Consider the following 56,765-nt stretch of genomic DNA (forward strand, 5'->3'; position numbering starts at 1 on the left):
TCGAGGCGGACGGCGAGGAGTACACGCTGCTGCGGGCCGGCTTCGACTCCCTCGACTTCCCGCTGGCCTACCTTGCAAGCTGGGACCTCGATTTCGAAGTCCTCGAACCGGCGGAGATGCGCGAGCGCGCCGTCGTCGTCGCAGATCGGTTGCGGCGATCGGCGGGGCCACCGGAGGACGCGCCGGAGACGGAGCACAGCCCCCGGTGAACGCCGGCCTGCGGCTCCATGCGAGCAACTAGACTGGCAGGCAACTATGGCACTGACAATCTCCTACCCCGCGGACCTCCCTGTCTCGGAACGCCGGGCAGACATCATGGCCGCCATCGCGGCCAACCAGGTCACCATCATCGCCGGGGAGACCGGCTCCGGTAAGACGACACAGATCCCCAAGATGTGCCTCGAACTCGGGCTGGCGGAGAACGGACTGATCGGCCACACCCAGCCGCGCCGCCTCGCAGCCCGCACGGTCGCCGAGCGTATCGCGGAGGAACTGCAGGTGCCGCTCGGCGAGGAGGTGGGCTACCAGGTCCGCTTCACCGGGTCGGTGGGCCGCAAGACCAGGATCAAGCTCATGACGGACGGCATCCTGCTGGCCGAGATCCAGCACGACAGGATGCTGCGCAAGTACAGCACGATCATCATCGACGAGGCCCACGAGCGCAGCCTCAACATCGACTTCATCCTCGGCTACCTCCGGCGGATCCTGCCCGAGCGGCCGGACCTCAAGGTCATCATCACCTCGGCCACGATCGACCCCGAGCGGTTCGCCGCTCATTTCGCAGCCGATGCCGCCGTCGAGAACACCTCTCCCGCACCGATCATCGAGGTCTCCGGCCGCACCTACCCCGTCGAGATCCGATACCGGCCCCTCGACCAGCCGCCGGGCGGGCTCGACGACGGCGACGGTGGCGCGGACAGCGAGCTCGAGGAGGAGCGGGATCCGCTCGACGCCGTGTGCGATGCCGTCGACGAACTGTCGATGGAAGCGCCCGGAGACATTCTCGTGTTCTTCTCCGGCGAGCGCGAGATCCGGGATGCCGCCGACGCCCTCCGGGCCAGGATCCAGTCGACCACGCGCCTGCGCGGCACCGAGGTCCTTCCGCTGTTCGCGCGCCTCTCGCTCGAGGAGCAACACCGTGTCTTCCGTCCGACCGGCAGCCACCGCAGGATCGTGCTCGCGACGAACGTCGCCGAGACCTCGCTGACGGTGCCCGGCATCAAGTACGTGATCGATACGGGCACCGCCCGGATCTCCCGCTACTCCCACCGCACCAAGGTGCAGCGACTGCCCATCGAGCGCGTCTCCCAGGCGTCCGCGAACCAGCGCGCGGGACGCAGCGGGCGTGTCTCGGACGGAATCGCCATCCGCCTCTACTCCGAGGAGGACTACGCGTCGCGCCGCCCGTTCACCGAGCCGGAGATCCTGCGTACCAGCCTCGCCGCGGTCATCCTGCAGATGGCGGCGATGGGCGTCACACGAAGCCCGAAGGACATCGCCGAGTTCCCCTTCGTCGAACCTCCCGAGACGAAGGCGATCAATGACGGTGTCGCACTCCTGCGTGAACTCGGCGCGCTGAAGGACGACGGCGGATTGTCCGCCGTCGGACGCAAACTCGCGCAGCTTCCGGTGGACCCCCGCCTCGGCCGCATGATCGTCGAGGCCGGGGCGCGGGGTTCCGTCAAGGAGGTCATGGTCCTCGCCGCGGCCCTGACCATCCAGGACCCGCGCGAGCGGCCGTCCGCGGACCAGCCGGCGAAGCAGCAGCAGGCCGCGGAGAAGCACAAGCGCTTCGTGGATGAGAATTCGGACTTCACGGCCTACCTCAACCTGTGGCGGTACCTGGAGGAGAAGCAGGACGAGCTGTCCTCGACACAGTTCCGGAAGATGTGCCGTGCCGAGTTCATCAACTACCTGCGCGTGCGGGAGTGGCAGGACCTGTTCCAGCAGCTGCGCCAGCTCGCGAAGCCGCTCGGCATCACCCTGCCGGCCGGGCCCGTGGATCCCGTGGGACTGCACGAGCAGATCCACATCAGTCTGTTGGCGGGCCTGCTCGGCAACATCGGCCTGTACGACCAGCGGAAGCGTGAGTACTCGGGCGCCCGCGGGACGCGCTTCGCCGTCTTCCCCGGATCGGCGCTCTTCAAGAAGTCCCCCGACTGGGTGATGGCCGCCGAACTCGTGGAGACCTCACGCCTCTGGGCGCGCGTCGTCGCGCGCATCGATCCCCTCTGGGCAGAACAGGTGGCGCCGCACCTCGTCAAGCGCTCCTACAGCGAACCCCACTGGTCACGGAAGATGGGCTCGGTCATGGCGTACGAGAAGGTCACGCTGTACGGCGTGCCGATCGTCCCGCAGCGCCGCATCAATTACGGACGCGTGGACCGTGAGGTCGCCCGCGAACTGTTCATCCGCCATGCCCTCGTGGAGGGCGACTGGAAGACGCACCACACCTTCTTCAGCCGCAACCAGGCGCGGCTGGCCGAAGTGGAGGAGCTCGAGAACCGGCTCCGGCGGCGGGACCTGCGGGTGGACGACGAAACGCTCTTCGAGTTCTACGACCAGCGGATCGGCGCCGAGGTCGTCTCGGAGCGGCACTTCGACTCGTGGTGGAAACAAGCCCGGCACGAGCACCCCGACCTGCTCGACTTCGACCCGGAGCAGCTGCTCAGCGAGGACGCCGCGGAGCTCGACGAGACCGCTTTCCCGAGCACGTGGCGGCAGGCAGGCTTCGAGCTGCCGCTCACCTACGAGTTCTCGCCCCTCACGCCGGGAGCCCATGACGGCGTCACCGTCACCATTCCGGTGCTGTTCCTCAACCAGCTCGCTCCGAAGCCCTTCCGCTGGCAAATCCCGGGCCAGCGGGTGGAGCTGGTGACGGCCCTCATCAAGTCCCTGCCGAAGCAGGTGCGGAAGAACTTCGTGCCGGCTCCCGATGTCGCGCGGACCGCCGTCGCCGCCCTCGCCGCGGACTTCGACCCCGAGCAGGATGATCTCGAAGCGTCGCTCGAGCTCGCCCTGCGCCGCTTGCGGGGCCACATCGTCCCGCCCGGATCCTGGAACTGGTCGGCGGTTCCGGCGCACCTGCTCATGATGTTCCGCATCGTCGACGCCGAAGGACGCGTGCTCGACGAGTCCCGGGACCTCGAATCGCTCAAGGAATCCCTGGCTCCCGCCGTCAGCCGTGCGATCGCGCAATCCCTGGGAGCGACCCCCGGCAGCACCCGGCCATCGGGTGGTCCGGGACGCGGCGGCCGCGGTAGTGGCAGCGCTTCCGGCGGCACCGGCCCCGCTGGACGCGACGATGCCCGCCATTCCTCCTCGCGAGGATCGGGACGGGGTGCCGCGAGCGAGACCGCGCCGTCGGGCGATCGGGCGGGTACATCCCCGTCCGCCGGTTCCGCGACCCGAGGAGGCGTAGCCGTCGCGGAGGCTCCCGCGGTAGCCGAACGCACCGGCGAGCAGGCCTGGGTCTTCGGCACGATCGACCGAGAGGTGTCACGCACGGTCGCAGGGCACCGCGTGACGGGCTTCCCCGCCGTCGTCGACGAGGGCGTCTCGGTCGGCCTCAGGGTCTTCCCGACAGCGGGCGAACAGGCCACGGTCATGCGGGCCGGGATCATCCGGCTCCTGTCGCTGCGCATACCCAGCCCGGCGAAGTACGTGCTGGAACATCTCAGCAACACCGAGAAGCTCACCTTCAGCCAGAACCCGCACGGCAGCGTCGCCGAGCTCATCCGCGACTGCTCGCTCGCGGCGATCGACAAGCTCGTGCCCCAGGACCTGCCGTGGACCGAGGAAGCCTTCAACAGGCTGTACGAGGAGGTCCGTGCCGAGCTGATCGACACCGTGTTCACGGTGACCGCGACGGTGGAGAAGATCCTCGCGAGCACGCGTCGCATCCAAAAGCAGCTGAAGGGCACCACGAGTCTCGCCCTGATCACGGCCCTGAACGACATCCGCAGCCAGCTGGAGCACCTGGTGTACCCGGGCTTCGTCGCGGCGACGGGTTACTACCAGCTGGCGTCCCTCCCCCGGTACCTGCGGGCCATCGAGGTCAGGCTCGAGAAGCTACCCACGAACGTCCAGCGCGACGGCGTCGGCACGGCAGCGATCCAACGGCTCGAGGACGAGTACGACGACGCCGTTGCGTCCCTCGCAGCCGGCCGGCACCGCCCCGAAGCCCTGACCCGCGTCCGTTGGATGATCGAGGAACTGCGCGTGAGCCTCTTCGCGCAGGACCTGGGCACCGCGTACTCGGTGTCGGAGAAGCGCGTCAGGTCGGCGCTCACCGAGGCCATGGCCTCGGCGCGCTAGCACTCGGCCCGTGGACGCCGGGCGCTCCTGCGCGGCAAGACCCCCTCAGTCCGGCACGCATGTTCCGTGGCCGGCATCGCGCAGGGCGCCGCGGAGAGTCTGGGCCGTGCGCTCCATGTCCGCGGGATCAGGAGCGTGGTCGACGCGCTTCAGGTCGAAGTCCGCCGGTGACCGGGTGGGCCAGACGTGGACGTGGAAGTGGGGTACCTCGTAGCCCTCGAACAGGACGCCGACGCGCTTCGCGCCGAAGGCCTCCTCCTGGGCGCGCCCGATGGTCTGTGCAACGGACATGACCTTCGAGAGCATCTCCGGGTCTGCTTCGAGCCAGTGCTCGATCTCGCGCCTGGGTACGACGAGCGTGTGACCCGGCGTGATCGGGGCGATCGTCAGGAAGGCGACCACGTCGTCGTCCCGCCACACGAAACGCCCCGGCACCTCTCCGTTGATGATCTTCGTGAAGAGCGTGGTCATGGGAACTCCTGGGGTCGGTGCGGGAGGGACGCTGCCACCAGGGCTGCCCGGTAGCCGGACCTGCCCGCGCAGGGGTGGTGGCAGGGGGCGTCCCGGGTTCATGCTCCGACGCTACCGCGCCCTCCTGCAGCGGGCCAGCACCGCGCCCGCTGCAGGATCGCCGGGCCGCCCGCCACCACGGTGCGCACGGGCCACGCCTACTCCGGTCAGGCTCCGGTCGCCACCGGCAGGCCGTCCGTCGTCGACCACTGGGACCACGAACCCGGGAACAGCGAGGCGTCGATGCCCGCGATGTCGAGGGCCGCGATCTCATGTGCAGCCGTGATGCCGGATCCGCAGTACACGGCCACCCGGCCCCGGTCCGCGCCGACCTCGCTGAAGCGGCGGCGGAGCTCGGCGGCGGGCCTGAAGCGCCGGTCCTCCCTCAGGTTCTCGGCCGTCGGCGCACTCACGGCACCGGGTATGTGGCCGGCCTTCGGGTCGATCGGCTCCTGCTCGCCGCGGAAGCGTTCACCGGCCCGGGCATCGAGGAGCACGTCCACCGTCGAGCATTCCAGGAGCTCGGGGATGGAGATCACCGGCATCTGCCCGCTGGCCAGATGGACGTTGCCCACGCAATGCCGCTCCTCCCCGCCCTCGACGGGGAGCCCCGCGGCGCGCCACGCCGTCAGACCTCCGTCGAGGAGACTGACCGACGCGAACCCGGCGTTGCGCAGCAGCCACCAGAGGCGGGCGGCGGCGAGGTTGCCCGAGTCGTCGTAGGCGACCACGGTGTCGCCGTCGTTGAGCCCCCACTGGCGCGCCGCTTCCTGCAGGGCGTCCGGGTCCGGCAGCGGATGGCGCCCGAGCCCCGGTCCGCCGGTCGCACACAGCTGCGTCTCCATGTCCACGTACACGGCACCGGGTATGTGGGCCGCGCGGTAGTGCTCGTGGCCGTAGGGGTCGCCCAGGGACCAGCGCACATCGAGCAGGATCGTCTGCGCACCGGAGGTCATCCGATCCTGCAGTTCCTGCACATCCATCAGAGTCTTCATCGAGATCTCCTGTCGGAATGAGCGACCGGAACGCGGTGGTCACCGCGTCCGGTCCTGATGCAGGTCAGTCCACCACACAGCCGCCTACCCTCCAAGAAGGCCACGCTCCGCACCGCTCGTTGACCACGGGAAGCACGACCGTCATCGGGCCCGAGCCCCACCCACCTCCGCACCGCGGCCCCGAGGAGGGACGTTCCCGTCAGACCTCGACGCTCTCACGCGTCGCGAGATGCCTGAAATCCGTGCCGTACCGTGCGCCCAGCCGGGTGAGGTGTCCCTCGACCATCCCGAGACCCGTCTCGTTGAGCAATCCGTCGTGGATCTGAAAAGCGCGGGGAGCGCGGACGGACGTCACGAAATCGACCACCTCCGCCAGCTTCGACCACGGCGCATGCACGGGGACGAGGAGAGTCCCGACGTCGATGCCGTCCGGGACGATGAGCGAGTCACCCGGGTGGTAGACCGAACCGTCGATCAGGAAGCCCACATTGGCGATCATCGGGATCAGCGCGTGGATCAGCGCGTGCTGTCCGCCGAACGTCCGCACGGCGAAACCGGCGACGGTGAACTCCTCGCCGCCGGACACCGCGTGGAGGCGATGCGCAGCGCCACCACCGAGGGCCGCGCCGACGGTGTCGACGACGCCACGAGGGGACCACAGCTCGATGCCGGGATTCGCCTGCAGCACGGCGACGACGCGGTCGACGGCGATGTGATCAGGGTGCTCGTGCGTGACCAGGACGACTCCGGCGCCGGCGAGTGCCTCCTCGACCTCCGAGAACGTCCCCGGGTCGATGACGAGCACGGACCCACCCTGCTCGATGCGCACGCAGGAATGGGAGTACTTGGTCAGCAACATGGGCTCAGACTACTCGCGGCGGCGCTGATAATCTTGACTCTGGTCCAGGGCACCCGAGTGCCCGCGGAAAGGGTATGACATGACGCCTGAGGCGACATCCGAGCCAGCGGCGACGACGGCAGCGGCGACGGCAGCGACGGCAGGGCCGGGTCCGGCAGAAGGTTCCGGTTCGGAGACGGGACCGGCTGCCCGCAAGGGGCCGGAGCAGCGCGTGACCCGCCAGCGGCGTGCCGTCAGTGCGGCGCTCGACGAACTGGACGACTTCGTCAGCACACAGGAACTCCACCGCGTCCTCCACGACCGCGGCGAGTCCGTCTCGCTCGCAACCACCTACCGGATCCTGCAGTCGATGGCCGATGACGGACTGGTCGACGTCCTGCGGAACGGCGACAACGAGGCCGTCTATCGCCGCTGCGCCGTCGAGCACCACCATCACCACCTGCTGTGCAGGAACTGCGGGAGGGCCGTGGAGATCGAGGCACCCGCCGTAGAGCAGTGGGCCGTCCGCATCGCGGCGGAACACGGATTCACCGACGCCGCCCACACCGTCGAGATCTACGGGCTGTGTCCGGACTGCAGGGCATCCACCGTCGCGTCCTGATCGTCGCGGACTTCACCCGCCGCCCGGGCCCGTTCTCCGGTTCCGGGACGGCGCATGATCCTCGGCCGTGACGGAATCAGGCACCATCGTAATCCCGGCGGCACGGACCGGGGGATCGCTGTTCCACCGGCAGACGTTTGCGGTCCATTGGATTAAGCTCGTCACGTGACGTCTCCTGACTGTTCCAATTCCAGCGGGACCCGCACCGGTGCCGGTCCCGGTGCTGACTCCGACCGCGCGGACCACCTCGCCGACCTCGTGGAAGCCGTCCGGCGCTACAGGAACGCGGAGCGTTTCATGCGCGGCCAGAGCAGGGACTCGATGCACCTCGGTCGAACGGATATGGCGGCGCTCCGCCTCATGCTCCGGGCAGGGCAGGCGGGGCGCCCCCTGAGTGCCGCGGCACTCGCCAGGGGGCTCGGGATCTCCTCGGCCGCGACAACGGTCCTCATCGACCGGCTGGAGAAGAGTGGCCACGCCGAGCGTCGCCGCAGCACGACGGACGGCCGTGCCATCGAGATCTGGCCGACGGCCGCGTCGGACGAGGAGGTACGGTCCACCATGGGCGTGATGCATGAGCGGATGATGGCCGTTGCCGCCGCCCTTCCGTCGGAGGACTGCACCACGGTCAACGGATTCCTCGGCAGGCTCGGGCAGGCCATGTCCGCCCTGGAGCTGCCGCACGTCACGCCGGCACCACCGGGCACCTGAAGAACCACCCACGTGGCGGAAGAGCCATAGCGATTACCTAGAGAGCTTGACTACTAGATGGTCTAAACTGTGAGCATGAAGCCTTCGGACGCGCGGCAGGGAGCAGGGTACTGGTACCCGCCGTCGGGAGAAGGCACCGCTGATGACGCCGCTACCGGCGTCGATGTCCTGAACGCCCTGAGGGCCTACCGCAACGTGGAGAGTGACCTGCGCCGTCGCCTCAGCCAGCGGCTCAACATCAACGAGACGGACCTCGGAGCCTTGCGCTACCTTCTCACGGTGTGGCAGCGGGACCAGGGCGCCAGCCCGAAGGACCTCGCCCTGGCCCTCGGCATCTCCAGCGCCTCGACCACCCTCGTCATCGACAGGCTCGAGAAGGCGGACTTCATCCGACGGCGCCGGCACCCGGTGGATCGTCGGGCCGTGATCCTCGAACCCGGGGACAAGGCCACGGACGAGTTCCGCTCCGCCTTCGATATCGAGAAGCGCGGCGTCCTCGCCGCTGCCGACGGCCTGACGAGCGAAGAGACCGAGACGGTCACGCGCTTCCTCCGGAGCATGGAGCAGGCCATCGCAGATGCCGTCGGCCAGCCCGATCGCACGCCCGATCCCTGACGCACCCGTGCTTCCGGCCGGGTTCCCCGACTGGTTTCCAGGCGGGTTTCGGGGCGAACCCTAGGCGGACGATCCAGCGACGCGGAGGTCCGGTTGTCCGACGGCGTCCACTCGACGCGACCGTCGCCGTGAGCGGCGCGACCCGATCAGGCGGCACGCGAGATAGATGGCGAACGAGATCGTCGTGACATAGGGACTGACGGGGATCCGTCCACCCAGCGCCAGCAGGATCCCTCCGACCACCGACGTGCAGGCGAAGACCACGCTCAGCAGCACCACGAACCCCGGCGCCGAGGTGACCTTCAGTGCCGCCGCGGCCGGCGTGATGAGCAGTGCCAGCACCAGCAGGGCACCGACCACCTGGATGGACAGCGCCACCGAGACCCCGAGCAGCACCATGAAGAGGATCGAGAGCCCCCGGACAGGAACACCGCGCGCCTCCGCCAGATCGGCGTCAGCACTCGCGAAGGTGAGCGGACGCCAGATCGCCGCGAGCGCGATCATCACGACGACGGCACATCCGGCGAGAAGGTTCAGCTGCACATCGTCGACCGAGACGATCTGCCCGGTGAGGAGGCCGAACTTGTTGGCGGCTCGCCCCTCGTAGAGGGCGAGGAAGAGAATCCCCAACCCGAGGCCGAAGGGCATGACGACGCCGATGACGGAGTTCCGGTCCCGCGCCCGGATCCCCATGACCCCGAGGACGAGTGCCGCCAGGACAGACCCCACGAGGGACCCGGCCACGACGTTGGCGCCGATGAGGAGGGCGAAGGCCGCGCCTGCGAAGGAGAGCTCTGCGATGCCATGCACCGCGAAGGCCAGATCCCGCATCATGACGAAGGTCCCGATCAATCCGCCCAGCAGCCCGAGCACGGCTCCGGCGATCAGCGAGTTCCGTACGAGGGGCAGGAGCTGCGCATAGTTGTCGAACGTGAAGATGGCGCTGAGGATCTCCTGGAAGTTCATGGTCTAGGCGCTCTCGTGGTGGTGCGTGGTGTCATCCGGCAATCCCACGACGACGATGCGGCCGTTGCTGTGCAGGACCTCGACCGGACTCCTGTACAGGTCCGAGAGCACCTCGCTCGTCATGACGTCCTCCGGGGTCCCGACGCGGAACTCACCGTCGGCCAGGTACAGGACGCGGTCCACGTACTCGATGACGGGGTTGATCTCGTGGGTCACGAAGACGACGGCGCTGTTCTTCTCATGGCACTGGCGGTTGATGAGCGAGCTCACCGCCTGCTGGTGATGGAGATCCAGGGAGAGCAGTGGCTCGTCGCACAGGAGCACGGTGGGATCGGTGGCGAGTGCCTGTGCGGCTCGCAGGCGCTGCTGTTCGCCGCCGGAGAGGAGCCCGACGGGTGCATCCGCGTAGGACTCGGCGCCGACGTCGCGCAGGAGGCCGTCGACGCGCTCGTTGTAGGCCCTGCTCCGCATCCGCAACCCCCACCGGTGCCCGTCGACACCAAGACCCACCAGGTCACGCGCCCGAAGGGGTGTCTCGGGCGGAAAGGACTTCTGCTGCGGGATGTAGCCGAGGGTCCTGCTGCCACGGGCGATGGGCCGGCCGTCGACCCGCGCGGTCCCGGAGTCGAGGGCCTGCAGTCCCAGCAGCACCTTGAGGAAACTCGTCTTCCCCGAACCGTTGGGACCCAGGACGGCGAAGAACTCTCCGGGCATGATGTCGAGGTCGAGTCCCTTCCACAGCGTGCGCTTCCCGAAGGACAGCGCCGCGCCGCGAAGGCTGATGGCCGGCTGTCCCCTACCCTCCTGCGGGTAGGGGACCTGCCGGGGCAACGTCGAGGTCATGCGGAACGGGTTCCAGTCTGTCGTAGTGCGTCGTGGTGCTGCGTCATGATGCTGGGTCGTGGTCCTGTGTCGCGGTTCCGGACCGGTCGCCCGGTTCCCGACCGGACCACCGCCGCTCTCACTGTTCGAGGGCGGCCTCGATGGTATCCGTGTTGGCCGTCATCCAGGAAACAAAGTCCTCGCCGTCGGGAAGTGTCTCGGTGAAGTCGAGCACCGGAAGGCCTGCGCCGTCGGCGGCTGAGCGTACCGCTTCCGTCTGCGATCCCGCGGTCTGGTCGTTGTAGGCAAGAAAGGCGAGCGTGTCACCGGTGACGAGGGTCTTCATCTCGTCCAGGGCGGCGACGGGGACGTCCGTCTCCTCCTCGACTGCCTCGCTGAACTCCTCCGGGGTGACGTTCTCGAGCCCGGCGGCTTCGAGGAGGTAGACGGGTACGGGCTCGGTCACGGCGACCTGTCCGCCCGGGCCGTCCGCTGCGAGCGCCGCGAGCCGGTCCTCGAGGGGGGCCAGTTCCGCGATGAACGCGTCGGCGCGTTCCCGGTAGTCCTCCGCGTTGGCCTCGTCGAGGCGCCCGAGTTCGTCGGCGATGGCGTCGGCCAGGGTTGCCATCGCAGGCAGGCTGTACCAGACGTGTTCGTTCAGCGCTCCGTGTCCGTGCCCGTCGTCCTCGCCCGAGTGGCCTCCCGCTTCCTCGGCGTGCTCCTCCGTCGGCTCACCCTCGGCGGTTTCCTCGAGACCGGAGAGTTCGACGGCGTCGAGCACCGTCCCTGCCCCGGTCTCCTCGGCCAGATGCCCGAGGAAGGCGTCGTAGCCGCCCCCGTTCGCGATGACGAGGTCCGCCTCGGACACTGACAGCTTGTCCTGCACCGTGGCCTCGTACGAGTGCGGGTCCTGGCTCAGGCTGTCCACGATGGCTGTGACGTCGACGTCGTCGCCTCCGATGGTCGCTGCGATGTCCCCGTACACATTGGTGGCCGTGACGATCGAGATCGAACTCCCCCCGGCGGTGGAGCCCGCACCCTCGGCCCGCGCGTCGGTCGCACTACCAGCACAGGCGGTGAGCCCGAGGGCAGAGACCGCGAGAAGGGCTGTCACGACGGGACGACGGGAAGCGGGCATGAGGACCTCGATCAGACTGTTGAGAATTGTTTACGTTAGCGAGACGAGCCTATCGTAAACGCGAATCATTCGCATTCAGGTCGCCGGTCGACGATCAGGCGACCGGCGCCTCCGTGCCGTTGACTCCCTCACCGGTCCTCCTGGCTCCCTGATTCTGCGTCGCGTCCCGGATCTCACCGATGAGCTGTTCGATCACATCCTCGAGGAAGAGGACTCCGCGGGTCGATCCGTCCGGCCCGAGGACGCGTGCCACGTGCGAGCCGGTCCGCTGCATCACGGCGAGGGCGTCCTCGATCTCCTCGTTCAGTGGCAGGTTGGCGAGCGTCCGCACCTTGTTCTCCGTGATGGGTTTCCGGTACATCGCCTGCGGCATGGACATGATGTCCTTGAGGTGCATGTATCCGGTGAGGTTGCCGTGCTCGTCCACCATGACGAAACGGGAGAACCCGGTGCGCCCCACCGCCCGCTCGAAATCCTCGGGCGTTGCGTCGGCGCGGACCGTCACGAGCTCGCTCAGCGGGATCATCGTGGTCTCTGCCGTCTGCCCCGAGAACTCGAGTGCGCTCGTGATCAGGCCGGACTCATCGTCCACGAGTCCGCTCTTGGTGGATTCCTCGACGATGGACTGCACCTCCTCCAGCGTGTAGGTCGAGGACACCTCGTCCTTCGGCTCCACCTTCAGCGCGCGCAGGATGTGGTTCGCGGCCCAGTTCAGCGAGGAGATCACAGGATGGACGACCCTCGCGATCATCACCAGCGGAGGTGCCAGAAGAAGCGCGGCCTTGTCCGCCACCGAGACGGAGATGTTCTTCGGCACCATCTCGCCGAACGTCACGTGCAGGAAGGTGACGAGGAGCAGCGCCAGCGCGAAAGCGACACCGTCCGCCAACCCCTCGGGAACTCCGACGGCCTCGAACGGAACCACGAACAGGTGATGGATGGCGGGCTCGGCCACCTGCAGGATCAGGAGCGAGCAGACCGTGATGCCCAGCTGTGAGCAGGCGAGCATGAGGGACACGTGCTCCATCGCCCAGATCGTGGTCCGGGCGCGCTTGGAACCCGCGTCAGCCAGGGGTTCTATCTGGCTCCGGCGCGCGGACATCACGGCGAACTCGGAAGCGACGAAGAAGGCATTGCCCATCAGCAGGATGACGAGCCAGGCTATTCCTGCCCAATCACTCATCGGTCGTCCTTCCCTACTGCGGTACTGCCCGCGAAAGCCGGCCGGCCGGCGCGCTGCGGGCGGGATCCCTGGGCCACCGACTGGTGCTCAGGTACGACGGCGCCATCGGGAAGGCTGTCCCCGCCGTCCGCGCGACCCGTCGGTGCGGGGCGGAAGTGGAGGCGGTCGATCCGGCGTCCGTCCATACGCTCCACCGTCAGCGTTCCCGCCGGGACCTCGACGACGTCACCGGGTTCCGCGACGCGACCCAGCTCCGCCAGCATGAAGCCGGCGACGGTCTCGTAGCCCGCCTCGTCCGGAACCACGAGGCCCGGGATCTGCACCGTGACCTCGTCCGGTCGCATGAGACCGGGGAAGTACCAGTCCCCCGCCGCGCTCTGCAGCACGCCGGGCTTGAGCTTGTCGTGCTCGTCCTTGACCTCGCCGACGATCTCCTCGACCAGGTCCTCGAGCGTGGCGACACCGGCAGTGCCTCCGTACTCGTCCAGCACGACGGCGAGTTGCAGGTTGGCTTCGCGGAGCTCGCTGAGGAGGGAGTCGAGGTGGACGGTCTCGGGCACGCGCAGGACGTCGGTCATGATCGTCCCGGCAGGAAGCTCCGCCCGCTTGTGGCGTGGCACGGCGACGGCTTTCTTGACGTGGACCACGCCGCGAATATCGTCCGCGGAGTCGCCGATGAGCGGGAACCGCGAGTAGCCGGTGCGACGGGCGGCTTCCACCACGTCGGCGACCGTCTGGTCCGAATCGATGACCTCCATCCGGATGCGCGGCGTCATGACGTCCGCTGCGGTCCGCTCGGAGAAACTGAAGGTCCGCGCGAGGAACGTGGCCGTGGCCTGGTCGAGCGTGCCCATCTCAGCGGACCGGCGCACGAGCGATGACAGCTCGGACGGCGTGCGGGCTCCCGAGATCTCCTCCTTGGCCTCCAGGCCGAAGATGTTCAGGATGCGGTTCGAGAAGCCGTTGAGCACGATGATGGCCGGCTTGAACACGGCTGTGAAGACGAGCTGCGGACGGGCCAGAGCCCTACCCACCCTGAAGGGCAGCGCGATGGAGAGGTTCTTGGGTACGAGCTCGCCGATGAGCATCGACAGGAGGGTCGCCAGGGCCATCGCGATGACGATGGACGACGAGGCCACCAGTGCCTCGGACAGCCCGAGGGAGGTCAATGGCGCCTCGAGCAGGTGCCCGACGGAAGGCTCCATGACGTAACCGGTGAGCAGCGTCGTGATCGTGATGCCCAACTGGCAGCTCGAGAGCTGGGTGGACAGGGACTTCAGGCAGCGCAGCAGCGGTTCCGCCCTGGTGTCCCCGTCGTCGACCGCACGCTGGACGTAGGTCTGGTCGAGCGCTACGAGGGCGAACTCGACGGCCACGAAGAATCCCGTCCCCAGGACGAGGAGCAGGCCGGCGGCCAGGTAGATCCATTCCACCGCTACATCCCCTCCGTCGAGGAGCGGGACGGCGATGGTCCGCGTCTGAGGGGGTCCGCGGCGTCGGCCGGGAGGGCGGCCGCATCCTGGTCGGAGCCGGCGTCGGCCGGGTGTCCCGCATCGGATTCGCGTAGCGGATGGGCAAGAGTGGAGGATACGCCGGCGTCGAGCCGGCCCCTAGAAGGACTGTCCATAAGGAGACCAGTTTACCGGGTGGCGCGTCATCCGCGACACGATCTTCGGCCGGTTACTCCGACAGCGCACCGGGCTCAGGCCCGAACCGCTCCTACCAGCTCTGCTGGACCGGCCTGCCCTCCTCGTAGCCGGCTGCCGACTGCACACCGACCACCGCACGCTCGCGGAACTCAGCCAGCGACGAAGCGCCCGCGTAGGTCATCGAACTGCGCACCCCGGCGGTGATCAGGTCCAGCAGGTCCTCGACGCCGGGGCGAGCCGGATCGAGGTACATCTTGGAGGCGGAGATACCCTCTTCGAACAGTCCCTTCCGGGCGCGCGCGAACACGTCGTCGCGCCGAGTACGGTTCTGCACGGCGCGGGCGGACGCCATGCCGAAACTCTCCTTGTACCGGCGACCGTTGCTGTCGGTCTGCAGGTCTCCCGGGCTCTCGTACGTGCCGGCGAACCACGAGCCGATCATGACCTGGCTGGCGCCGGCCGCGAGGGCCAGGGCGACGTCGCGCGGGTACCGGACACCGCCGTCGGCCCAGACATGGGCGCCGAGTTCGGCCGCCGCCTGGGCGCACTCGTGGACCGCGGAGAACTGCGGGCGCCCGACGGCCGTCATCATGCGCGTGGTACACATTGCACCCGGGCCCACGCCCACCTTGATGATCGAAGCGCCTGCGGCGACGAGGTCGCGTACCCCGTCCGCACTGACCACGTTGCCCGCGACGATCGGGACCTTCGGATCGAGCCCGCGGACGACGGCGAGCGCGTCCAGCATCTTTCGCTGGTGGCCATGGGCGGTGTCCACGACCAGCACGTCGACGCCTGCGTCCAGCAGCGCCCCGGCCTTCGCCTCGACGTCGCCGTTGATACCGACGGCGGCGGCTACGCGGAGCCTGCCGGAAGCATCGAGCGCCGGATCGTAGATCGTCGAGCGCAGGGCACCCGTGCGCGTGATGACCCCCTGGAGGGCACCGTCCCGTACGACCGGCGCCAGGGAACTCCGGGCACCGTCGAGATCCTCGAAGGCCTTCTGCAGCGCGGCGGCGGGATCGTCGTCGAACAGGGAGGCCTCGAAGGCCGCCGGGGCCTGGCGCATCACGGACTCGAGGGAAGCGAAACGGTCCACCTCCTCGCAGTCGCTCGCGTGGACCACTCCCACGCAGGTCCCGCCGTCATCGACCACCAGGACCGCGCCGTGTGCGCGCTTGTGCATGAGGTGCAGCGCATCGATCACGGTCGAACCGGGCTGGAGCTTCAGCGGGGTCTCGAAGATCGGATGGCGGTCCTTGACCCAGGAGGTGACCTCGGCGATGACCTCGACCGGCACATCCTGCGGCAGCACCCCGATGCCGCCGCGGCGCGCGACGGTCTCCACCATGCGGCGCCCGGTCACCGCCGTCATGTTGGAGACGACGAGGGGGATCGTGGTTCCCGTTCCGTCGTCGGAGGACAGATCGACGTCGAACCGGGATATGACTTCGGACGCGGACGGCACGAGGAAGACGTCCGAGTAGGTGAGGTCGGTGGTCGGCGGATTGATGTAGCGCATGGTTCTCCCTGTATCGGCGGCCGGACAGACAGCCGCAAAGAGTCTAATGCGTTCCGGGCGAGGAGCCCGTTCGGTGACCGGCCCGCAGTATCGCACGTCGGCTGCCCGGACGACACGCCTGATTGGATTGTTCGTCAGTCCTGTCACTACACTTGAACAGGGTCCAGACACGGCTTAACGCCTGTCCTGCCGACCGCACCGCGCTCAGGGCAACTTACGGAAGAGGCGTATACCAAGTGCCAGAACAAACCAGCCACCGTCTACCTGAAGAATTCGGCGGGAACGAGTGGCTTGTTGACGAACTCTACGAGCAGTTCCAGAAGGACCGCCACTCCGTCGACAAGAAGTGGTGGGACCTGTTCGATGCGTTCGATGCGGAGAATGCTCCGACGGAAAACGGCCGGCGCTCGGCAGACAGGCCCGCAGATCCCGCATCAGCCCCCGCGTCCACGACTCCTACCGGACCCGCAGCAAGCGGTCCCACGCCTTCCACGCCTGTCGCCGCGCACCCTCCGACGAAGGAACTCCCCGTCGTGAAGACCGAGGCCCCGGCTCCCAAGGCGTCCGGCGAGAGCCCTGCCAGCACGCAGGAGAGCGGCAAGCCCCCTGTTGCGAACGAGCCGGCTAAGAAGCCGGAGACCTCGCGCGAGGAGAAGCCCGCCGGAAAGCCCATCCCGGCGCAGCTCCCGGCCTCGGACCGCAACGCCGAGATGGAGGAGAACAAGGTCAGCGTGCTCCGCGGGCCTGCCAAAGCGATCGCCACCAACATGGAGGCGAGCCTCAGCGTCCCGACCGCGACCAGCGTGCGGGCCATCCCCGCGAAGCTGCTGATCGACAACCGTGTGGTCATCAACAGCAACCTCGCCCGTGCCCGCGGCGGCAAGGTCTCCTTCACCCACCTCATCGGCTACGCCATCATCCGCGCGCTGGCCCAGTTCCCCTCGCAGAACGTCTACTACGAGGTCATCGACGGGAAGCCCTCGGCGGTGCAGCCCGCCCACGTGAACTTCGGACTCGCGATCGACATGCCGAAGCCCGACGGCACGCGCTCCCTCGTGGTACCCAACATCAAGAAGGCCGAGACCATGAACTTCTCGGAGTTCTGGCATGCCTACGAGGACCTCGTGAAGAAGGCCCGCGCGGGCAAGCTCGGCGCGGACGACTACGCCGGCACCACGGTGTCCCTGACCAACCCGGGCGGCATCGGTACGGTCCACTCCGTTCCCCGCCTCTCCAAGGGCCAGGCCTGCATCATCGGCGCCGGTGCCCTCGAGTACCCCGCCGAGTTCCAGGGCTCGAGCGAGAAGATCCTCGCGAAGCACGCGATCAGCAAGACGATCACGCTGACGTCGACCTACGACCACCGCGTCATCCAGGGTGCAGGCAGCGGCGAGTTCCTGCGCATCATCCACCAGCTGCTGCTGGGCGAGCAGGGCTTCTACGACGAGATCTTCGAGTCGCTGCGCATCCCCTACGAGCCCGTGCGCTGGAGCGCCGACATCCAGGTCGACCCGATGGACCAGATCAACAAGGTCGCCCGGATCCAGCAGCTCATCCATGCCTACCGCGTCCGCGGCCACCTCATGGCGGACACGAACCCGCTGGAGTACGTCCAGCGCAAGCACGCCGACCTCGACATCCGGACCCACGGGCTCACCCTGTGGGATCTCGACCGCGAGTGGCCCACCGGCGGTTTCGGCGGCCAGCCGATGCTCAAGTTCCGCGACATGCTCGGCGTCCTGCGTGATGCCTACTGCCGCACCACCGGCATCGAATACATGCACCTGCAGGACCCCGTCGAGCGGCAGTGGTTCCAGGACGAGCTCGAGCACCCCTACTCGAAGCCGAGCCGTGAGGAGCAGTTGCGCATCCTGCACAAGCTCAACTCGGCGGAGGCCTTCGAGACGTTCCTGCAGACGAAGTTCGTCGGGCAGAAGCGATTCTCCCTCGAAGGTGGCGAGTCGCTGATCCCGCTGCTCGACGCCGTGATCTCGGGTGCTGCCGACGACGGCCTCGACGAGGTCGCGATCGGCATGGCCCACCGTGGCCGCCTGAACGTCCTGACGAACATCGCCGGCAAGACCTACGCACAGGTCTTCCGCGAGTTCGAGGGCACGCAGGATCCGCGCTCCGTGCAGGGCTCGGGAGACGTCAAGTACCACCTGGGCACCGAGGGCACCTTCACCTCCGACGCCGGGAACCAGACGAAGGTCTATCTCGCTGCCAACCCGTCGCACCTCGAGGCCGTCGACCCCGTCCTGGAGGGCATCGTCCGCGCCAAGCAGGACCTCCTCGACCAGGGCGACAGCTTCCCCGTCCTTCCGATCCTCATCCACGGAGATGCGGCGTTCGCCGGCCAGGGCGTGGTTGCGGAGACGCTGAACCTGTCGCAGCTCCGTGGCTACCGCACGGGCGGTACCATCCACGTGATCGTGAACAACCAGGTGGGCTTCACCACCAGCCCGACGTCGTCGCGCTCCTCCGTGTACTCGACGGACGTCGCGAAGATGGTTCAGGCGCCGGTCTTCCACGTGAACGGCGACGATCCCGAGGCCGTGGTCCGGGTGGCCCAGATGGCCTACCAGTTCCGGCAGCGGTTCAAGAAGGACGTCGTCATCGACATGGTCTGCTACCGCCGTCGCGGGCACAACGAGGGCGATGACCCCTCGATGACGCAGCCGATGATGTACAATCTCATCGAGGCCAAGCGCTCGGTCCGCAAGCTGTACACCGAGGCCCTGATCGGCCGCGGTGACATCACCCAGGAGGAAGCCGAGCAGGCACTGCGCGACTACCAGGAGCGCCTGGAGCGGGTGTTCGCGGAGACGCACGCCGCGCAGACATCTCCCATCCCGATCATCACCAAGGACCCGCAGGCGGTGTCGGACCTCGAGCGTCCCCTCGCGCAGCAGGCCGACGCCGGCGAGACCGGTGCACGTCGAACCGCCATCAGTGCGGAGACCCTCGCTCACATCGGCGCCGCCCACACCTCGATACCGGACGGCTTCACGGTCCACCCCAAGCTCAAGGCCCTGCTCGACAAGCGTGAGCAGATGTCGCGGGAGGGCGGCATCGACTGGGGCTTCGGCGAGATCGCGGCCTTCGGTTCGCTGCTCATGGAGGGTGTCCCCGTGCGGCTGGCAGGCCAGGACTCGCGCCGCGGTACGTTCGTGCAGCGGCATGCGGTCTTCCACGACCGCGCCACCGGCCGTGAATGGCTGCCGCTCGACGGCCTCGCCAAGGACCAGGCGAAGTTTTGGGTCTGGGACTCGTTGCTCAGTGAGTATGCAGCGATGGGCTTCGAATACGGCTACTCGGTGGAGCGGCCCGACGCGCTCGTCATCTGGGAGGCGCAGTTCGGGGACTTCGTCAACGGCGCCCAGACGATCATCGACGAGTTCATCAGTTCCGCGGAGCAGAAGTGGGGACAGCGTTCCTCCCTCGTGCTGATGCTCCCCCATGGCTACGAAGGGCAGGGACCGGACCATTCGTCGGCGCGGATCGAGCGCTTCCTGCAGATGTGCGCCGAGCAGAACATGGTCGTCGCGAATCCCAGCAGCGCGGCCTCGCACTTCCACCTGCTGCGTCGACACGCGTACAACCGCCCGCGGAAGCCCCTCGTGATCTTCACGCCGAAGCAGCTGCTGCGCCTCAAGGGAGCAGCGAGTTCAGTGGAGGACTTCACCCAGGGTTCGTTCCGCCCTGTCATCCCGGACACGCTCGAGACGCCGGGCAACGACGTCGAACGCTTGATCCTGGTGTCGGGGCGCCTCTACTACGATCTGCTGGCCTCGCGCCAGAAGCTCGACGACGGCAAGACGGCCATCGTCCGCGTGGAGCAGCTCTACCCGCTTCCCCTCGACGAGATCAGGGCGGCTCTCGCGACCTACCCCGGTGCGGAGATCGTCTGGGCGCAGGACGAGCCGGCGAACCAGGGACCGTGGCCGTTCATCGGACTCAACCTCCCGCAGCAGCTCGACAGGCCGGTGCGTCTGGCAAGCCGGCCGGCGTCGGCCTCCACCGCAACAGGCTCGGGGAAGAATCATGCGATCGAGCAGGAACTCCTCATCAAGAGGGCGTTCGGCCGGCAATAGAAAGCCATCAGTATGATGTCAGGTGGGGTCGAGCGCCCCACCTGATGTCTTTAAGGCCCGTCGAGGTTCGGTCCGAGCCCCTATGCGGCCGGAACGGCCCGGTGTCCGAGCCCGACAAGCACCGCATCCGATCACCAGTACATCGACGACCAGCACACCGAGGGACCAGTGGAACAACGCAGAATCCGGCTAGCAGCAGTGGGCGACGAACTCCTCGCGGGGCTCGGTGATCCTCGTGCCCTCGGCTGGTTCGGTCGCGTGATGGCCCGCACCAGGCCGGACAACGCGACGGTGGAGGCCTACAGCCTTGCGGCGCCCGGCGAGGGGACCGAGGCCCTTGCCAACCGCTGGCTGCAGGAGGTCGGGCGGCGCTTCGGGGACGGTCTCGAGAACCGCCTCGTGATCGGCCTGTCCGACCGCGACCTCGACCTCGAGCTGTCGACGGCGAGGAGCCGCCTCAACCTCGCGAATATCCTCGATGGTGCTTCGCAGACGAACGTCAAGGTCCTCGTCGTCGGCCCTCCTCCCGGCCTCGATGCGGAGCGGAACAGGCGCCTCGCCGATCTCTCGGCAGCCTTCGGCGACGTGACCACCCGGCGCAAGCACGTCTTCGTCGACACCTTCACCCCGCTGCTCGCCCACGAGCAGTGGCGCCATGATCTCGCCGCCAATGGCGGCACGCCCGCGCAGGCCGGGTACGGCCTGATCGCCTGGCTCGTCCTGCACCGCGGTTGGTTCCAGTGGCTCGATGTGCCGGCGCCAGAATAGATGAGCGCACGCCGCTGAAGCCCCGGAGACACGCCGTCTCCGGGGCTTTTTTCATTGCCCGGGAAGCGCATGTTTCGCCCAGGTAACAAATGGGTTATCACTGGTTCACTGAGTGTCCGGAGGCAACAATCCTTCGCTATGCTGTCCGAGTGTGATTGCCGTCACTGCCGCAATCCGCCTCGGGGGACATCACTGCGTCCCCCGCGCCAAGCACAGTAAGGACTATCGAATGCGTAATAAGCGCACCATGACGCTCGCCGCACTGTCCATCGGGGCACTCATGCTGAGTGCCTGCGGATCCGCGGGTGGAACTGCCGAGACCCCGGCATCGGAAGGCGCCACGGAGGATCTGGCGACGACGATCAACATCGCGATCAGCCAGGCACCCACCGCCTACAACGGGGGCACGGCCGCAACCAACGCCGTCTACAACACCTACGTGGACAACCTCACCACCAGCTCGTGGGTCGCCTTCAATGCGGAGGGCAACCTCGAGAAGAACGAGGAGTTCGGCACCTACGAGAAGACCAGCGACGATCCCCTCACCGTGAAATACACCATCAATGAGGATGCCGTCTGGTCCGACGGAACCGCGATCGACTTCGATGACGTGCTCCTGCAGTGGGCCGCCTTCTCGGGCACCCATCCCAGCGGCGAGACCGATCCGGAATCCGGCGCCGAGGCGGACCTCTTCCTGGCGTCCTCCACCAATGGTTTCGGCCAGATGGAGATGCCCGAAGGCGAGCCGGGCGCCAAGGAATTCGAGGTCGTCTACAGCGAGCCCTACGCGGACTGGGAGTCCGTGATGTCGACCGCCCTCATGCCCGCGCACATCGCTGCGGAGCAGGCCGGCCTGTCGGCCGAGGGCGACGGCGCGGAACTCGTCGAAGCCATCCAGAACGATGACCGCGCGGCGCTGACCCCGGTGTCGGAGTTCTGGAACACCGGCTGGAACTACGAAGCCGACCTCCCGACCCTCCCCGACACCGCGATCCTTCCCTCATCCGGCCCCTACGTCCTCGACAACGCGGCCAACGGGACCCTGACGCTCGTCAAGAACGACCAGTACTGGGGTGAGGAGCGTGCCGGCAAGACCGACACGATCGTCTTCAAGACCGTCGTCGACGAGGAAGCCGTCCAGGCCCTCCAGAACGGCGACGTCGACATCATCGAGCCCTCCAGCCCGACCGTCGACACGAAGACCGCGCTCGAGCAGATCGGTGAGACCGTGACGGTCGACACCGGTCAGTCCCTGACCTTCTCGCACGTCGACCTCGACCAGCGCCCCGGCGCCGTCTTCGAGGACCTCAAGGTGCGCCAGGCCTTCGCCAAGTGCATCCCGGTAGCGGACATGGTCGACAAGTTCGTCACGCCGGTCGACCCGGAAGGCTCCGTGCTGAACCTGCACGAGTACCAGCCTGCGCAGGCCGACTACGAGACGGTCCTCGAAGGCGCTCCCGCCGCCGAGAGCGACGGCGTCGCCGACATCGAGGGTGCCAAGGCGCTCCTCGCCGAGGCTGGCAAGACCGAGCCCGTCAAGGTCTCGATGATGCACGCATCGACGAGCCAGCTGCGCGCGGACCAGGTCGCCCTCATCAAGGACAGCTGCGACAAGGCAGGCTTCGAGATCACCCCGCAGCCCGAGGCCGAGTGGAGCGCCAAGCTCTCCCAGCCCGGTGCCTGGGATGCCGTGGTCTTCGGTTGGGCCGGTTCCGGCCTGGTCGCCTCCGGTGAATCCATCTACGTCTCCGGCGGCGAGCAGAACTTCGGCGGCTACACCGACGAAGAGGTGGACCGTATCTGGAGCGAGATCGTGACCAACACGGACACCGAGAAGGTCGTCGGCCTGAAGAGCGAACTCGAGCAGCGCCTTGCCGAGACGCAGTACAACGTGGTGCTCTACGCCAACCCGAACATCGCGGGCTACTCCTCGAAGCTCCAGGGCGTGGAACTGAACCCGACGCAGACCGGCATCACCTGGAATGCCTACAGCTGGACGAAGCAGAACTGATCGCCTCTTCCGGATGAGCATGAGGACGGGCAGGCCCTCGGGCCTGCCCGTCCCTATGCCCGGCACAGCTACAGCCTGCACCGTTTCCTAGGAGCCCCCACGTGTTCTACTTCATCGTCAAGCGAACCATCATCTCGTTTTTCATCATGCTCGCAGCGACCACGCTGATGTACTTCCTCACGATTTCGTCGGGTGACCCCTTCGAGGACCTCGGTGAGGCGAGCGGCCCGGAGAAGGCCGCCACCATCGCAGCGCGTACTGCCGCCATGAACCTGGACGTGCCACCCATCCCCCGCTACTTCCTCTGGCTGCAGGACGTCGGCCACTGCCTCGTCCCCGGCGGCGTGAGCTGCACGCTCGGGCTGGACCGCACGGGAGCAGCCGTTCTGCCCCAACTCGAGAACGCCGTCGGCTCGACGCTGCGCCTCGTCGTCGTCGCCACCGTCCTGGCACTCGTGCTCGGCGTGGTCGTGGGTATCGTGACGGCGATCCGGCAGTACAGCACCTTCGACTACTCGGTCACCTTCATCTCCTTCCTGTTGTTCTCGCTCCCCCTGTTCTGGCTCTCGACGCTGCTGAAGCAGTACCTGGCGATCGACCTGAACACCTGGCTCGCGAATCCACAATTCTCGTATCTCACGATCGCCCTGATCGGGGTGGTCGCCGGCGTGATATGGGCGGTCGTCGTCGGCGGTGACCGCCGGCGCAGGCTGACGGTCTTCGCCATTGCCGCAGTGGCGACGGCGCTTGCCCTCTACCTCCTCCTCGTGTCCCGCTGGTTCGTCACCCCGGGCCTCGGATTGGTCGGCATGCTGGTCTCGGCCGCAGGCATCGCTGTCCTCTGGACCGCCCTGCTCGCCGGCTTCCGCCGTCGTCGTGTCCTGCATGCCGCCCTCGCGGCAGCGGGCGTGGGCTTCGTCGGCTACCTCGTGTCGATTCCCCTCCTGGCGGATACCAACTGGCTCATCGTGCTGGCACTCGTCGTCGTCCTCGCGGTGGTGTCGTACATCGTCGCCGGCGTCGTGGGCGGCCCGTTCCGTGCGCAGGCAGCCAAGATCGGAGCGGTCATCGCCGTCTCGGTCAGCCTGCTCATCGTCGTGGACCGCCTCCTCCAGGCCTATCCGACGCTCTCGGCGAAGGCCGGTGGCCGGCCCATCCCGACGACCGGCTCCCAGTCCGCCAACCTCGCCGGGACCTTCTGGGAGATCAACCTGGATTACGCACTGCACCTGATCCTGCCGACCATCGCCCTGACACTCATCTCGTTCGCGACCTACACGCGGTACACCAGGGCCAGTCAGCTCGATGTCATGAACCAGGACTACATCCGCACCGCGCGGGCCAAGGGCCTCAGCGAGCGGACCGTGCTGGTCAAGCACGCGTTCCGCAACGCGATGATCCCGATCACCACCCTGATGGCCTTCGACTTCGCGGGCGTCCTCGGTGGCGCCGTCATCACCGAGCAGGTCTTCGGCTGGAACGGCATGGGCAAGATGTTCGTCGACGGCATCCAGAACGTGGACCCGGGGCCGGTCATGGCCTTCTTCCTCGTCGTCGGGACGGCCGCCGTCCTCTTCAACATGCTGGCGGACATCGCCTACGCGTTCCTCGACCCCCGCATCACCCTCAGCTAGGACGGGATCATGAGCAATCACCAGAACCCGCGGGACGATTCCCGCCCGTCTGTCGAATTGTCCGAGATGACCCTGCAGAGCCAGGACACGGACATCGCGACCGCCGCTCCGACACGGGCGCAGACGGACCGCATCCGCACCACCGAGGCCAAGAGCCAGGGCCGTCTCATCAGGGAACGTTTCTTCCGGCACAAGGGAGCCCTCGCCGGAATCGCACTGCTGGCGCTGATCTTCCTGCTCGCCTTCAGCTCCATCGGTTTCGCCGGCATCCCGGGGTGGTGGAACAAGGACTACGACGTCCTCGCCGCCCGGTTCAACGAGGGCCGTCCCACGCTCACCCTGTGGCCGTTCAGTCTCGGTGAGCATCCTTTCGGACAGGACGTCCTCGGACGCGACTACTTCGCCCTGACGATGCGCGGAACGCAGACATCGCTGATCATCGCCTTCATCGTCGGACTCGTTGCCATGGTCATCGGCACCACGGTCGGGGCTCTCGCCGGCTACTTCCGCGGCTGGACCGAGGCATTCCTCATGCGCATCACCGATGTGGTCATCACCATCCCGACGGTCGTCATCGCGGCAGCGGTCGCCGGAATCGTCGCTAAGGCGGGCATCATCCCCTTCGCAGTCTTCCTGGGCATCGTCACGTGGACAGGACTCGCCCGGCTGGTGCGCGGCGAGTTCCTGTCGCTCCGGGAGAAGGAGTTCGTCGAATCCGCCAAGTCGGTCGGCGCGAGCTCGTTCCGCATCATCTTCCGGCACATCCTCCCGAATACCGTCGGGGTCATCATCGTCTCCACGACCCTGGCCATCTCCGGAGCCATCCTGCTCGAGACCGCCCTGAGCTACCTCGGCCTCGGCGTCGTCTCGCCGGATACCTCGCTCGGCAAGGCCATCAATGACAACCGCTCGGCCCTCACGGTGCGGCCGTGGCTGTTCCTGTGGCCCGGAGCGTTCATCATCGGCATCGCCCTCGCCGTCAACTTCATCGGCGACGGCCTGCGCGACGCATTCGACCCCAAGCAGACAAGGGTGAAGCAGTAATGGCAGCACACAGCTCGGTCATCATGACGGACGAACAGGCACCCGTCGAGAGCGGACCCATCCTCGCGGTGAAGGGGCTCGGCGTGGATTTCAACGTCGACAACGAGTGGGTGATGGCCGCCGAGGACGTCTCCTACGAGATCCACCCCGGCCAGATCCTCGCCATCGTCGGGGAGTCCGGATCCGGCAAGAGCATGTCCTCCATGGCCCTGCTCGGCCTCCTCCCCCGCAACGGACGCTCGCACGGCAGCGCGAAGATGCTCGGCAAGGAACTGATCGGAGCGCCGCAGGGCACGCTCCGCCGCGTGCGCGGAAACGAGATCGCGATGATCTTCCAGGAACCCATGACGGCGCTGAACCCGGTCCTGACGGTCGGCGAGCAGATCCGCGAGGCGGTCGAGCAGCACACGGAGCTTTCGCCGGCCCAGGCCAAGAAGCGCGCCATCGAGCTGCTGCGCATGGTGGAGATCCCTGAGGCCGAGCGCCGCTACGACTCCTTCCCGCACCAGTTCTCGGGCGGCCAGCGCCAGCGTGCGATGATCGCCATCGCCCTCGCCAACGATCCGATGCTCCTGATCGCGGACGAACCCACCACCGCGCTCGATGTCACCGTGCAGGCCGAGGTCCTCGACCTGCTACGCAAGCTCAACAAGCGGCTCAACAGCGCCGTGCTCCTCATCACCCACGACATGGGCGTGGTCGCCGACCTCGCGGACCACGTCATCGTGATGGAGCGGGGCAGGATCGTCGAGGCCGCGCCGACGGCCCAGCTGTTCGCGGCCCCGGCCGAGGCCTACACGAAGCAGCTGCTCGGCGCCGTCCCGCACCTGGGTTCCAAGGTGGGCGGTGTCCTCACCGACGTCGAGGTGGTCGACGGGCACCTGAGCATCCACGAGGAGTACGCGGAGGCAGCACTGCGGGCGCGGGAGACACATACGGCGTCCGGCGTCGTACCGGCGCTGGAACTCACGGATGTGGACATCGAGTACCCGGGCCGGTTCCGGCAACCGCCCTTCAAGGCGGTGTCCGGTGTCTCCCTGACCATCAACCCCGGTGAGGTCCTGGGCCTGGTGGGCGAGTCCGGATCCGGCAAGTCGACCATCGCGCGCGCCGTGACGGGACTGATCAGGACCTCCGGCGGAAGGGTGAGGATCGGAGGCACCGACATCACGGACCTCAGCGCGCGTCAGCTCCTGCCGCTGCGCAAGAAGTTCGCCATCGTCTTCCAGGATCCCGCGGCGTCCCTCAACCCGAGGATGTCCATCGGAGAGAGCATCGGCGAGCCTCTGCTCCTCCATCAGAAGCTGGGCCGCGGGGCGCTCGACAAGCGGGTCGCGTCCCTGCTGGAGGATGTGCAGCTGCCGGTCGCCTTCCGCAACCGGTACCCGCACGAGCTCTCCGGCGGTCAGCGCCAGCGCGTCGGCATCGCCCGTGCGCTGTCACTGCAACCGGACCTCCTCGTGGCCGACGAACCGACATCGGCGCTCGACGTCTCGGTTCAGGCGAAGGTGCTGGAGCTCCTGCAGGAGCTCCAGCGGGAACGCGGATTCGCCTGCCTGTTCGTGAGCCACGACCTCGCCGTCGTCGAACTCCTGGCGAGTCACATCGCGGTGCTCAACAAGGGCAACCTGGTGGAGCAGGGCAGCACCGAGCAGGTCCTCAAGTATCCGCGTGACCCGTACACGCGCCGCCTGCTTGCAGCAGCGCCCGTGCCGGACCCTGCGATCCAGTCGTTGCGGCGGGAGCAGCGCACCGCCCTCCTGGCGGCGGGCTCGTCCGAGTAGGACGGTCCGGCAGGAACAACGAGGAACCCTCCGCGCACGGAGGGTTCCTCGTCTGCAATTGCGCCGTCTGCCGGGTCAGTGACGGAAGACGATCTTTCCGAAGACGTCACCGGCCAGCATGCGCCGAAACCCCCGGGCAGCATCATCGAGGGGCAGGACCGTGTCGATCACGGGCCGGACACCGGTGGCCACGAGGAAGCGCGTGAGCCGCACCAGCTCCTCCCGCGTCCCCATCGTCGAACCGAGCACGCGCAGCTGGAGGAAGAACACCCGGCTGAGGTCGGCGGAGGGCGCGGAACCGCTGGTAGCTCCGCACGTCACCACCGTCCCACCGGGCACGAGGGACTTCAGGGAGTGGGCCCACGTCGCCTCACCCACCGAATCGAAGACGACGTCGACGCGCTCGGGGAGCCGCGCACCGTCCTCGAACGCCTGGTCGGCGCCGAGCTCGAGCGCCCGCTGCCGTTTCTTCGCGCTCCGACTCGTGGCCCAGACGCGGAAGCCCGCTGCCGAGGCCAGGGCGATCAGGGCGGACGCGACTCCGCCGCCGGCACCCTGCACGAGGACGGTGGCCCCGGGCGCGGCCGGAGAGACCGTGAAGAGCATGCGATAGGCGGTGAGCCAGGCCGTGGGCAGGCAGGCCGCTTCCTCGAAAGTGAGCTCGGGAGGTTTCGGGACGAGGTTCCGCTCGGGAACCCACACGTAGTCGGCCATCGTGCCGGGGTGGCGCTCCGACAGGAGCGAACGCTTCGGGTCCAGGGTCTCGTCGCCGCGCCACTCGGGCGAGGACACCACGCCGTGCACGATCACCTCGTTGCCGTCGTCGTCGAGACCGGCGGCATCACATCCCAGGACCATCGGCAGCCTGTCCTGCGACAGTCCTACTCCCTTGAGCGACCAGAGGTCGTGATGGTTGAGGCAGGATGCGACGACCCTCACCCGCCGGAAACCGACGGGCGCGTCCGGGAGGTCCAGGTCTCCGACGGTGAGCCCGGCGAGCGGATCATCCGCGGACTGGGTGGCTACGTAGGCGGCGCGCATGCACAAGCTCCTTCGATCATGGATGGTCCTTCAATCCTAGGGGCCGGCCGTGCCGCGAAGGAGGTGGCCCTGATCGGCGGAGGCAGGCTGTTTAGGTGACGCCCACCGCCGTATGGGAGACTTGGGTGCAGTTCTGCACGACTACAGTGCCGGAAGAAGAAGGAGGCAGCCATGAGCAAGCGAGCACGCAAGCGTCGCGACCGCAAGCGCGGAGGCGCAAACCACGGTAAGCGCCCCAACGCCTGAGTTCAGGCCTTGAAAGCATGGTGGTAGCACCAACGACAGAACCTCCGGCCCGTCAGGGTTCCGGAGGTTCTGTCGTTCAACCGTGCATTCGCCGAGTTGTCCGCCGAAGACGCGACCTCGAGCTACTGAAGGTCAGTGGGCTGCCGTCTTGAGCTGGCTGATACGGTCGAGGATGCTCGCCTTCAGGGTCGATGGCGCCACCTCGGTGCAGGATCGCTTGACGACCGACCGGATCACGCACTCGAGGTCATGTTCCTCGGCGCACTCCGGACAACCGTTCAGGTGGTCCTTGATCTCCACCAGGTCCTGGTGTGACAGGGCACCGTCGAGGTACTCGTACAGCCGCTCGATCCTCGAGTCGGCGCAATCGCCCATACTCTCGCAATCGCTCATTTCTTCATCTCCTGTTCCTTGCCCGCTGCCCCAGGTGCAACCCGCTTCTTGGCACCCGCACCTGCGGTGGCACCGAGGCCCCGCTCGTGCGCGTACTCCGCGAGGAGCTCGCGCAGCAGTTTGCGCCCGCGGTGCAGCCGGGACATGACGGTCCCGATGGGCGTATTCATGATTTCCGAAATCTCCTTGTACGCGAAGCCCTCGACGTCCGAGAAGTAGACCGCGAGCCTGAATTCCTCGGGAATGGCCTGCAGCGCACTCTTCACATCGGAGTCCGGCAGATGGTCCAGTGCTTCGGCCTCAGCGGAACGCAATCCCATGGAGGTGTGCTCCGCGGCCTTGGCGAGCTGCCAGTCCTCGATGGTGTCCGAGTGGGACTGCAGGGGCTCGCGCTGCCGCTTGCGGTAGAGATTTATATAGGTGTTCGTAAGGATGCGGTACAACCACGCCTTCAGATTCGTGCCCGGCTTGTACTGGTGGAACGCCGAGAACGCCTTGGTATAGGCCTCCTGCACCAGGTCCTCCGCATCACTGGGATTGCGGGCCATACGCATGGCGGCAGAGTAGAGCTGATCGACGTACTGCATCGCGTCGCGCTCGAAGCGTGCCTTGCGGTCGGCTTCCGACTCCGTCGACACGTCCAACTGTGCATCTTCGGCCTGGCTGCTGCCTGCGGGGGCTGTTGTATTCATCGAGTCGAAGTCTACTCGTCCGCCCTGTCGCGGCGCCGTGGTGCCGCCCCGCTGGATCGACGTCGAGAGCTGGAATCCTGGTCTGTCGACCGCCGCGGTCTGTAGCACCGTCATCCGTGCGACCCTTCTTCCGTTGCGAGTTTCCGTACACCTGCTCCAACCTCGTCCCGGAGCCTTCTATTCCTGTCGTCCATTCCTGAGGGGGATGCCGGCCCTGCGGTGCAGCTCCCTGTCCCGCAACCCCGCGGGCCGGCCCGGTCCCGGATCGCACCGCTCCGGCGAGGCGTGTAAAACTAGACCCAGCGTGCTTCGTATCCGTCGAATCAACCCCCGGCAGAGCTGTCGGGCCCCAGGAGGCAGTTGTGACCCTTGTCCGCGTTATAGCCCGACCCATGATCGCCAGCAGCTTCGTGTTCTCCGGGATCGACAGGCTGCGCAATGCCGGAGCCACGGCCCCACAGCTCAAGCCCGTCCTCGCGTCCATCACCAAGGTGGTCCCGTCCGCCGCCGCCGTGACCGGCAACGAGAAGCTGGTGGGCCAGGTGCTCGGCGCTACGCAGGTAGGAGCCGCGCTCCTGCTTGGCATCGGCCGGTTCTCCCGCGTCGCCGCCCTCCTGCTCACGGTGACGGCCACGGTCAACGCCCTCGTGGACTACCGGTCGGCCGACTCCTCCACCCCTGCGGGCAAGAAGGCCCGCCGGTCGCAGCTGCTCAAGAACCTCTCGCTGATCGGCGCCGTGCTGCTGGCCACCGTCGACACGAACGGCCGCCCTGGTATCGCCTGGCGCGCAGAGCACCTCGCCATCGGCGCGAAGAAGAACGCCGCGGGCCTCGGCAAGGACGCACGCAAGCAGTTCAAGAAGGCCGACCAGGCCGTGCGCAAGACCGCCGCCGACGTCGTCGGTTCTTAAGCTCCATGGCATCGTCCTCAGGCGGGGTGTCCGGCCAGTCCAGGTGGCAGGCACCCCGCCTGACGCGTCCCGTCGATGCGGAGCTCGCGGTTCCCGGCTCCAAATCCCTCACCAATCGCTACCTGGTGCTCGCGGCCATCGCCGATGGCCCCTGCGTCCTCCGCAGGCCGCTGCACTCCCGCGATTCCGCGCTGATGATCTCCGCCCTCCGGTCGCTCGGCGCGGTCATCGACGAGATCCAGGGCGACGGCGACTTCGGACCGGATCTGCGGGTGACTCCCCTGCAGGGTGATCAGGACACCGCCGCGGTGCGCGCCGTGAACTGCGGCCTCGCCGGCACCGTCATGCGTTTCGTCCCGCCGCTCGCGGGCCTGGTGTCCGGTACCACCACGTTCGACGGCGATCCGCATGCCCGCAGGCGCCCCATGGGCGGCATCATCGATGCCCTGCGGGGCCTCGGGATCACGGTGGACGACGGCGGCAGCGGATGCCTGCCGTTCAGTATCGAGGGGAAGGGCCACGTGCGGGGCGGACGCCTCGTGATCGACGCCTCCGCGTCCTCGCAGTTCGTCTCCGCACTCCTGCTCGTCGGCACCCGCTTCTCCGAGGGCTTGCACCTCGAACACGTCGGCAAACCCGTTCCAAGCCTGGATCACGTCCGCATGACGGTCGAGACCCTCCGGTCCCTCGGCGTCGTCGTGGACGACTCCGTGCCGAACCACTGGCGTGTCTCCCCCGGCTCCGTCCCTGCGTTCGACGTCGCCGTCGAGCCCGACCTGTCCAACGCCGGGCCCTTCCTCGCTGCCGCGGTGGTCACCGGCGGCACGGTCCGCGTTCGCAACTGGCCCGAGGGCACCACCCAGGTGGGTGACCAGTGGAGGCGCATCCTCCCCCTGATGGGGGCGACGGCGAGCCTCGACGGCGACACCCTCACCGTCACGGGCGGTGCCTCGATCTCCGGCGGCACGTTCCCCGACACCTCAGAGCTCGCGCCCACGGTCGCGGCCCTCTGTGCGCTGGCGACGACGCCGTCGACCCTCACGGGCATCGCCCACCTCCGTGGACACGAGACCGACCGGCTCGCAGCACTCGCCGCCGAGATCAACGGACTCGGAGGGGATGTCGAGGAGACGGCGGACGGCCTCGTGATCCGGCCGGCTCCCCTGCACGGCGGTGTCTTCCATACCTACGAGGACCACAGGATGGCGACGGCCGGGGCGATCATCGGCCTCTCGGTCGACGGCGTCGAAGTCGAGAACATCGGCACCACGGCCAAGACCATGCCGGAATTCCCCGAACTGTGGGCATCGCTCACCGACACCGCCGGCAGCGCCGGCCTGGCTGACACAGGTGCCCGCGCATGACCGAAGCCGGCAACCGCCGCGGATCCCGTTCCTGGGACGAGTCCGACGTCCGGATCCGCCCCAACAAGAAGGGCACCCGCCCCCGCACCAAGAACCGCCCCGCCTACGAGGACGCCGTGACCGGTCGCGTGGTGACGGTAGATCGCGGGCGGTACACCACCGTCGTCGACGAGGACACCTCCGACGAGCGCATCGTCGTCGCCGCGCGTGCCCGGGAGCTGCGGCGCAACGCCGTCGTCGCCGGTGACCTCGTGGCACTCGTCGGGGATCTCTCCGGCGGACCCGACTCGCTCGCGCGGCTGGTACGGATCGAGGAGCGGCGCACCGTCCTGCGGCGGAGCGCGGACGACACCGATCCAGTGGAGCGCGTCGTGGTCGCCAACGCGGACCAACTGGTGATCGTCGTCGCCGCCGCCAACCCGGAGCCGAGGACGGGCTTCATCGACCGCGCCCTCGTGGCCGCCTACGACGCCGGCATCGAACCTCTGCTGTGCATCACGAAGGCCGACCTCCGCGACCCCGCGGCTCTGCTGGCGAACTACGAGCACCTCGACCTGCGCGTGATCATCAGCCGGACCGACGAGGGCGTCGGCATCGAGGCCACGTCGGACGACGGCGAGTCCGCCCGTCTCTCCCACGGGGCGGTGGACGCGCTGCGCGACGAGCTCGACGGTCAGGTGAGCGTCCTGCTCGGCCATTCAGGCGTGGGCAAGTCCACCATGGTCAATGCCCTCACCGGGTCCACCCGCGCCACGGGCGGCGTCAATGCCGTCACGGGCCGGGGACGCCACACGTCGTCGTCCGCCGTCGCCCTCAAGGCCGCCGACGCGGCACCCGGCACCTGGATCATCGATACGCCCGGCATCCGGTCCTTCGGACTGGCGCACGTCGATGCCGACCGCATCCTGAAGGCGTTCCCCGACCTCGAACCCGGGACGGAGCGCTGCGAGCGGGGATGCAGGCACGATGACAACGCCGTCGACTGCGGGTTGGACAGCTTCGTCGCGGAAGGTCTCGCCGGAGACTCCGGACCCGTCCGGCTGGGCAGCCTGAGGCGGCTCCTCACAGCAGGGATTGGCGACCCGCGGGGCAACGCGCACGACGCGAAGGAACTCGGCCAGCAGTGACCCCGGGTGATGGCGCCGAAGGCGCGGTCACCGGAAGCGCGGCAGAAGGATGCTAGACTGAGACCTGTTGTTGTTTGCGCATTAAATTTCAAGCCTTGACCCTCCACCTGGAGTTCGACAGCTTTTGACGATAAGCGGGTAACGAACACCACGATGAGCCCCGAACGTCGGAGGCTCTCCCAGGTAAGGATGTACAACATGGCTACTGGCACAGTGAAATGGTTCAACGCCGAAAAGGGCTTCGGCTTCATCGCTCCCGAGGACGGCGGCGCTGACGTGTTCGCCCACTTCTCCGCGATCAACTCGAACGGCTACCGTTCACTCGAAGAGAACCAGAAGGTCAACTTCGAGACCACCCAGGGCCCCAAGGGTCCCCAGGCCGAGAACATCACCGTTCTCTAATACTCCCCGTGCCGCTCTGCGGCGACGGATCGAAAGCCACCGTGAGGCGCAAGCCCGCGGTGGCTTTCTGCTGTCATCGGCCGTCCTCGCCCGCGCCCGAAGCGTCCGAAGGCCCGCCCAGACGATAGGTTGATCGGTATGAGTTTCACGCAGGGCTACAACGACGATCTTCGTCTGGCCCACATCATGGCCGATTCGGTCGACGACCAGACCATGTCCCGCTTCAAGGCACTCGACCTCCGTGTCGAGACGAAACCGGACCTGACGCCCGTGACGGACGCCGACAAGAGCGCCGAGGAGGCTATCCGTGGCCAGCTCTCGAGGGCCAGGCCCCGCGACGCCGTCCTCGGCGAGGAGTACGGCAGCACCGGCTCCGGGTCACGCCGCTGGGTGATCGATCCCATCGACGGCACCAAGAACTTCGTTCGGGGCGTGCCGGTCTGGGCCACCCTGATCTCCCTGATCGACGACGGCAAGCCTGTCGTCGGCTTGGTGAGCGCACCCGCACTGGGCAAGCGCTGGTGGGCAGCGGAGGGTACCGGCGCCTACACCGGCAAATCGCTCGCTGCAGCGCAGCGCCTCCGCGTCTCCAATGTCTCACGGCTCGAGGATGCGTCGCTGTCCTACTCCAGCCTGTCGGGCTGGCGCGAACGCGGCGCCCTGGCCGAATTCGTCAACCTCACGGATCGCGTCTGGCGCTCCCGCGCATACGGCGATTTCTGGTCCTACTGCCTCGTCGCGGAGGGCGCCGTGGATATCGCGTGCGAGCCCGAACTCAAGCTGTACGACATGGCCGCACTCGTGCCGATCGTGACCGAGGCCGGCGGCCGGTTCACCTCCCTCGACGGCGAGGACGGACCCTTCGGCGGTAATGCGCTTGCAACCAACGGCACCCTGCACAGTGAGGTCCTGCGCACCCTCAACCCCGATGTGGATGACCTCCTCTAGCAGCAGCCGCCACCCTTCCGGTCCTTTCGATGCCCGGGTTCGTCCGGGTCCGCATCGATGAGGATCGGCCCGAAGCTCGACGAGCAGCGCCGGCGGGACATGGCAGCCGCTTATCTGTCCGGAGCCGGCCGTTACGACCGCGTACGGCCCGGTTACCCGGAGGCAGTCACGGAGTGGCTGATCCCCGCCGGTGCCAGCCAGGCGGTCGACGTCGGAGCCGGAACCGGTCTCTTCACCCGCGCTCTGGTGGCACGCGGGCTCGAGGTGACGGCCGTCGACCCGTCGGAAGACATGCTGGCCGTTCTCTCGACCCACTTGCCCGCAGTGCCCGTCGTCGTCGGTACGGCCGAGCAATCGCACCTACCCGGGGCGTCGGCCGACGTGCTCGCGCTGGCACAGACCTGGCACTGGTGCGACCACGATGCCGCGGTCAGGGAAGCCGCACGGGTGCTGCGGCCAGGCGGTCGTCTCGGCCTGGTGTGGAATCAGCTCGACGTCTCGGTCCCCTGGGTCCACCGGCTGTCGAGGATCATGCACGCGGGCGATGTCTTCTCTCCCGAGGATCGGCCATCGCTCGGACCGCTCTTCGGCCCGCCCGAGGAACTCCTCGTGCACTGGACGCAGCAACTGACGGTGCCCGACGTCGTCGATCTGGCGCGCTCCCGCAGCTATTACCAGCGAGCCACGCCCGCCTTGCAGGCGCGGGTTGAGAGCAACCTGCGGTGGTACCTGACCGACTACCTCGCATTCCCGCCCCGGGCGGTCCTGCGCATCCCCTACTACACGCACGCCTGGCGTTCATCCCTCCTCGATACCTAGTTTTCGGCATGGCTAAACGCTAGATTTAGGTATGCCTCAATCCGAGCGTCGGTCGTCCTGGGGGATACGCGCCGTATCCTGCTCCGCCGTCGTGCTGCTGCTGACGGGGTGCGTCGCCCATGCTGCGCCTGCGCCCGATCCGGATGAGCGGCTCCTCGTCCTGACGACCTTCTCCGTCCTCGCCGACCTTGCCGACACCGTCGGCGGCGGTCACGTGCGCGTCGAGTCGATCACGAAGGTCGGCGCCGAGATCCACGGGTACGAGCCGACGCCCTCGGACCTCGTCCGGGCGCAGGAGGCGGACCTGATCCTCGACAACGGGCTCGGGCTGGAGCGGTGGTTCAAGCGATTCCTGAACTCGGTCGACGCTCCGCACGTGGTGCTCTCCGACGGCATCGAAGGTGTCGAGATCCGCTCCGGCGACTACACAGGGCGCGCCAACCCCCATGCCTGGATGTCGCCCGTCGCCGCCCAGACGTACGTCGACAACACCGTGGATGCCCTCTCCCGTCTCGCGCCGGAGTACACGGCCGAGTTCGAACACAACGGCCGCGAACTCAACACTGAATTGGGCGGGATCCTCGCGAGTTTCAAGAAGGATATCGCTCACCTCGATGATCCTGCGCTCGTCAGCTGTGAGGGAGCGTTCTCCTACCTGGCCCGGGATGCCGGCCTCGAGGAGGCCTTCATCTGGCCCGTCAACGCGGACTCCGAGGGTACGCCCCGGCAGATCCGCCGTCTCATCGACTTCGTACAGGAGAACCGGGTGCCGACACTCTTCTGCGAGTCGACGGTGAACCCTTCCGCGCAGGAGCAGGTGGCCCTGGCCACCGGGGCCCGGCTCGGGGGGACGCTGTACGTCGATTCCCTCTCGGCAGCCGACGGGCCCGTACCCACGTTCCTCGACCTCCTGCGCTACGACCTGCGAACCATCGCGGAAGGACTCACCAGATGACGGTCCATCCTGTGCCGACAGGCTTCCCAGCGGGCGCACCGGTCCTCGACGTCCGGCACCTGACCGTCCGTTATGACGACGTCCAGGCACTCGACGACGTCTCGGTCACCCTGGCACCCGGCAGGATCTGCGGTCTCATCGGCGTCAACGGCTCGGGCAAGTCGACGCTGTTCAAGGCGCTCATGGGCCTGCTCGCCCCGCAGTCCGGCAGCGTCGAGCTCTTCGGCCGGACCACCGCGAGCGCCAGGAAGCAGGGACTCGTCGCCTACATGCCACAGGCCGAGGAGGTGGACTGGACGTTCCCGGTGTCCGTGTCCGATGTCGTCGCCATGGGACTGTACGGACGCCTTGGTCCGGCGCGACGGCTGCGTGCTGCGGACCGCGCCGCTGTCGATCAGGCCCTCGAGCGGGTCGGCCTGACCGATCTCCGGCGGCGCCAGATCGGTCAGCTGTCCGGCGGCCAGCGCAAGCGCGTGTTCATCGCCCGCAGCATCGCCCAGGATGCGAAGCTGCTCCTGCTCGATGAGCCCTTTGCGGGCGTCGACCGGTCGAGTGAGCGCACGATGACCGCGCTCCTGCAGGACCTGCGCGACGAGGGCAGGTCGGTGCTGGTCTCCACCCATGATCTCGCCGGCGTCCCCGAACTGTGTGACGAGGCCATCCTGCTGCATCAACGAGTCCTGGCGCAGGGTGACCCTGCTGCCGTCCTGACCCACGGCAACCTCGCGCGCGCCTTCGGTCCCGTATACCGGGCCGCCCCGCTCCCGCCAGCCGCCGCACCCTCCGTCGTGCCAGCCGCCGCTTCCTCCCCCACCGCTTCCTCCCCTGCGCCAGCCCCCGCTTCCTCCCCCGCGCAATCCGCCGCACCGGCCCCCGCCCCGATCGGAAAGCCCTGACATGGACGTGTTCGCCTTCATCCTGGAGCCACTGCAGTACGGATTCCTCACGCGCGCCCTCGCCGTCACGGTCGCGGCAGCGGTCGTCGCCGCTGTGCTCTCCTGCTGGCTCATCCTCATGGGCTGGTCCCTCATGGGTGATGCCGTGTCGCACGCCGTCCTCCCCGGGGTGGCCCTGGCCTACATCCTCGGCATCCCCTTCTCGATCGGTGCCTTCGTGTTCGGCGCAGGTGCGGTCGCACTCATCGGAATCGTCCGATCCACGACCAAGCTGAAAGCCGACACCGTGATCGGGGTGGTGTTCACCGCACTCTTCGCCTCGGGCCTCGCCATCGTGTCCGCCACGCCCTCGCAGATCGACCTGATGCACATCCTGTTCGGGAATGTCCTCGGCGTTTCGACGGGCGACGTCTGGCAGGTCATGATCCTCGGCGTGGTGACGCTCGCGATCCTCCTGTTCAAGCGTCGCGACCTCACGCTGCTGGCCTTCGACCGCACCCATGCGCACGTCATCGGACTCAACACCCGGTTCCTGTCGGCCCTCCTGCTCGGGCTGCTCGCGCTGACCGTCGTCGTCGGATTGCAGGCGGTCGGAATCATCCTCGTCGTCGCCATGCTGATCACGCCGGGAGCCACGGCCTTCCTGCTGTCGCGGAGCTTCGACCGGATGCTCGTGATCGCCGTCGTCCTCACCGTCGCAGCGTCCATCGCCGGCATCTATGCCAGCTACTACCTGGACATCTCCACGGGCGCGGCCGTGGTCCTCTGCCAGGCGCTCGTGTTCACCGTGGTCTATCTGTTCGGGCGGCCGGACGGCGTGCTGTGGCAGGCACAACGACGGCGGGTGGTGCGGACACATTCCGTGGAAGGGCGGGGCGCTGCCTCCAGCATGGCCCCGGTCCCTGCTTCTTCGGCGCGGGCGTCGGACGGCGCTCCGGGCGGAGACGCCTGATGGCCGGCCGGAAAGGTGCCGTCCTCAGCATCGAATCCACGAGCGTGCAGGACTACGTCAAGGCCATCTACACATTCACCGAGTGGCAGGGCGACGCCGTCACGGCGACCCACCTGGCCGCGCGCCTGTCGGTCGCCAACTCCTCCGTCACCGGCATGGTGGCCAAGCTGGTCGATCTCGGACTCGCCGTCCACAGGAAGTACGGCCCCGTCAGCCTGACGCCGACCGGGCAAGCCCTCGCCCTCGCCATGGTGCGCCGGCACCGGCTCATCGAGTCGTTCCTCGTCACGGAGCTCGGGTACAGCTGGGACGAGGTGCACGATGAGGCGGAGCTCCTCGAGCACACCGTGTCCGATGCCTTCATCGAGCGCCTCGACGCCAAACTGGGACGGCCCCGGCGGGACCCCCATGGTGATCCCATCCCGGCTGCTGACGGCACGGTCGAGTATCCCCGCGCCTTTCGCCTCGACAACCTCGACGACGGCCATGCAGGGCGGCTCGTCAGGGTCAGCGACAACGACCCCGACGTCCTGCGGTACCTGGACCGACTGGGAATCATGCTGGGCGACGACCTCCGACTCACCCGCCCCGGCGCGGGCGTGCTGCTCGAGCTCCACGTCGGCGGCGATGCCGCGCAGCCACCCCTCACCATCGACGCCGGTCTGGCCAGCGCGCTGTGGATCGAGAGCGACGCACTGCACGAGGGCTGCGAGCTCGAAGATGCTGGACGGTGATCGAGCGCCGTTGCGCACCGGACGCGCTCAGGACCTATCGTCTAGTCGACACCGTTGCCCGGACATCGAAACTGTCGTCCCTTGTGGAAGGCACCAGCCGGCCGATGTGACGCCGAACCGTTGCCCCTTCGCCCACAGGTGTCCTCCGCTTCTAGACTGATCGGAATGCTCGGCCCGGTTCTACCCGATACGCCTGGATGGAGATCCCGATGACCACTCTCGGACTTGAGGAGGAGTACCTGCTGCTCGAACCGCAGTCAGGACTGCCCGCCGACCGTGCCTCCGAGGTGCAGGGGCTGCTCGAGGCCACGCCGGAGATCAGCCGGGAAGAGATCCAGCGGGAGCTGCTGTCCTGCCAGATCGAAACCGCGACGCCCGTGTGCGACACCCTCACCCAGGCCGAGGAGTCCCTGCTGAACTTCAGGCGCAAGTTCGCGGATGCAGCCGGCAGGACCGGATGCATCGGAGCCGCCACCGGGACGGCCCCGTGGATCCGGCAGGCGTACCCGGAGCTGACCGACAAGCAGCGCTACGAGGACCTGCGGGCCAGCGCTCCGGGCATCGTCGGTGACCAGTTCGTCAACGGGCTTCACGTGCACGTCGGCATCCCCGACCAGGAGCGCGGCGTTCAGGCCCTCAATCGCATCCGCCCCTGGATTCCGCTGCTGACCGCACTCAGCGTGAACTCCCCCTACTGGCTCGGCCGGGACAGCGGGTTCGGCAGCTGGCGCGTGGTGCACTACCGACGATGGGCCGTGCAGGGCGTCGCCCCCTACTTCGCCGATGCAGCCGATTACGAGCGGAGGATCACCCGCCTCGGTGCCTCCGGTGCCATTCTCGACCGCGGTGTCCTCACGTGGGTCGCGCGGCTCTCGGATCACTACCCGACCCTCGAGCTGCGGGCCTGCGACGTCCAGCTCGAGGCCCAGGATTCGGTTCTCCTCGGGGCACTGACGCGGGCGCTCGTCGTGACGGCCCTGAACGATGCCGAGGCGGACGCCACACCCCTGATCCCGGATCCCGAACTCTTGGATGCAGCACTCTGGCAGGCTGCGCGGGACGGACTCGGGCAGCACCTCGTCGACCTTGCCACTGCCGAGCCGGTCCCTGCGCACCAGCACCTCACGGCCTTCCTCGAACATGTGGGCGCGGCGCTAGAAGCGGAGGGCGACGGCGAATGGGTCCGGGCGGGTCTCGAGACCCTCTCCACGCGCGGTACCGGAGCGCAGCGCCAACGGAAGGCGATGCACGACGGCGGCATGCCGGCGCTGCTCTCGCTCTACGGGAACACCCTCACCGCCGAGCCCTAGGCCTAGCGCTCGCGGCTGTCCCGCCGCAGAAGACCGACGATGAGGCACAGGAGACCCACCATGAGCGGGACCAGGGTGAAAAGCGTGTGCGTCCCACCGAGGTAGCTCATGATGAAGATGTAGATGAACGTACCGCCGACGAGGATCCAGCCGAGCACGAGCAGAGCGCGTCCCCTGTTGGGCGGCGGCAGCGGCGGGAGCCACGACGGCGGCCGGTCAGTCCAGCTCATCTCCCCAGTGTAGTTCGCGCTCGGTCGGCCACAGTGGTGGGCACCGTGCTGAGCGTGACGGCGCGTTGAAGGATCCACGGAAGCACCGCGGACGAAGAAGCGCCCCGCCGGATGCCGGCGAGGCGCTTCATGGTGGTGGAGATGGCGGGAATTGAACCCGCGTCCGATGCAGTGTAGTCAGGGCTTCTCCGGGCGCAGTTTGCGTCGGTTTTTCTCGGCTCCAGCCATCGTGCAAACTAGTGGCTGCCAAGCCCAGTTGTATAAAAGTCCCCCCGGTCCCTACAACGAGGACCGGGAGCAGTGGCCCTCTAAATGACGCCAGTATCCGGGGCGAGAGCAAACCCGGGCTGACGGACTAGCTAGGCTGCTTAGGCAGCGAGAGCGAAGTCAGTGCGCTTTTGTTCGGCACTTATTGTTTTACAGAGAGCGTTTACGAGATAACCCTGTATCCTCGGCCCGCTTCACCTGTCGCGACTAACATCGTCGAAACCTGTCATCCCCATGTTCAGTTATCAAGCGATACCTGCGTCCAACGTCCCACGGCCGTTCGACTGAATCAGTCTACCCCACCGAGCCGCGGTGCGAGCAGGCGCTTCGCTCCCGGAGAACGCCGGCACCTACCGCCCGAGGGTGAGTCCCAGGATGACGATCGGTGCCTGCCACAGACGGACGACGACGAAGGCCAGCGTCACGAACGCGATGCCGAGCGCAGCCAGTGCTGTGGTGGCGGCCTGCTTCCGGCGAAAGCTCCACCAGAAGATGGAGGCGTTCAGCAGGATCAGGATCGGCGAGATCCACACCAGGACCTGCGCGAAGAAGACGTAGACGAGGAAGACGAAGGGAATCAGGGACAGGATGCCGACCGGCACCACGATCATGAGGAGGATCAGGTCGACGAGCGCTCCTACCGTCACCCACCAGGGGCGCCGGTAGGTCAATTCAGACGGCTCGGGCTCCTCGTCCTCCTGGGCTTCCCAGAAGACATCGCTCACGCGCCGAGATTCTTCTCGCGCATTGCGCGGAGTGCCTCGCGGTTGTCCTGCTTCTCGCGCAGGGTCTGCCGCTTGTCGTAGTCGCGCTTGCCCCGTGCCACCGCGATCTCCACTTTCGCCCTGCCGTTCAGGAAGTACAGCTGCAGGGGTACGAGGGTGAAACCCGACTCGCGGATCTTCTGCGAAATCTTCGTCAGTTCTTCACGGTGCAGCAGCAATTTCCGTCGTCGCCGGGCCGCGTGATTGGTCCAGCTGCCCTGTGAGTACTCGGAGATGTGAATGCCTTCGAGCCACAGCTCATCGCCATAGAAGATTGCGTAGCCGTCCAGGAGCGAAGCCCGTCCAGCCCGCAAGGACTTGACCTCGGTGCCCATCAGCGCAAGGCCGGCCTCATAGGTATCGAGGACGGCGTAGTCGTGGAAGGCCTTCCGATTGGTGGCCACCACTTTCCGGCCACTTTCCTTCGGCACGGCATAACTCCTTTGAAGATGCTGCAGCGGACGACGGCCCGCGGGAAGACAGTGTCTTCCATCCTACGACCTAGAACAAGCCGATCGGGTCCACGAGCGTGCCGTTCAGCATCGTCTCGAAGTGGAGGTGGCAGCCCGTGGAATTACCGGTGGTGCCCGTGTAGCCGATCAGTTGCCCGGCACTCACGCGCTGGCCCGCCGAGACGAGGTAGCTCGTCAGGTGGTAGAAGTTCGTCGCGAGGGCGTTGCCGCCCATGACACCGTGGCTGATGACGATCCGGTTGCCGGCGCCCGGCAGGACGTTCGAGTCGGCGTACCAGACCTCGCCCGCGGCCGGCGCGTAGAGCGGCGTGCCGCAACCCACGCCGTAGTCGATCCCGGTGTGGGTGTACCCGCCGGAACCGTTGAAATCGATGGTTCCCACCGGCGTCGGACGCCAGCCGAAGCCGGAGCTGATCTGGCCGCTCACCGGCGCGTTCAGGCGGAACGCGCTGGGAGTAGAAGGCGCCGGCGCGGGAGGAGCCACGATCTGTGGAACGACGGGCGCGACGGGCGCCGCGACCTGTGGCTGCACGGGTGCCGGCGCGGGCCTGTTCGCGGCCTCGGCCTCCGCTGCCCGTCGCGCACTCTCCGCCGCGGCCGCCGCGTCGGCTGCGGCCTGGGCTTCAGCCTGAAGACGCGCCTGCTCCACCGCTGCTGCAGCTTCCGCTTCGGCGCGCAATCGCTCCTGCTCAGCCTTGACTCGCGCCTCTTCGGCCTTGCGTGCTTCCTCGATCTGGCGACGCTGGCGTTCGGCGATGTCGGCATTGACCTGTTGCTGCGCCTGCTCGACACTGGCCAGCTTCGCCTCGATGACCGGCTTCTGCTCCTGCAGCTTCGCTGACAGGGCCGAGGTGTCGGCAACGAGTTTGTCGACCTTGGCCTTCTCCCCGGCCGCTGCGTCCCTGGCGGCCTGCTCGGCGTCGAGGGCGGCGTCGGCCTTGTCCTTGAGCTTGGTGATCTCCGCCTCGACCGCCAGCAGCCTTGCCCGGCTGTTCTCGTTGGTCGCGTTCTGCTCGGACAGCCGCTCCATGGCGGCATTCTGGCCGCGTAGCGCTTGATCCACCATATCCATGGACTCGGTGAAATCCTCGACACCCTCTGCTCCCAGCAGAAGCGAGACGTTGGTGGGAACCCCACCGTTCTTGTACGCCTCCGTCGCGATCTGGCCGATGACCTCCCGGGTCTCGTCCATCTCCTGGCGATCAGCCCGCAGTTCCTCGGTGATCTTGTTCTTGGTTTCCTGCGCCAGATCCACGCGGACGGCCAGCGCTCCCACCTCGCCGGTCGCCGCCTCTACCCTGCCCTGCGCATCGGCGAGGGACTGCTGCGCGGCGGGCAGTTGACCCTGGTAGTTCTTCAGCGTCCCGATGGTCTCGGCGATGTCGGCGTCGAGGTACTCCATCGACTGCTGGACCTCGGTGATCTCGTTTTGCAACGAACCCTTCCGGTCGTCGAGTTCATCGGCGACGACGGGAGTGCTGAACCCCAGGGCGAGCGCGACGACGAGGGCGATCGAACTGCCCGCCGTGGCGCGGACGACGAAAACGGAACTATTCTGCCGGGCCCACCAAGTTCCTGATGAGCGCACGTGTCCCCTGGCGTTGAGCAGCATGATGCTAGACCTTTACGTATCGTCGAAGAGTGAGCAGGGATGAGAGTCCTGCGAGGATGGCCCCGAGCAGTATGAGAGCGGGCACCAGGATAAGAACCTGTTGGGAGGAGATGAACGCCGTCTGAGGGAAGGTGTTCACCAGCCAACCATCGATGAGGAATCGGGACGCGCCGTAGAGCGTCGCCGACGCGAGCACTGCCCCGATGACCGCCGCGATGACGCCCTCCAGGACGAAGGGCAGCTGGATGACGGCCTTGGAGGCTCCGACGAGACGCATGATGCCGGTCTCGCGCCGGCGGCTGAAGGCGGAGAGTCGGATGGTCGTCGCGATGAGCAGGATTGCGCAGAACGTCATGATGCCCGCGATTCCGAGCGCGACGACGGAAGCCCAGTTCATGTAGCGGAAGATCGCCTCGAGGAAGTCCCGCTGGTCGCTCACGGCGTCGACCCCTGGCTCGGACGAGAAAGCCTCGTTGATGACCTCGTACTTCTCCGCGTCCACCAGGCTGACGCGGAACGACTCGGGAAGCTGGTCCGCAGTGACGGAATCGACGATTGGCGAATTGGCGAACTGGTCGCGGAAGTGGCCGAGCGCCTCGTCCTGCGACTCGTAGGACACCGTGTCGACATACGGTGCGAACTGGTCCGATTCGAGCTTCGCCTGGATGGCCGCTCGCTGATCCTCCGAAACGGGTCCCGTGGCGCAGCTGGTCTCCGACGAGTTGTCCACGCAGAGGTAGATGGTGACCTGGACGCGGTCGTACCAGTAGCCCTTCATCTGATTGATCTGCAGCTGGAACAGTCCGGCGGCACCCACGAACGTCAGGGAGATGAAGGTTACGAGAATCACGGACGTGACCATGGACAGGTTGCGGCGGATGCCCGAACCGATCTCGGACAGGATGAAAGCGAGCCTCACTCGACCACGGCTCCGGTCTCGCCGATGTAAATACCCTGCGCATCGTCGCGGACGACAGCTCCGCTGCGCAGCTCGACCACGCGCTTTCGCATGGTGTTCACGATGTCGTCGTCGTGTGTCGCCATGACAACTGTGGTGCCGTTCTGGTTGACCCTGTCGAGGACCTTCATGATGCCCATCGAGGTGGTCGGGTCGAGGTTGCCGGTGGGCTCGTCGGCGAGGAGGATGCCTGGGCGGTTGACGATGGCGCGGGCGATCGCCACACGCTGCTGCTCACCGCCGGAGAGCTCATGGGGCATCCGGTTGTTCTTGCCCTCCAGGCCAACCGTGGCGAGGACGTCGGGCACGGTCTCCCGGATGACGGCGCGGCTTCTGCCGATGACCTGCATGGCGAAGGCGACGTTCGAGAAGACCGTCTTGTTGGGGAGCAGGCGGAAATCCTGGAAGACCACGCCGATCCCGCGCCGGAGGCGGGGTACACGCCAGCTCGGGATGTTGGCTACATTCTGTCCGGCCACGTACACGGCGCCCTTTGACGCCTGGTCCTCCTTGAGTACCAGGCGGATGAACGTCGATTTACCGGAGCCGGAAGCACCGACCAGGAAGACGAACTCACCGCGGTCGACGTCGAGCGAGACGCCGTCGAGCGCGGGTTGGGACTTCTGGTCGTAGGTCTTCGTGACGCTGTCGAATCTGATCATGATCACTCTGCGCCCGTGGTGTCCGCCGGGCACGGGCATTTGATGGGGGAAGGAAGCACCGGCTCCTCGACTATAACGACATATCCCGGGGTGCCTACTACCGCACCGGCGTTTCGTGCGCAAGTACTGCGAAAACAAACAGGTGTTTTCGCGGCAAAGGTGAGTACCGCTACGCGGCGTCGTTACGGTTGTTCGTGCGCCAGCGGATGCCCGCGTCGATGAAGTCGTCGATCTCGCCGTCGAACACCGAGGAGGTGTTCCCCACCTCGTGATTAGTGCGCAGATCCTTGACCATCTGGTACGGGTTCAGGACGTAGGAGCGCATCTGGTCTCCCCACGAGGCCTTGACGTCTCCCGCGAAGGCCTTCTTCTCCGCGTCCTCCTCCTGCTTCTTCAGGAGGAGGAGCCTGGACTGAAGAACGCGCATGGCGGCCGCGCGGTTCTGGATCTGCGACTTCTCGTTCTGCATGGACACGACGGTGCCGGTGGGTAGGTGGGTGAGACGTACCGCCGAGTCCGTGGTGTTCACGGACTGCCCGCCGGGACCGGATGAACGGAAGACGTCGACGCGTATCTCGTTGTCCGGCACTTCGATGACATCGGTCTGCTCGATGAGTGGGATGACCTCGACGGCGGCGAAGGACGTCTGGCGACGGCCCTGGTTGTCGAAGGGGCTGATGCGGACCAGCCGGTGGGTGCCTGCTTCGACGGACAGTGTCCCGAAAGCGTAGGGCGCCTTCACCTCGAAGGTCGCGGACTTGAGGCCCGCCTCCTCTGCGTAGGAGGTGTCGAGAACCTGCGTCGGGTAGCCGTGACGCTCGGCCCAGCGCAGGTACATGCGCAGGAGCATCTCGGCGAAATCGGCCGCGTCCACTCCCCCGGCGCCCGATCTGATGGTGACGACGGCTTCACGCTCGTCCCACTCCCCAGCCAGCAGCGTCACGATCTCGAGGTTGTCCAGGGACTTGCTGAGGGAAATGAGTTCCTTCTCGGCTTCGGCGAGGGTGTCCTCATCGCTCTCATCCTGCGCGAGTTCCACCAGGACCTCGAGATCATCGATACGACTCTCGAGGGTTTCGAGCCGTTCGAGGGCGGATTGCCGGTGGGACAACTTGGACGTGACCTTCTGCGCAGCTGAAGGGTCGTCCCAGAGGTTGGGGGCACCGGCTTCCTCGCTCAGTTCCTCGATGTCCTTGCGGATCCCCCCGACGTCGGAGACCTGCTCGATGGACTGGTACTTGGCGCGCAGGGCGCGGATTGCAGCGGGAAAATCAGTGGTTGCCATGGTCATTCCAGCCTACGTCATCGCCCTTGGGTGGCTGGGGACTACGCCATCGGTACCGATCGGGAGCCGACACGGGGTTCGTGCACCAGGTAGCGCCTCAGCCTTGATGCGGCGTACGCAAGGACAGCTGCGTACAGCAGAGTCAATAGTTGCCAACTAAGCACAGGTTGCCATTCGGCGCTGAACATCTCAGTCCAGTTGACTGTGCCGTCCAGTCCCACGGTGTAGCGACGCAGGGTGAAGATGAAGGCGTATACGTGGGTGAGGACGAGGACCGTGAGGACCCACGACGCTACAGCGGCGGAGCGCTTCCCGCTGGGGAAGGGTGTTTTCTCAACTGCAACCCCGCCATACAGTAGAGCGAGCACGACGAGCGCGAGGACGTACCGCCCCTGCCATATATAGCCGAGTTCTGTGATCACCTGGGCCTGCAAGAGGGCTGGAAGAAGAACGATGCTGGCAAGAAGCCCGAGCATGCCCACCCGCGCCCAGCCCTTGGTGAGCGCCACGCCGGCAAACAGAACTGCAGCCAGGCAGAAGTGCCAGAAGAAGTAGACACCGTCAGGGAGAACCGTGTCCATCCAACCCAGTACCCCGATGTATTCACGCGTCAATGAGAAAGCGCGCTCGATCATCGTCAGGAACGCTTGCTCCGGAGTCACCGCCGAGCCATTCCCCGTGAGGCTGTCGAGGCTGTCGGCATAGAACAGCCATGCCAGGCTGGCCGCACTCGCGCTCAGAAGGATTGCGCTGCATACGAGTCCTGCCGGCGTGCGGAGAATGGTCATCACCGCACGTCTGCGATAAATCAAAACGACGCCGAGTATTGCAGCCACAAGCCACACGAGGGACAACGCTCGCGTGTTCGCCAGCACAGCGCCCGACACCGCCGCGGCCAACAAATGCATGCCGTAGGGGGCACCTGGACGCTCCCGCCTCTCTATGCCAGCGGCGAGGTTCGTGAAGAGGGCTGCTGTGGTCACTATCTCCAGTGCGTTCGGGTTGATCGAAGCGCTGAGGAACAACACCATCGGAGTCAGCGCGACCACTCCACTTACCACGACCCACCTCGCGCTGGCCAACCTAGCAGCAGCCCAAAAGGTAAGCGTCAGAAAAGTTGCGCACAGCGCAGCGCTCAGTAGTCTCATCGCATAGACCACGGCATCACCATCCATCAGCAGGGTCGGGAGCCCAGCGACGTAGTAGTACATCGGGTTGTAATTTCCCGCGCTCGTGGTTGCAATGGTCGGCTCTGCCGAAGCCTCGCCTACCCCGTTGGCACAGTCGGCAGTGATCGTCGGCTGGAACCGGAAGCAGGTCTTCTCCGGGAGTTGCGCGATGTAACCCGGAACGAGCACACTGCTTTGCGCCCCCTGTCCCTCTCCCTGATCACCGAGAGGTTGTCCTCGTACCACTGCCGCGGCCTTGATAGCGTGAGCCGTCTCATCTGGTGAGGCCATGAGCGGAGTAGCAAACGCCCACATAGCGATCAACGCGAACAGTGTGGCGAATATAGCAAGAGGGGTCGAAGAGGCACGCCATCCCCCCCGCTTGTCCTGCTCCTCCATGAGGCGTTGCCTGTGGGATAGCCTCATTACTTCGCCCGGTGCATTTATCGCGTCCACAAGGTCCAAAGCTATCTCAGGTTGGAGGAGCTCGAGCGCGGACCGACAGCGACACGGATCTGCGGTGGCGGCCGGCCCCACAGGACAGAGAGACCCCGCTACCGAACAAGCTCCGCGCGGGCATCCGCCCGGGCGACAATCGGGATCCCCGCAGGCACGAGAAAGTTGACGATGGGTGGGCGCACGACGGCGGTGAGCACCACGCGGGCCGTCCGTCCGTCGGGGGCTCCTGTCTCCGGGTCGATCCCGAAGCGCGTGAAGCGCGCCTCGGCGCCGGTCGCGGCGAGGTAACCTGCAGCCGCGTCCTCGACACTGGCGTCCTGCAGCGACGGGAGCGTCGACGTCGTCTCCTCCCCGCCGCTCCCGACAGCGATGCTGTAGCTGTCAGCGGCCGCGAGCGCAGCGCCGTCGGCGGCCGAAAGCAGTTTCTTGTGCTCTATGTAAACGGACGATACGGCTAGCACGACGCTGACGACGAGCAGGGAGACGAGGAGGTAGCCGATGACCAGGATTCCCATCTGCCCATCCTCCGGACCGCCGGCCGCTCCGGCACGTGCGCGAGAGCTACACCGGATCAGCACCCTGCCGCGAGTTCCCGCCATGACCGTCAGCCGAACCGTTCGACGATTTGGGTGGCCGTGGCGTCCACCGTCACCGCCGATGGGTGGGACCCAGCGATGGAGGGAACCAGCGGGAAGGGAACGTCCAAGCGCACGACGATAGTCACGCTCGAGCCCGGCTCAAGGCATTGTGCGCTGCAGACAATGTCCATCGCGGCCTGCTCCTCCGCGAAACCGAAGTCGCCGAGCGCTATCCGCACGGCTTCGCGCGCCCGGGCGTCGGCCTCCTGCGGTGTCGGCGCGTCCACGTACACCTTCGCAGCCTGGTCGACCGCCCCCACGACGGCAAAGGAGCCGCCCTGCAGTTGCCCGATGGTCAGCACGAGGTAGACGACGGGCACAAGGAGGAGAACGCCCAGGAAAACGAACTCCACGACAGCACTCCCGCGCTCGTCCCTCAACGCACACAGGGTCGGCCTGCGCCGCGTCGCTGCACGGCCCGAGCATCCTCCGTTGCACCCGGACGGGCCTCGAGCGGCGGGCACATCATGACGGGAGGGCTGCATGGCCGCGCACCTCCATGACACCGGCAGGACCGATGAGGCCGATCACGGGCAGGGGCGCGCGAACGACCACCTCCAGTGTCCTGACGCCTCCCTGCGTGCTCTCGCCGACAGAGATGTCTGAACCGTAGGAATCGGCCAACGAGCCGCTGATCAATTCCTCTGCACGTCCTACGGCGTCCTGCGGATTGCGGTCCGCGAGGGTGCCGTAGCGAGCTCCAGAGGAAGCGGCATCGATCAGCGTGTTCCGTACGTGGAGCACGAGCGTGAGCTGGATGATTGCGATGAAGATGACCGTCAGCAGGCCGCCGATCAGGGCGAAGTCCACAACAGCAGCACCCCGTTGCAGGTCCGAGCAGTTCCCACGTGCACGGAACCTCCGCGGGACCGGCAACATCTAGGGCGAGACCTGGTCGATCGCCTGGTTGAACAGGCCTTCCAGGGCGGGCCCCGCGATTGCGAGCAGTGCGGCGACGAGGACGGCTGACATGAGCGTGATCATCACCCACCCAGGAACGTCACCGCGCTCCCGATCTCCGGATGGTCGCAGCAGAGCTGCAGCGGTTGCTGATAGCAGCAGGGCGAGTCGCTGGGCGCTGATCAGGATTTTCATGGAGTTCCCCCTTGTAATGATGCGTTGAGTGATGATCGAACGTTCACAGGCCGAGGTTGATCAGCGCGATGCCCGGATAGACGGCAAAGAGAACGGTCAGCGGGAGCACGCCGAAAACCAAGGGCACCATCATGGCTACGTGCTAGCTTTCCTACATGACGCAGACAACGGCCCTCTATGTTCGGCAAAGCCTCGACAAGACGGGCAAGGAAGCAGCCGTCGAACGGCAGGAAGCAAGCTGCCGCGACTTCGCTACAGCGAAGGACTGGACGGTCGGCCGGGTGTACCGCGACAACTCGATCAGCGCGAGCAACGGCAAAGTTCGCCCCGACTTCGAACAACTCCTAGCCGACATCGACGCCGGGACAGTCCAGAACGTCATCGTCTGGCACCTGGACCGACTCACACGCTCCATGAAAGACCTGACCCGCGTTATCGAAGCCGGCCAGGCACGCCGCGTGAACATCGCCTGCGTCCACGGCACATCGCTCGACCTGGGCGACCCGACAGGTGTCGCCGTAGCGACCATCCTGACCGCGATAGCTGCGATGGAAGTCCAGCACAAGGGGAACCGTCAGAAAGCGGCGAACCACCAGCGGGCCCGGAACGGGCACGCACACTGGATCCGCCGGCCCTTCGGCTACGAACGGACAGGCGACGTCGTCCGGGTCGTCCCGGCCGAAGCCGCGGCCCTCCGCGAAGCAGCAGACAAAGTCCTCGCCGGGGCGACCCTCACGAGCATCGCGAACGACCTCAACACAGCGGGGCACCTATCAACCGCGGGCAAGCCCTGGAACGTGACCAGCCTGCGGCGAGCGCTCATCAATCCGCGCACAGCAGGCCGGCGGCTCTACAACGGCGAGGATATGGGGGCCGGCATTTGGGAGCCCATCTTCAGCGTGGAAACCCACGCAGCCCTGGAACAGAGGCTGACGGACCCCCGACGGAAGACCGCGCCGGACGACTTGAACTCGAAATACCTGCTTTCCGGGATCGCGGTCTGCGGGAAGTGCGGGAACAAGATGTTCGCGGCCCCGGTGAAGAGCGGGGGCAAGCAGTGGATGGTTTACCGGTGCTTTGGCGGGTACTGCATGACGCGCCGCTTGGACCTGGTTGACGACGTCGTCGAAGCGGTCGTCGTCGGGGTCCTCTCCCGGCCGGACGCTGCGGCACTGTTCACCAACGAAGGCGATAGTGCGGACGTGCGCAGGAAGGCTGCGGATCTGCGCGAACGTCGGGACGCACTCGCCGCGCTGCTCGCGGATGGGCTTCTCTCCCCTGCCGCCGTGCGGGAGCAGTCCGGGCGCATCACAACTGAACTGGCAGCACTAGAAGGGCGCCTCACCGCGGCTGACAGTCTCAATCCCGCTGCAGCCGTCGCCCAAGCCGGCGACGTCGCGGCCGCGTGGTCGGCACTCCCCCTGGGCGGAAAGCGGAAAGCTATCCGCGCCCTCATGGACGTCACCGTCCTCCCAGCTGGCAAGGGAGTGCGTTTCAAACCGGAACAGGTTCACATCGAATGGAAGGGGCAGGAATCATGAGTCGTCAGCGAAGCCGTAAGCCGATGCTCGGCGGAATCGTCATCATCAAGTGTCCTCACGGGCACACGTTGGGACGTGTAGCCAGCGGGCCTGAGGAAAGCCTCGACCAGCCCCTGAGCGGGGAGGGGTGGAAGGCACCCCTGACGGAAGTGCTTGCCGCCCCTCTCGCCATGCGGTGCCCCCGGTGTGAGTCCGAAGGACGGCGTCTCGATCTGCGCGGCAGTTGGGAGACCGTGCACACTCTCTGCCGCGAGCTTGAAAGCAATTTCGATGACGACACGACGAATTACCGGATCGGGTGAACCGCTCTTTGCTCAGCGACGAAGCAGAGTGCTAAGCTCCCGAGCAATAGCCCCCTTAGCTGAGGGGCGGGACAGCCAAGTGGCCCCGACGACCTTGGAGTAAGACCGAGCCCTTCCGGTGAGGTGCGTATTTTGCATCCTGGAAGGGCTCTTCCTTTGTCTACTCAAACTCGAACCGCGCGAGCGAAGCTGGCTGCAGCTGCCCGGCATCACCGCGACGGGGACCACTCAGACCTGCAGCGCGACCTCGCAGTCGCGAAGATCAACGCCTACGTCGCGAAGGTCGTCGCTGAAGCTCCACCCCTTACTACCGACCAGCGGCGTAGGCTCGCAGCGCTCTTCGCACCCGCCGGCGGTGGATCCCAGTGAGGGCAGAAGAAAGCCCCGCCCAGTTGGCAGCTGGCGGGGCCCCTCACAACACTGAAACAGCTTCGACAGGCCCCAGCATACCGACGGCCCGCCCCGGCGACACGCTCCCCGACCCGGTCCTAGCCGCCGCGCTGGACTGTGCCGCCGCCGGCCTGTCCGTCGTACCTATTGGGGCCGGAAAGACTCCCCCGATGGCTTGGAAGGGCTACCAGGACACGCGGGCAACCGCCGAGCAGATTCACCGGTGGTTCGCCCCCGGGCACCGCTACGGGCTGGGACTGGTCACGGGTCCCGTCTCCGGGAACCTCGAAATGGCCGAGCTAGAGCAGAACGCCATGAGCGGTATCACCCGCATCCGCGAATACGCCGAAGCCGTAGGCCAACTAGACCTCTGGACGAAAGCGACGACCGGCTGGTTGGAGCAATCGCCGTCCGGGGGCCTGCACTACCTCTACCGGACGGACGACACCCCGGCAGGCAACACGAAGCTGGCCCGCCGGCCCGCGACACCCGAAGAACTAGCGGCCAACCCGTCCGACCGGATCAAGGTCCTCACCGAAACCCGGGGAACCGGCGGCCTAACCGTCCTCGCGCCAACCCCCGGCACGCTGCACCCCAGCAGAAAGCCGTGGAACCGACTGCTAGGCGGGCCCACGACCATGCCAACCCTTACCGCAGGTGAAGTCCAGGGCTTCCATCGGATGTTGTCCATCCTGGACGAAATGCCCGCCCCAGCTGCACGACAGGCCGCACCGCAGGGTGCAACCCCCTTCAGCGCTGCCCCGTCCCGGCAGAGCAGCGGAGCCTTCGACGGGGTATCGCCCCTGGACGACTTCGAAGCCCGTACCCCCTGGGCCGACATCCTCGAAGGGTGGACGCTGATCTACACAGCCGGGGACGGGACGTCGTACTGGCGGCGCCCTGGTAAGCCCACGGGGCAGGCGTCCGCGACGACCGGACGGTCAGGGGAACGCGACCGGCTATTCGTGTTCTCCACGTCGACGGACTTCCCCGACCTCGAACCGATCACGAAGCCGCACGCCTACGCGATCCTGCACCACGGGGGCGACGACTCGGCAGCGGCGTCCGCGCTCCGACGGCAGGGCTACGGGCAATCACCCCACGCCCCCGGCGCGACGACACCACCCCAAGCACCCGCACCGACACCCGCAGGGAACCAGACGGCGCCGACAACAGACCGGACCGCCACCGACACCGCTGCGACACCCGACACGCGGCACCGCGGCCAGGTACGCATCGCCTACCGCGTCCAGGACGCCTACGCCGGCCGGCTGCTGCACGTCCACGGCATCGGGTGGCACCACTGGGACGGAAAGCGCTGGGCTGAAGACACGGGAGGCTACGCCAAACGCGCCGTCATGGACACCCTGCGCCAAGCCCTAGCCGACAGCCTGGGCGACGCCGACCTGCGCACCGACGTCCGCAAGTGCGAAAGCGCCGCCGGCCTCGCTGGCGTCCTCGACATCGCCGCAGCCCTCGAACCCTTCGCCGCGACCGTGGCCGACCTCGACGCCGACCCGTGGCTGCTGAACGTCGCCAACGGGACCCTGGACCTCCGCACCATGGAACTACAGGACCACAACCCGCAGGACCGGATCACGAAGGTCACCCAAGCCGCCTACCGAGCAGACACCGCCGGCCCGACCTGGGACGCGTTCCTAGCCCGCGTGCTACCCGACAACGACATCCGCGCCTACCTGCAGAGCTATGTCGGCGTCGGGCTCGCAGGGAAGGTCCTGGAACACAAACTGGCGATCGCCACCGGATCCGGGCGCAACGGCAAAGGCGTGTTCTACCAAGCCCTCGGCGCCGCGCTGGGCGACTACGCCGCCGTCGCGGAACCCGACCTGTTCATGCACCGCGACAACGCCCACCCGACCGGCGAAATGGACCTCCGCGGCCGCAGATGGATCGTCGTCTCCGAATCCGACGAAGGCCGAAAGCTCGCGGAAGCAACCGTGAAGCGACTCACGGGCGGCGACAAGCTCAAAGCCCGGCGCATGCGCCAGGACTTCGTCGAATTCGTCCCCTCCCACACGGCGCTGCTGGTCACAAACCACCTGCCGCGCGTGTCCGGGGACGACGCCGCGATCTGGGCGCGACTCCGCGTCGTCCCCTTCGACGTCGTCATCCCACCCGAAGAACAGGATCCCCGCCTCCCGGAGCACCTGGAACTGGAACTGGACGCCGTCCTGTCCTGGGCGATCACGGGCTGGCGGCGATACCAAGACAACGGCGGGCTGACCGAACCGGCAGCAGTCACTAACGCCACTGACCACTACCGGGCGGACAACGACGCACTAGGCCGCTTCATCGAAGAGTGCTGCGACACCGGGCCCGGGTACACCGGATTCACCGAAGCGCTGCACCGCGCGTGGACGGACTGGGCGGCGCTCGACGGCGCGAAGCCTCTATCCGCCCGCGCACTCGGCCAGGCACTGGAAGCCCGCGGCTACACAGCCCGCAAAGGAACAGGCGGCGTCCGGGTCCGGCAAGGAATCCAGGTCAAGATCGGTCCCGCAGATAGCCGGCAGTCAGGCATTTTCGACAGGCCCTAATCCCCAGAGTGGCGCAAGTGGCGCAATTACTTGTTCGTCCTACGCGCGCACACATACAGAACAACAAGTACATGCGCCACTTGCGCCACTCTCCCCCTAAAAACCCCTAGAAATCAACGAACTAGCCCCGAAAGACAACAAGCCATGACAAGCGAAACCGGCTCAACCACCGCCCCGATCCCCGCCGGTGCCCGGCCATGACCACCAAGCCGACCCCCGACCCCATCAGCCTGCGGCGACTAGGCCCCTCCCACCTGTCGCCTGCGCGCACCCCGATCTACGCCGCCCTGCTCCGAGCAATCGACGACAACCCTGACCGCGTTCCCTGCATCAACCCGCCCTCGCCCGGCCTCGACTGGCTCGACCCACGACAGCGGATCCAAGACGCCGCAGCCCGCCTGTGTCGTCGCTGCCCAGCCCTCGAACAGTGCGCCGCCTTCTACGAGCCGTACCCCGCCGCACCAGGCGTGGTCTACGGGACCACCGAACGCCAGCGCACGAAAGGCATCACAACCACGAAGGCCGAACGATGAGCAGGCAAACGACCCGCGACGACACCGCAGCGCTCCCCGAATTCCGGCAACTAATCAACGCACGCGGCACAACAACGCTGCCCTGCACGGGAGGCACCGAATGGACCAGCGACGACAGCCGCCTGCAGCGCCGCGCAGCTTCCCTCTGCATGGCATGCGGAGCCCGCGCGGCCTGCCTGTCCTACGCACTCGCAGCCGACGAACGGCACGGCGTCTGGGGCGGGACGACGGCCGCGGAACGCAAGAGCCGCAGACGCAAAACCCGCGAACCCAGAACCGCCTGACCAGACAACCAGGGGTAGGGGCGTTCCGATCGCAGGATCGGACGCGCGAAGACCCGCCCCGGTAACCCCGCTCGCAGTGCGCGCTGGTCCTAAATTTGAGGGCCCCTTGTAGCAGGGTTTGTACCAGCCCTCGCCCGTTCCAGAATTTCAGGTCGCGGCCCGTATTCCCGACCCCCCCTTCATTCCTAGTAGACCCCCCCTTTGAAAGGCAGAAGACGATGAACACTGATTCGACGATCAAGCGCAGCCTGGACCTGAAGCGCACGGCGCTGGCCGTATTTCGGGCATCATGCGCCGATGATGACGCGGGCGCCGCAGCGCTCCTGGCCGGGATCGCACCCGCGGACGAACCGGCGGTGGGGCATGCGATCAACGAGGTAGCAGCCGGCGCCCTGTCCCTGCCCGCTGGGATCACCCTCGACGCCTTCCTGGACGCATATGGATTGGCGATCGATCGGACGGAACGGAAGCTAACCGGCAGGGGGTGACCTACTCGCTGGGCATGATGCTCCCAAATTGCGCACATTCGTGCGCAAAGTGCTGAATCGTGGCTGTCGATAGCCACACGAACCCCGGAGGGGAAACATCATGGATCTTCAGCAGCAGCTGGCAGCACTGAACACGGAGGCCGACGGCCTCCTGGCGAAGGCAGAGGCGGGGACGATCACCGGCGCGGAAGCGGACCGCGCCGTCGCCCTGGTCAAGGAACGGCAGGACGTCCAAGCCCTCATCGGCCGGCAGGCTGACGCCGCAAAGCTCCTAGCAGGGCTGAGCGGGACGCAGGACAACCTGGGCGGGTCCGCCGGCCCGATCGGCGCCGGTGAGGCCGCGAAGGCCCAGAAGTTCACCGGCGGGCTCCTGAAGGCTCTGGAAGACGCGGCCCCGATGATCGGAGGCCCGTCCGTCCGGAAGGCCCTCGTCCCGGCCGGCGCGGTCACAGCACCGTTCATCGACGGCGGCGGGCCGATCATCCACGACCCCGGGGCGGCACACCACCTGCTGAACGCGATCGCGTCCCGGCCAGTCGAAACCCCGTCCGGGTCATACCTGCGCCAGACCGTCCGCGAGAACAACGCCGCCCCCGTGGTCAACGGGGCCCTAAAGCCCGTATCAAGGTACGAACTTCAGCCGGTGACCTGGGAAATCGCGACGATCGCGCACGTCTCAGAGCCCCTGCAGCTGCAGTGGCTGCAGGACTACGGGAACCTGGAAAGTTTCCTCGCCGTCGAAATGTCCTACGGCGTCGACGCCGCAGTGTCGGACTTCATCCTGAACGGTGGGGTGTCCGAGAACGGCACGGAACAGCCCGGCATTCTCACGACGACCGGCGTCCAGCAGACCGCGTTCCGGCAGAACAAGCTCCTGTCGATCCGGCGGGCCCTGGGCGAACTCGAAAAGGCCGGCGTCGCCGCTACCGGTATCGTCCTGAACCCGACGGACTGGGAGGAAATCGAAACCCTCCTGGATGCTGACGGGCGTTTCCTGCTGCCGCAGGCGCCCGGTCAGGCCGTCGCCCGCACGCTCTGGAACGT

The 56,765-nt window shown here is 67.0% G+C and carries 55 protein-coding genes and 1 other RNA gene (2 of these 56 only partly in view); 30 read left to right on the forward strand and 26 right to left on the reverse strand.

Translation table 11 applies throughout. The annotated features are described in order from the left end of the window. On the forward strand, nt 1-209 hold the end of the coding sequence (locus tag D6T63_RS05400; RefSeq protein WP_120147980.1) for a helix-turn-helix transcriptional regulator. 784 nt of this gene lie to the left of the window's left edge; 209 of the gene's 993 nt are visible here — the last part of the coding sequence; its start codon lies beyond the left edge, outside the window; it ends in the stop codon at nt 207-209. Nucleotides 210-255: 46 nt separating this feature from the next. After that, nucleotides 256-4,317, forward strand: a complete 4,062-nt coding sequence (gene hrpA, locus D6T63_RS05405; protein WP_120147981.1) for an ATP-dependent RNA helicase HrpA — start codon at nt 256-258, stop codon at nt 4,315-4,317. Nucleotides 4,318-4,362: 45 nt separating this feature from the next. Here hrpA and D6T63_RS05410 read toward each other — a convergent pair whose 3' ends face one another. From D6T63_RS05410 to D6T63_RS05420, 3 genes are all read right to left on the reverse strand, one after another. Then, nucleotides 4,363-4,788, reverse strand: coding sequence for an HIT family protein (locus D6T63_RS05410; protein WP_120147982.1), 426 nt, complete (start codon nt 4,786-4,788; stop codon nt 4,363-4,365). 206 nt (nt 4,789-4,994) lie between these two features. Continuing rightward, entirely contained in the window at nt 4,995-5,822 is an 828-nt protein-coding gene (locus tag D6T63_RS05415) for a sulfurtransferase (protein WP_120147983.1), read from the reverse strand. Nucleotides 5,823-6,021: 199 nt separating this feature from the next. Then, nucleotides 6,022-6,681 (reverse strand): MBL fold metallo-hydrolase, encoded by a 660-nt coding sequence (locus D6T63_RS05420; protein ID WP_120147984.1) that lies wholly within the window; start codon nt 6,679-6,681, stop codon nt 6,022-6,024. A gap of 79 nt (nt 6,682-6,760) precedes the next feature. Between D6T63_RS05420 and D6T63_RS05425 the strand changes: the two genes are divergently transcribed. The 3 genes from D6T63_RS05425 to D6T63_RS05435 all read left to right on the forward strand — a co-directional run bounded on the left by D6T63_RS05425 (nt 6,761) and on the right by D6T63_RS05435 (nt 8,608). Then, entirely contained in the window at nt 6,761-7,282 is a 522-nt protein-coding gene (locus D6T63_RS05425; RefSeq protein ID WP_120147985.1) for a Fur family transcriptional regulator, read from the forward strand. A gap of 165 nt (nt 7,283-7,447) precedes the next feature. After that, nucleotides 7,448-7,993 (forward strand): MarR family winged helix-turn-helix transcriptional regulator, encoded by a 546-nt coding sequence (locus D6T63_RS05430; RefSeq protein ID WP_120147986.1) that lies wholly within the window; start codon nt 7,448-7,450, stop codon nt 7,991-7,993. 75 nt (nt 7,994-8,068) lie between these two features. Next, entirely contained in the window at nt 8,069-8,608 is a 540-nt protein-coding gene (locus D6T63_RS05435) for a MarR family winged helix-turn-helix transcriptional regulator (protein ID WP_120147987.1), read from the forward strand. Nucleotides 8,609-8,668: 60 nt separating this feature from the next. Here the strand turns inward: D6T63_RS05435 and D6T63_RS05440 are convergent, their stop codons facing one another. The 7 genes from D6T63_RS05440 to guaB1 all read right to left on the reverse strand — a co-directional run bounded on the left by D6T63_RS05440 (nt 8,669) and on the right by guaB1 (nt 15,888). Further along, nucleotides 8,669-9,574 (reverse strand): metal ABC transporter permease, encoded by a 906-nt coding sequence (locus D6T63_RS05440; protein ID WP_120147988.1) that lies wholly within the window; start codon nt 9,572-9,574, stop codon nt 8,669-8,671. 3 nt (nt 9,575-9,577) lie between these two features. Further along, nucleotides 9,578-10,417 carry a metal ABC transporter ATP-binding protein gene (locus D6T63_RS05445; protein ID WP_182976878.1) on the reverse strand — a complete coding sequence of 280 codons (840 nt, stop codon included), beginning with the start codon at nt 10,415-10,417 and terminating at the stop codon, nt 9,578-9,580. Nucleotides 10,418-10,535: 118 nt separating this feature from the next. After that, nucleotides 10,536-11,534, reverse strand: a complete 999-nt coding sequence (locus D6T63_RS05450; RefSeq protein ID WP_120147989.1) for a metal ABC transporter solute-binding protein, Zn/Mn family — start codon at nt 11,532-11,534, stop codon at nt 10,536-10,538. A gap of 94 nt (nt 11,535-11,628) precedes the next feature. Continuing rightward, complete coding sequence (locus D6T63_RS05455) at nt 11,629-12,717, reverse strand: hemolysin family protein (protein WP_120147990.1); 1,089 nt, start codon at nt 12,715-12,717, stop codon at nt 11,629-11,631. Continuing rightward, nucleotides 12,714-14,150, reverse strand: coding sequence for a hemolysin family protein (locus D6T63_RS05460; protein WP_120147991.1), 1,437 nt, complete (start codon nt 14,148-14,150; stop codon nt 12,714-12,716). Before D6T63_RS05460 ends, D6T63_RS05455 begins: the two co-directional genes overlap by 4 nt. A gap of 2 nt (nt 14,151-14,152) precedes the next feature. Then, nucleotides 14,153-14,344, reverse strand: coding sequence for a hypothetical protein (locus tag D6T63_RS18865; protein WP_147394303.1), 192 nt, complete (start codon nt 14,342-14,344; stop codon nt 14,153-14,155). A 92-nt stretch (nt 14,345-14,436) separates the two neighbouring features. Continuing rightward, a complete protein-coding gene (guaB1, locus tag D6T63_RS05465; protein WP_120147992.1) occupies nt 14,437-15,888 on the reverse strand; it encodes a GMP reductase in 1,452 nt (483 codons plus the stop codon). A gap of 236 nt (nt 15,889-16,124) precedes the next feature. Between guaB1 and D6T63_RS05470 the strand changes: the two genes are divergently transcribed. From D6T63_RS05470 to D6T63_RS05495, 6 genes are all read left to right on the forward strand, one after another. After that, nucleotides 16,125-19,982 (forward strand): multifunctional oxoglutarate decarboxylase/oxoglutarate dehydrogenase thiamine pyrophosphate-binding subunit/dihydrolipoyllysine-residue succinyltransferase subunit, encoded by a 3,858-nt coding sequence (locus tag D6T63_RS05470; protein WP_120147993.1) that lies wholly within the window; start codon nt 16,125-16,127, stop codon nt 19,980-19,982. A gap of 168 nt (nt 19,983-20,150) precedes the next feature. Beyond that, entirely contained in the window at nt 20,151-20,750 is a 600-nt protein-coding gene (locus tag D6T63_RS05475; protein ID WP_120147994.1) for a GDSL-type esterase/lipase family protein, read from the forward strand. A 229-nt stretch (nt 20,751-20,979) separates the two neighbouring features. After that, nucleotides 20,980-22,761, forward strand: a complete 1,782-nt coding sequence (locus D6T63_RS05480; protein WP_120147995.1) for an ABC transporter family substrate-binding protein — start codon at nt 20,980-20,982, stop codon at nt 22,759-22,761. A gap of 101 nt (nt 22,762-22,862) precedes the next feature. Beyond that, complete coding sequence (locus D6T63_RS05485) at nt 22,863-24,395, forward strand: ABC transporter permease (RefSeq protein ID WP_120147996.1); 1,533 nt, start codon at nt 22,863-22,865, stop codon at nt 24,393-24,395. Between the two features lie 9 nt (nt 24,396-24,404). After that, a complete protein-coding gene (locus D6T63_RS05490) occupies nt 24,405-25,439 on the forward strand; it encodes an ABC transporter permease (protein WP_235830565.1) in 1,035 nt (344 codons plus the stop codon). Further along, nucleotides 25,439-27,223 (forward strand): ABC transporter ATP-binding protein, encoded by a 1,785-nt coding sequence (locus D6T63_RS05495; RefSeq protein ID WP_120147997.1) that lies wholly within the window; start codon nt 25,439-25,441, stop codon nt 27,221-27,223. The genes D6T63_RS05490 and D6T63_RS05495 overlap by 1 nt, the downstream gene beginning before the upstream one ends. 75 nt (nt 27,224-27,298) lie before the next feature. Here the strand turns inward: D6T63_RS05495 and D6T63_RS05500 are convergent, their stop codons facing one another. Beyond that, the gene (locus D6T63_RS05500) at nt 27,299-28,264 is read right to left on the reverse strand and encodes a zinc-binding dehydrogenase (protein WP_120147998.1); all 966 of its coding nucleotides are present in this window, start codon (nt 28,262-28,264) and stop codon (nt 27,299-27,301) included. Nucleotides 28,265-28,435: 171 nt separating this feature from the next. Between D6T63_RS05500 and D6T63_RS20195 the strand changes: the two genes are divergently transcribed. Then, nucleotides 28,436-28,510 carry a 50S ribosomal protein bL37 gene (locus tag D6T63_RS20195; protein WP_104061284.1) on the forward strand — a complete coding sequence of 25 codons (75 nt, stop codon included), beginning with the start codon at nt 28,436-28,438 and terminating at the stop codon, nt 28,508-28,510. Nucleotides 28,511-28,642: 132 nt separating this feature from the next. Here the strand turns inward: D6T63_RS20195 and rsrA are convergent, their stop codons facing one another. Beyond that, nucleotides 28,643-28,903 (reverse strand): mycothiol system anti-sigma-R factor, encoded by a 261-nt coding sequence (gene rsrA, locus D6T63_RS05510; protein ID WP_120147999.1) that lies wholly within the window; start codon nt 28,901-28,903, stop codon nt 28,643-28,645. Further along, complete coding sequence (locus D6T63_RS05515) at nt 28,900-29,595, reverse strand: sigma-70 family RNA polymerase sigma factor (RefSeq protein ID WP_182976889.1); 696 nt, start codon at nt 29,593-29,595, stop codon at nt 28,900-28,902. Before D6T63_RS05515 ends, rsrA begins: the two co-directional genes overlap by 4 nt. 362 nt (nt 29,596-29,957) lie before the next feature. Between D6T63_RS05515 and D6T63_RS05520 the strand changes: the two genes are divergently transcribed. The 11 genes from D6T63_RS05520 to D6T63_RS05570 all read left to right on the forward strand — a co-directional run bounded on the left by D6T63_RS05520 (nt 29,958) and on the right by D6T63_RS05570 (nt 40,013). After that, nucleotides 29,958-30,506 (forward strand): DoxX family protein, encoded by a 549-nt coding sequence (locus D6T63_RS05520; protein WP_120148000.1) that lies wholly within the window; start codon nt 29,958-29,960, stop codon nt 30,504-30,506. A 5-nt stretch (nt 30,507-30,511) separates the two neighbouring features. Next, nucleotides 30,512-31,870, forward strand: a complete 1,359-nt coding sequence (aroA, locus tag D6T63_RS05525; RefSeq protein WP_120148001.1) for a 3-phosphoshikimate 1-carboxyvinyltransferase — start codon at nt 30,512-30,514, stop codon at nt 31,868-31,870. Continuing rightward, nucleotides 31,867-32,997: a ribosome small subunit-dependent GTPase A gene (gene rsgA / locus D6T63_RS05530; RefSeq protein ID WP_120148002.1), complete on the forward strand. Its 1,131-nt coding sequence runs from the start codon at nt 31,867-31,869 to the stop codon at nt 32,995-32,997. Before aroA ends, rsgA begins: the two co-directional genes overlap by 4 nt. Nucleotides 32,998-33,195: 198 nt before the next feature. Continuing rightward, nucleotides 33,196-33,399 (forward strand): cold-shock protein, encoded by a 204-nt coding sequence (locus D6T63_RS05535; RefSeq protein WP_043446208.1) that lies wholly within the window; start codon nt 33,196-33,198, stop codon nt 33,397-33,399. Between the two features lie 138 nt (nt 33,400-33,537). Beyond that, the gene (hisN, locus tag D6T63_RS05540; protein ID WP_120148003.1) at nt 33,538-34,347 is read left to right on the forward strand and encodes a histidinol-phosphatase; all 810 of its coding nucleotides are present in this window, start codon (nt 33,538-33,540) and stop codon (nt 34,345-34,347) included. Between the two features lie 57 nt (nt 34,348-34,404). After that, a complete protein-coding gene (locus tag D6T63_RS05545; protein WP_120148004.1) occupies nt 34,405-35,166 on the forward strand; it encodes a class I SAM-dependent methyltransferase in 762 nt (253 codons plus the stop codon). Nucleotides 35,167-35,197: 31 nt separating this feature from the next. Continuing rightward, nucleotides 35,198-36,121, forward strand: coding sequence for a metal ABC transporter substrate-binding protein (locus D6T63_RS05550; protein ID WP_120148005.1), 924 nt, complete (start codon nt 35,198-35,200; stop codon nt 36,119-36,121). Then, nucleotides 36,118-37,017, forward strand: a complete 900-nt coding sequence (locus D6T63_RS05555; RefSeq protein WP_120148006.1) for a metal ABC transporter ATP-binding protein — start codon at nt 36,118-36,120, stop codon at nt 37,015-37,017. The genes D6T63_RS05550 and D6T63_RS05555 overlap by 4 nt, the downstream gene beginning before the upstream one ends. 1 nt (nt 37,018) lies before the next feature. After that, nucleotides 37,019-37,969: a metal ABC transporter permease gene (locus D6T63_RS05560; RefSeq protein WP_120148007.1), complete on the forward strand. Its 951-nt coding sequence runs from the start codon at nt 37,019-37,021 to the stop codon at nt 37,967-37,969. After that, nucleotides 37,969-38,703, forward strand: coding sequence for a metal-dependent transcriptional regulator (locus D6T63_RS05565; protein ID WP_120148008.1), 735 nt, complete (start codon nt 37,969-37,971; stop codon nt 38,701-38,703). Before D6T63_RS05560 ends, D6T63_RS05565 begins: the two co-directional genes overlap by 1 nt. A 209-nt stretch (nt 38,704-38,912) precedes the next feature. Then, the gene (locus D6T63_RS05570) at nt 38,913-40,013 is read left to right on the forward strand and encodes a carboxylate-amine ligase (protein WP_120148009.1); all 1,101 of its coding nucleotides are present in this window, start codon (nt 38,913-38,915) and stop codon (nt 40,011-40,013) included. Nucleotides 40,014-40,015: 2 nt separating this feature from the next. Here the strand turns inward: D6T63_RS05570 and D6T63_RS18870 are convergent, their stop codons facing one another. From D6T63_RS18870 to D6T63_RS05630, 13 genes are all read right to left on the reverse strand, one after another. Beyond that, on the reverse strand, nt 40,016-40,243 hold the full coding sequence (locus D6T63_RS18870; RefSeq protein WP_147394304.1) for a hypothetical protein: 228 nt from the start codon (nt 40,241-40,243) through the stop codon (nt 40,016-40,018). Between the two features lie 133 nt (nt 40,244-40,376). After that, nucleotides 40,377-40,744, reverse strand: a transfer-messenger RNA (tmRNA) gene (gene ssrA, locus D6T63_RS05575). A gap of 116 nt (nt 40,745-40,860) precedes the next feature. Continuing rightward, nucleotides 40,861-41,235: a hypothetical protein gene (locus D6T63_RS05580; protein ID WP_120148010.1), complete on the reverse strand. Its 375-nt coding sequence runs from the start codon at nt 41,233-41,235 to the stop codon at nt 40,861-40,863. Continuing rightward, complete coding sequence (gene smpB / locus D6T63_RS05585) at nt 41,232-41,705, reverse strand: SsrA-binding protein SmpB (protein ID WP_087027172.1); 474 nt, start codon at nt 41,703-41,705, stop codon at nt 41,232-41,234. The genes D6T63_RS05580 and smpB overlap by 4 nt, the downstream gene beginning before the upstream one ends. A gap of 70 nt (nt 41,706-41,775) precedes the next feature. Next, entirely contained in the window at nt 41,776-43,359 is a 1,584-nt protein-coding gene (locus tag D6T63_RS20075) for a M23 family metallopeptidase (protein ID WP_120148011.1), read from the reverse strand. Nucleotides 43,360-43,363: 4 nt separating this feature from the next. After that, complete coding sequence (ftsX, locus tag D6T63_RS05595; RefSeq protein ID WP_120148012.1) at nt 43,364-44,278, reverse strand: permease-like cell division protein FtsX; 915 nt, start codon at nt 44,276-44,278, stop codon at nt 43,364-43,366. After that, nucleotides 44,275-44,979 carry a cell division ATP-binding protein FtsE gene (gene ftsE, locus D6T63_RS05600; protein ID WP_120148065.1) on the reverse strand — a complete coding sequence of 235 codons (705 nt, stop codon included), beginning with the start codon at nt 44,977-44,979 and terminating at the stop codon, nt 44,275-44,277. Before ftsE ends, ftsX begins: the two co-directional genes overlap by 4 nt. Before the next feature lie 169 nt (nt 44,980-45,148). After that, a complete protein-coding gene (gene prfB / locus D6T63_RS05605; protein ID WP_120148013.1) occupies nt 45,149-46,264 on the reverse strand; it encodes a peptide chain release factor 2 in 1,116 nt (371 codons plus the stop codon). Nucleotides 46,265-46,305: 41 nt separating this feature from the next. Then, nucleotides 46,306-47,832 carry a DUF2142 domain-containing protein gene (locus tag D6T63_RS05610; protein WP_182976879.1) on the reverse strand — a complete coding sequence of 509 codons (1,527 nt, stop codon included), beginning with the start codon at nt 47,830-47,832 and terminating at the stop codon, nt 46,306-46,308. Nucleotides 47,833-47,987: 155 nt separating this feature from the next. Continuing rightward, entirely contained in the window at nt 47,988-48,407 is a 420-nt protein-coding gene (locus tag D6T63_RS05615; protein WP_120148015.1) for a pilus assembly protein TadG-related protein, read from the reverse strand. 89 nt (nt 48,408-48,496) lie between these two features. Continuing rightward, nucleotides 48,497-48,910 carry a hypothetical protein gene (locus tag D6T63_RS05620; RefSeq protein ID WP_235830566.1) on the reverse strand — a complete coding sequence of 138 codons (414 nt, stop codon included), beginning with the start codon at nt 48,908-48,910 and terminating at the stop codon, nt 48,497-48,499. Between the two features lie 85 nt (nt 48,911-48,995). Next, the gene (locus D6T63_RS05625) at nt 48,996-49,409 is read right to left on the reverse strand and encodes a TadE family protein (RefSeq protein WP_120148016.1); all 414 of its coding nucleotides are present in this window, start codon (nt 49,407-49,409) and stop codon (nt 48,996-48,998) included. After that, nucleotides 49,410-49,625, reverse strand: a complete 216-nt coding sequence (locus D6T63_RS05630) for a hypothetical protein (protein WP_120148017.1) — start codon at nt 49,623-49,625, stop codon at nt 49,410-49,412. Between the two features lie 155 nt (nt 49,626-49,780). On the opposite strand from D6T63_RS05630, the gene D6T63_RS05635 reads away from it, so the two are divergent. The 7 genes from D6T63_RS05635 to D6T63_RS05665 all read left to right on the forward strand — a co-directional run. Next, entirely contained in the window at nt 49,781-51,166 is a 1,386-nt protein-coding gene (locus D6T63_RS05635; protein WP_120148018.1) for a recombinase family protein, read from the forward strand. A gap of 458 nt (nt 51,167-51,624) precedes the next feature. Next, a complete protein-coding gene (locus tag D6T63_RS18875) occupies nt 51,625-51,837 on the forward strand; it encodes a hypothetical protein (protein ID WP_147394306.1) in 213 nt (70 codons plus the stop codon). Then, nucleotides 51,834-54,416: a phage/plasmid primase, P4 family gene (locus D6T63_RS05645; protein ID WP_120148020.1), complete on the forward strand. Its 2,583-nt coding sequence runs from the start codon at nt 51,834-51,836 to the stop codon at nt 54,414-54,416. Before D6T63_RS18875 ends, D6T63_RS05645 begins: the two co-directional genes overlap by 4 nt. Before the next feature lie 197 nt (nt 54,417-54,613). Continuing rightward, on the forward strand, nt 54,614-54,949 hold the full coding sequence (locus D6T63_RS05650) for a WhiB family transcriptional regulator (RefSeq protein WP_120148021.1): 336 nt from the start codon (nt 54,614-54,616) through the stop codon (nt 54,947-54,949). Next, nucleotides 54,946-55,233, forward strand: coding sequence for a WhiB family transcriptional regulator (locus tag D6T63_RS05655; RefSeq protein ID WP_120148022.1), 288 nt, complete (start codon nt 54,946-54,948; stop codon nt 55,231-55,233). The genes D6T63_RS05650 and D6T63_RS05655 overlap by 4 nt, the downstream gene beginning before the upstream one ends. 218 nt (nt 55,234-55,451) lie before the next feature. Next, complete coding sequence (locus D6T63_RS05660) at nt 55,452-55,721, forward strand: hypothetical protein (protein WP_120148023.1); 270 nt, start codon at nt 55,452-55,454, stop codon at nt 55,719-55,721. Nucleotides 55,722-55,821: 100 nt separating this feature from the next. Beyond that, nucleotides 55,822-56,765, forward strand: the 5' portion of a protein-coding gene (locus D6T63_RS05665) for a phage major capsid protein (protein WP_120148024.1). The gene runs 250 nt beyond the window's last position; the window shows 944 of its 1,194 coding nt (coding positions 1-944); it begins with the start codon at nt 55,822-55,824; its stop codon lies off the right edge, out of view.

This window comes from Arthrobacter cheniae (assembly GCF_003602275.1).
In the GTDB taxonomy this organism is placed as follows: Bacteria; Actinomycetota; Actinomycetes; order Actinomycetales; family Micrococcaceae; genus Arthrobacter_D; species Arthrobacter_D cheniae.

Excerpts from the sequence above, each read along its gene's own strand:
- hrpA (WP_120147981.1), top strand. The coding sequence starts at position 256 with ATGGCACTGACAATCTCCTACCCCGCGGACCTCCCTGTCTCGGAACGC.
- D6T63_RS05410 (WP_120147982.1), bottom strand. The coding sequence starts at position 4,788 with ATGACCACGCTCTTCACGAAGATCATCAACGGAGAGGTGCCGGGGCGT.
- D6T63_RS05415 (WP_120147983.1), bottom strand. The coding sequence starts at position 5,822 with ATGAAGACTCTGATGGATGTGCAGGAACTGCAGGATCGGATGACCTCC.
- D6T63_RS05420 (WP_120147984.1), bottom strand. The coding sequence starts at position 6,681 with ATGTTGCTGACCAAGTACTCCCATTCCTGCGTGCGCATCGAGCAGGGT.
- D6T63_RS05425 (WP_120147985.1), top strand. The coding sequence starts at position 6,761 with ATGACGCCTGAGGCGACATCCGAGCCAGCGGCGACGACGGCAGCGGCG.
- D6T63_RS05435 (WP_120147987.1), top strand. The coding sequence starts at position 8,069 with ATGAAGCCTTCGGACGCGCGGCAGGGAGCAGGGTACTGGTACCCGCCG.
- D6T63_RS05440 (WP_120147988.1), bottom strand. The coding sequence starts at position 9,574 with ATGAACTTCCAGGAGATCCTCAGCGCCATCTTCACGTTCGACAACTAT.
- D6T63_RS05445 (WP_182976878.1), bottom strand. The coding sequence starts at position 10,417 with ATGACCTCGACGTTGCCCCGGCAGGTCCCCTACCCGCAGGAGGGTAGG.
- D6T63_RS05450 (WP_120147989.1), bottom strand. The coding sequence starts at position 11,534 with ATGCCCGCTTCCCGTCGTCCCGTCGTGACAGCCCTTCTCGCGGTCTCT.
- D6T63_RS05455 (WP_120147990.1), bottom strand. The coding sequence starts at position 12,717 with ATGAGTGATTGGGCAGGAATAGCCTGGCTCGTCATCCTGCTGATGGGC.
- D6T63_RS18865 (WP_147394303.1), bottom strand. The coding sequence starts at position 14,344 with ATGGACAGTCCTTCTAGGGGCCGGCTCGACGCCGGCGTATCCTCCACT.
- guaB1 (WP_120147992.1), bottom strand. The coding sequence starts at position 15,888 with ATGCGCTACATCAATCCGCCGACCACCGACCTCACCTACTCGGACGTC.
- D6T63_RS05480 (WP_120147995.1), top strand. The coding sequence starts at position 20,980 with ATGCGTAATAAGCGCACCATGACGCTCGCCGCACTGTCCATCGGGGCA.
- D6T63_RS05490 (WP_235830565.1), top strand. The coding sequence starts at position 24,405 with ATGAGCAATCACCAGAACCCGCGGGACGATTCCCGCCCGTCTGTCGAA.
- D6T63_RS05495 (WP_120147997.1), top strand. The coding sequence starts at position 25,439 with ATGGCAGCACACAGCTCGGTCATCATGACGGACGAACAGGCACCCGTC.
- D6T63_RS05500 (WP_120147998.1), bottom strand. The coding sequence starts at position 28,264 with ATGCGCGCCGCCTACGTAGCCACCCAGTCCGCGGATGATCCGCTCGCC.
- rsrA (WP_120147999.1), bottom strand. The coding sequence starts at position 28,903 with ATGAGCGATTGCGAGAGTATGGGCGATTGCGCCGACTCGAGGATCGAG.
- D6T63_RS05515 (WP_182976889.1), bottom strand. The coding sequence starts at position 29,595 with ATGAATACAACAGCCCCCGCAGGCAGCAGCCAGGCCGAAGATGCACAG.
- aroA (WP_120148001.1), top strand. The coding sequence starts at position 30,512 with ATGGCATCGTCCTCAGGCGGGGTGTCCGGCCAGTCCAGGTGGCAGGCA.
- rsgA (WP_120148002.1), top strand. The coding sequence starts at position 31,867 with ATGACCGAAGCCGGCAACCGCCGCGGATCCCGTTCCTGGGACGAGTCC.
- D6T63_RS05535 (WP_043446208.1), top strand. The coding sequence starts at position 33,196 with ATGGCTACTGGCACAGTGAAATGGTTCAACGCCGAAAAGGGCTTCGGC.
- hisN (WP_120148003.1), top strand. The coding sequence starts at position 33,538 with ATGAGTTTCACGCAGGGCTACAACGACGATCTTCGTCTGGCCCACATC.
- D6T63_RS05545 (WP_120148004.1), top strand. The coding sequence starts at position 34,405 with ATGAGGATCGGCCCGAAGCTCGACGAGCAGCGCCGGCGGGACATGGCA.
- D6T63_RS05550 (WP_120148005.1), top strand. The coding sequence starts at position 35,198 with ATGCCTCAATCCGAGCGTCGGTCGTCCTGGGGGATACGCGCCGTATCC.
- D6T63_RS05555 (WP_120148006.1), top strand. The coding sequence starts at position 36,118 with ATGACGGTCCATCCTGTGCCGACAGGCTTCCCAGCGGGCGCACCGGTC.
- D6T63_RS05560 (WP_120148007.1), top strand. The coding sequence starts at position 37,019 with ATGGACGTGTTCGCCTTCATCCTGGAGCCACTGCAGTACGGATTCCTC.
- D6T63_RS05565 (WP_120148008.1), top strand. The coding sequence starts at position 37,969 with ATGGCCGGCCGGAAAGGTGCCGTCCTCAGCATCGAATCCACGAGCGTG.
- D6T63_RS05570 (WP_120148009.1), top strand. The coding sequence starts at position 38,913 with ATGACCACTCTCGGACTTGAGGAGGAGTACCTGCTGCTCGAACCGCAG.
- D6T63_RS18870 (WP_147394304.1), bottom strand. The coding sequence starts at position 40,243 with ATGAGCTGGACTGACCGGCCGCCGTCGTGGCTCCCGCCGCTGCCGCCG.
- D6T63_RS20075 (WP_120148011.1), bottom strand. The coding sequence starts at position 43,359 with ATGCTGCTCAACGCCAGGGGACACGTGCGCTCATCAGGAACTTGGTGG.
- ftsE (WP_120148065.1), bottom strand. The coding sequence starts at position 44,979 with ATGATCAGATTCGACAGCGTCACGAAGACCTACGACCAGAAGTCCCAA.
- prfB (WP_120148013.1), bottom strand. The coding sequence starts at position 46,264 with ATGGCAACCACTGATTTTCCCGCTGCAATCCGCGCCCTGCGCGCCAAG.
- D6T63_RS05610 (WP_182976879.1), bottom strand. The coding sequence starts at position 47,832 with ATGGAGGAGCAGGACAAGCGGGGGGGATGGCGTGCCTCTTCGACCCCT.
- D6T63_RS05615 (WP_120148015.1), bottom strand. The coding sequence starts at position 48,407 with ATGGGAATCCTGGTCATCGGCTACCTCCTCGTCTCCCTGCTCGTCGTC.
- D6T63_RS05625 (WP_120148016.1), bottom strand. The coding sequence starts at position 49,409 with ATGTTGCCGGTCCCGCGGAGGTTCCGTGCACGTGGGAACTGCTCGGAC.
- D6T63_RS05630 (WP_120148017.1), bottom strand. The coding sequence starts at position 49,625 with ATGAAAATCCTGATCAGCGCCCAGCGACTCGCCCTGCTGCTATCAGCA.
- D6T63_RS05635 (WP_120148018.1), top strand. The coding sequence starts at position 49,781 with ATGACGCAGACAACGGCCCTCTATGTTCGGCAAAGCCTCGACAAGACG.
- D6T63_RS05650 (WP_120148021.1), top strand. The coding sequence starts at position 54,614 with ATGACCACCAAGCCGACCCCCGACCCCATCAGCCTGCGGCGACTAGGC.
- D6T63_RS05655 (WP_120148022.1), top strand. The coding sequence starts at position 54,946 with ATGAGCAGGCAAACGACCCGCGACGACACCGCAGCGCTCCCCGAATTC.
- D6T63_RS05660 (WP_120148023.1), top strand. The coding sequence starts at position 55,452 with ATGAACACTGATTCGACGATCAAGCGCAGCCTGGACCTGAAGCGCACG.